70 protein-coding genes, 1 tRNA gene and 3 pseudogenes (2 of these 74 only partly in view) are annotated in these 55,702 nt (G+C 34.0%); 28 read left to right on the top strand and 46 right to left on the bottom strand.

The features are described from left to right. The 5 genes from AAHM80_RS07175 to AAHM80_RS07155 all read left to right on the top strand — a co-directional run. Positions 1-416 carry the final stretch of a DNA adenine methylase gene (locus AAHM80_RS07175; protein WP_342259744.1) on the top strand. Its footprint begins 487 nt before the window's first position, so 416 of the gene's 903 nt are visible here — the last part of the coding sequence; its start codon lies beyond the left edge, outside the window; the stop codon is at positions 414-416. Next, positions 409-876 carry a PD-(D/E)XK nuclease superfamily protein gene (locus AAHM80_RS07170; protein WP_341755335.1) on the top strand — a complete coding sequence of 156 codons (468 nt, stop codon included), beginning with the start codon at positions 409-411 and terminating at the stop codon, positions 874-876. The genes AAHM80_RS07175 and AAHM80_RS07170 overlap by 8 nt, the downstream gene beginning before the upstream one ends. Positions 877-976: 100 nt before the next feature. Beyond that, positions 977-2,644, top strand: a complete 1,668-nt coding sequence (ettA, locus tag AAHM80_RS07165; RefSeq protein ID WP_342259743.1) for an energy-dependent translational throttle protein EttA — start codon at positions 977-979, stop codon at positions 2,642-2,644. 213 nt (positions 2,645-2,857) lie between these two features. Beyond that, complete coding sequence (locus tag AAHM80_RS07160) at positions 2,858-3,187, top strand: DUF2672 domain-containing protein (RefSeq protein ID WP_342259742.1); 330 nt, start codon at positions 2,858-2,860, stop codon at positions 3,185-3,187. Continuing rightward, complete coding sequence (locus AAHM80_RS07155) at positions 3,165-3,527, top strand: TfoX/Sxy family protein (RefSeq protein ID WP_342259741.1); 363 nt, start codon at positions 3,165-3,167, stop codon at positions 3,525-3,527. The genes AAHM80_RS07160 and AAHM80_RS07155 overlap by 23 nt, the downstream gene beginning before the upstream one ends. Before the next feature lie 300 nt (positions 3,528-3,827). On the opposite strand, the gene AAHM80_RS07150 is transcribed toward AAHM80_RS07155, so the two are convergent. Continuing rightward, positions 3,828-4,544 carry a hemerythrin domain-containing protein gene (locus AAHM80_RS07150; protein ID WP_342259740.1) on the bottom strand — a complete coding sequence of 239 codons (717 nt, stop codon included), beginning with the start codon at positions 4,542-4,544 and terminating at the stop codon, positions 3,828-3,830. A gap of 254 nt (positions 4,545-4,798) precedes the next feature. Between AAHM80_RS07150 and mltG the strand changes: the two genes are divergently transcribed. Together mltG and cyaY are read left to right on the top strand one after the other, a co-directional pair. Beyond that, complete coding sequence (mltG, locus tag AAHM80_RS07145) at positions 4,799-5,767, top strand: endolytic transglycosylase MltG (protein WP_410521256.1); 969 nt, start codon at positions 4,799-4,801, stop codon at positions 5,765-5,767. A 2-nt stretch (positions 5,768-5,769) separates the two neighbouring features. Further along, positions 5,770-6,081: an iron donor protein CyaY gene (gene cyaY / locus AAHM80_RS07140; RefSeq protein WP_342259739.1), complete on the top strand. Its 312-nt coding sequence runs from the start codon at positions 5,770-5,772 to the stop codon at positions 6,079-6,081. 245 nt (positions 6,082-6,326) lie between these two features. On the opposite strand, the gene AAHM80_RS07135 is transcribed toward cyaY, so the two are convergent. Then, entirely contained in the window at positions 6,327-7,847 is a 1,521-nt protein-coding gene (locus AAHM80_RS07135; protein WP_342260465.1) for an Npt1/Npt2 family nucleotide transporter, read from the bottom strand. A gap of 556 nt (positions 7,848-8,403) precedes the next feature. Here AAHM80_RS07135 and AAHM80_RS07130 point away from each other — a divergent pair. After that, positions 8,404-9,345 (top strand): IS110 family transposase, encoded by a 942-nt coding sequence (locus AAHM80_RS07130; RefSeq protein WP_342259457.1) that lies wholly within the window; start codon positions 8,404-8,406, stop codon positions 9,343-9,345. Between the two features lie 235 nt (positions 9,346-9,580). On the opposite strand, the gene AAHM80_RS07125 is transcribed toward AAHM80_RS07130, so the two are convergent. After that, a complete protein-coding gene (locus tag AAHM80_RS07125) occupies positions 9,581-10,123 on the bottom strand; it encodes a hypothetical protein (RefSeq protein ID WP_342259738.1) in 543 nt (180 codons plus the stop codon). A 263-nt stretch (positions 10,124-10,386) separates the two neighbouring features. Here AAHM80_RS07125 and AAHM80_RS07120 point away from each other — a divergent pair, with 263 nt between their 5' ends. The 5 genes and pseudogenes from AAHM80_RS07120 (at position 10,387) to AAHM80_RS07100 (ending at position 12,661) form a co-directional block, all read left to right on the top strand. Next, positions 10,387-10,794, top strand: coding sequence for a hypothetical protein (locus tag AAHM80_RS07120; protein WP_341748367.1), 408 nt, complete (start codon positions 10,387-10,389; stop codon positions 10,792-10,794). Then, positions 10,794-11,360: pseudogene (tilS, locus tag AAHM80_RS07115) on the top strand (tRNA lysidine(34) synthetase TilS); the annotation flags it as partial. The gene AAHM80_RS07120 and the pseudogene tilS, both read left to right, overlap by 1 nt. A gap of 55 nt (positions 11,361-11,415) precedes the next feature. Next, entirely contained in the window at positions 11,416-11,916 is a 501-nt protein-coding gene (locus tag AAHM80_RS07110; protein ID WP_342259737.1) for a helix-turn-helix domain-containing protein, read from the top strand. Between the two features lie 38 nt (positions 11,917-11,954). Next, positions 11,955-12,470: pseudogene (locus AAHM80_RS07105) on the top strand (IS630 family transposase); the annotation flags it as partial. Next, a complete protein-coding gene (locus tag AAHM80_RS07100; RefSeq protein WP_342259736.1) occupies positions 12,464-12,661 on the top strand; it encodes a hypothetical protein in 198 nt (65 codons plus the stop codon). The pseudogene AAHM80_RS07105 and the gene AAHM80_RS07100, both read left to right, overlap by 7 nt. Before the next feature lie 104 nt (positions 12,662-12,765). Here the strand turns inward: AAHM80_RS07100 and AAHM80_RS07095 are convergent, their stop codons facing one another. Beyond that, the gene (locus tag AAHM80_RS07095) at positions 12,766-12,915 is read right to left on the bottom strand and encodes a hypothetical protein (RefSeq protein ID WP_342259735.1); all 150 of its coding nucleotides are present in this window, start codon (positions 12,913-12,915) and stop codon (positions 12,766-12,768) included. Between the two features lie 540 nt (positions 12,916-13,455). Between AAHM80_RS07095 and AAHM80_RS07090 the strand changes: the two genes are divergently transcribed. Next, positions 13,456-14,088 (top strand): recombinase family protein, encoded by a 633-nt coding sequence (locus AAHM80_RS07090; protein ID WP_342259734.1) that lies wholly within the window; start codon positions 13,456-13,458, stop codon positions 14,086-14,088. Then, complete coding sequence (locus AAHM80_RS07085; RefSeq protein WP_342260464.1) at positions 14,040-15,005, top strand: recombinase family protein; 966 nt, start codon at positions 14,040-14,042, stop codon at positions 15,003-15,005. The genes AAHM80_RS07090 and AAHM80_RS07085 overlap by 49 nt, the downstream gene beginning before the upstream one ends. Here the strand turns inward: AAHM80_RS07085 and AAHM80_RS07080 are convergent. Beyond that, positions 14,976-15,052 (bottom strand) — tRNA-Arg (locus tag AAHM80_RS07080). The two genes, AAHM80_RS07085 and AAHM80_RS07080, sit on opposite strands and share 30 nt — an antisense overlap. A gap of 502 nt (positions 15,053-15,554) precedes the next feature. On the opposite strand from AAHM80_RS07080, the gene AAHM80_RS08600 reads away from it, so the two are divergent. The 4 genes from AAHM80_RS08600 to AAHM80_RS07065 all read left to right on the top strand — a co-directional run bounded on the left by AAHM80_RS08600 (position 15,555) and on the right by AAHM80_RS07065 (position 18,110). Next, positions 15,555-15,725 carry a hypothetical protein gene (locus tag AAHM80_RS08600; protein ID WP_410521494.1) on the top strand — a complete coding sequence of 57 codons (171 nt, stop codon included), beginning with the start codon at positions 15,555-15,557 and terminating at the stop codon, positions 15,723-15,725. 5 nt (positions 15,726-15,730) lie between these two features. After that, entirely contained in the window at positions 15,731-16,189 is a 459-nt protein-coding gene (locus AAHM80_RS07075) for a hypothetical protein (protein ID WP_342259733.1), read from the top strand. A 39-nt stretch (positions 16,190-16,228) separates the two neighbouring features. Continuing rightward, positions 16,229-16,612: a hypothetical protein gene (locus tag AAHM80_RS07070; protein WP_410521493.1), complete on the top strand. Its 384-nt coding sequence runs from the start codon at positions 16,229-16,231 to the stop codon at positions 16,610-16,612. 175 nt (positions 16,613-16,787) lie between these two features. Continuing rightward, positions 16,788-18,110 (top strand): IS5 family transposase, encoded by a 1,323-nt coding sequence (locus tag AAHM80_RS07065; protein ID WP_342259732.1) that lies wholly within the window; start codon positions 16,788-16,790, stop codon positions 18,108-18,110. A 216-nt stretch (positions 18,111-18,326) separates the two neighbouring features. Here AAHM80_RS07065 and AAHM80_RS07060 read toward each other — a convergent pair whose 3' ends face one another. Continuing rightward, on the bottom strand, positions 18,327-19,316 hold the full coding sequence (locus tag AAHM80_RS07060) for an Rpn family recombination-promoting nuclease/putative transposase (RefSeq protein ID WP_342259731.1): 990 nt from the start codon (positions 19,314-19,316) through the stop codon (positions 18,327-18,329). Between the two features lie 91 nt (positions 19,317-19,407). On the opposite strand from AAHM80_RS07060, the gene AAHM80_RS07055 reads away from it, so the two are divergent. Then, positions 19,408-19,905, top strand: coding sequence for a helix-turn-helix domain-containing protein (locus AAHM80_RS07055; protein WP_342259730.1), 498 nt, complete (start codon positions 19,408-19,410; stop codon positions 19,903-19,905). On the opposite strand, the gene AAHM80_RS07050 is transcribed toward AAHM80_RS07055, so the two are convergent. After that, on the bottom strand, positions 19,902-20,462 hold the full coding sequence (locus tag AAHM80_RS07050; RefSeq protein WP_342259729.1) for an IS630 family transposase: 561 nt from the start codon (positions 20,460-20,462) through the stop codon (positions 19,902-19,904). The two genes, AAHM80_RS07055 and AAHM80_RS07050, sit on opposite strands and share 4 nt — an antisense overlap. Then, positions 20,456-20,956 (bottom strand): helix-turn-helix domain-containing protein, encoded by a 501-nt coding sequence (locus tag AAHM80_RS07045; protein WP_342259385.1) that lies wholly within the window; start codon positions 20,954-20,956, stop codon positions 20,456-20,458. Before AAHM80_RS07045 ends, AAHM80_RS07050 begins: the two co-directional genes overlap by 7 nt. A gap of 46 nt (positions 20,957-21,002) precedes the next feature. Between AAHM80_RS07045 and AAHM80_RS07040 the strand changes: the two genes are divergently transcribed. Next, positions 21,003-21,488 carry an IS630 family transposase gene (locus tag AAHM80_RS07040; protein WP_342260395.1) on the top strand — a complete coding sequence of 162 codons (486 nt, stop codon included), beginning with the start codon at positions 21,003-21,005 and terminating at the stop codon, positions 21,486-21,488. Here the strand turns inward: AAHM80_RS07040 and AAHM80_RS07035 are convergent. The 13 genes from AAHM80_RS07035 to AAHM80_RS06975 form a co-directional block, all read right to left on the bottom strand. After that, positions 21,454-21,921 (bottom strand): phage capsid protein, encoded by a 468-nt coding sequence (locus tag AAHM80_RS07035; protein WP_342259728.1) that lies wholly within the window; start codon positions 21,919-21,921, stop codon positions 21,454-21,456. The genes AAHM80_RS07040 and AAHM80_RS07035 overlap by 35 nt on opposite strands. Continuing rightward, positions 21,914-22,240 (bottom strand): phage capsid protein, encoded by a 327-nt coding sequence (locus AAHM80_RS07030; RefSeq protein WP_342259727.1) that lies wholly within the window; start codon positions 22,238-22,240, stop codon positions 21,914-21,916. The genes AAHM80_RS07035 and AAHM80_RS07030 overlap by 8 nt, the downstream gene beginning before the upstream one ends. Positions 22,241-22,390: 150 nt before the next feature. Continuing rightward, positions 22,391-22,819 carry a hypothetical protein gene (locus tag AAHM80_RS07025; protein WP_342259726.1) on the bottom strand — a complete coding sequence of 143 codons (429 nt, stop codon included), beginning with the start codon at positions 22,817-22,819 and terminating at the stop codon, positions 22,391-22,393. Between the two features lie 5 nt (positions 22,820-22,824). Continuing rightward, positions 22,825-23,166, bottom strand: a complete 342-nt coding sequence (locus AAHM80_RS07020; protein WP_342259725.1) for a hypothetical protein — start codon at positions 23,164-23,166, stop codon at positions 22,825-22,827. An 80-nt stretch (positions 23,167-23,246) separates the two neighbouring features. Then, the gene (locus AAHM80_RS07015) at positions 23,247-24,116 is read right to left on the bottom strand and encodes an Rpn family recombination-promoting nuclease/putative transposase (RefSeq protein ID WP_342259724.1); all 870 of its coding nucleotides are present in this window, start codon (positions 24,114-24,116) and stop codon (positions 23,247-23,249) included. 1 nt (position 24,117) lies between these two features. Next, positions 24,118-24,399, bottom strand: a complete 282-nt coding sequence (locus AAHM80_RS07010; RefSeq protein ID WP_342259723.1) for a hypothetical protein — start codon at positions 24,397-24,399, stop codon at positions 24,118-24,120. After that, entirely contained in the window at positions 24,383-24,631 is a 249-nt protein-coding gene (locus tag AAHM80_RS07005) for a hypothetical protein (protein ID WP_410521529.1), read from the bottom strand. Before AAHM80_RS07005 ends, AAHM80_RS07010 begins: the two co-directional genes overlap by 17 nt. A gap of 101 nt (positions 24,632-24,732) precedes the next feature. Then, on the bottom strand, positions 24,733-25,971 hold the full coding sequence (locus AAHM80_RS07000; protein WP_342259722.1) for a portal protein: 1,239 nt from the start codon (positions 25,969-25,971) through the stop codon (positions 24,733-24,735). Beyond that, positions 25,964-26,734, bottom strand: coding sequence for a hypothetical protein (locus AAHM80_RS06995; RefSeq protein WP_342259721.1), 771 nt, complete (start codon positions 26,732-26,734; stop codon positions 25,964-25,966). The genes AAHM80_RS07000 and AAHM80_RS06995 overlap by 8 nt, the downstream gene beginning before the upstream one ends. A 66-nt stretch (positions 26,735-26,800) precedes the next feature. After that, entirely contained in the window at positions 26,801-27,460 is a 660-nt protein-coding gene (locus tag AAHM80_RS06990; protein ID WP_342259720.1) for a hypothetical protein, read from the bottom strand. 73 nt (positions 27,461-27,533) lie between these two features. Further along, on the bottom strand, positions 27,534-28,109 hold the full coding sequence (locus tag AAHM80_RS06985; RefSeq protein WP_342259719.1) for a hypothetical protein: 576 nt from the start codon (positions 28,107-28,109) through the stop codon (positions 27,534-27,536). Positions 28,110-28,296: 187 nt separating this feature from the next. Further along, a complete protein-coding gene (locus AAHM80_RS06980) occupies positions 28,297-29,199 on the bottom strand; it encodes a hypothetical protein (protein ID WP_342259718.1) in 903 nt (300 codons plus the stop codon). Further along, a complete protein-coding gene (locus AAHM80_RS06975) occupies positions 29,186-29,716 on the bottom strand; it encodes a hypothetical protein (protein WP_342259717.1) in 531 nt (176 codons plus the stop codon). The genes AAHM80_RS06980 and AAHM80_RS06975 overlap by 14 nt, the downstream gene beginning before the upstream one ends. Positions 29,717-29,990: 274 nt before the next feature. On the opposite strand from AAHM80_RS06975, the gene AAHM80_RS06970 reads away from it, so the two are divergent. The 4 genes and pseudogenes from AAHM80_RS06970 to obgE all read left to right on the top strand — a co-directional run bounded on the left by AAHM80_RS06970 (position 29,991) and on the right by obgE (position 32,478). Beyond that, positions 29,991-30,125, top strand: coding sequence for a DUF1828 domain-containing protein (locus tag AAHM80_RS06970; RefSeq protein ID WP_342259716.1), 135 nt, complete (start codon positions 29,991-29,993; stop codon positions 30,123-30,125). 245 nt (positions 30,126-30,370) lie between these two features. Beyond that, a pseudogene (locus AAHM80_RS06965) lies at positions 30,371-30,705 on the top strand (transposase); the annotation flags it as partial. 227 nt (positions 30,706-30,932) lie between these two features. Next, complete coding sequence (locus AAHM80_RS06960; RefSeq protein ID WP_410521492.1) at positions 30,933-31,316, top strand: hypothetical protein; 384 nt, start codon at positions 30,933-30,935, stop codon at positions 31,314-31,316. A gap of 154 nt (positions 31,317-31,470) precedes the next feature. Then, complete coding sequence (gene obgE / locus AAHM80_RS06955) at positions 31,471-32,478, top strand: GTPase ObgE (RefSeq protein WP_342259715.1); 1,008 nt, start codon at positions 31,471-31,473, stop codon at positions 32,476-32,478. 1 nt (position 32,479) lies between these two features. Here obgE and fdxA read toward each other — a convergent pair whose 3' ends face one another. From fdxA to AAHM80_RS06895, 12 genes are all read right to left on the bottom strand, one after another. After that, positions 32,480-32,800 (bottom strand): ferredoxin FdxA, encoded by a 321-nt coding sequence (gene fdxA, locus AAHM80_RS06950; RefSeq protein ID WP_342259714.1) that lies wholly within the window; start codon positions 32,798-32,800, stop codon positions 32,480-32,482. Continuing rightward, positions 32,797-33,498 carry a heme ABC transporter permease gene (locus AAHM80_RS06945; RefSeq protein ID WP_342259713.1) on the bottom strand — a complete coding sequence of 234 codons (702 nt, stop codon included), beginning with the start codon at positions 33,496-33,498 and terminating at the stop codon, positions 32,797-32,799. Before AAHM80_RS06945 ends, fdxA begins: the two co-directional genes overlap by 4 nt. Next, positions 33,483-34,331, bottom strand: a complete 849-nt coding sequence (locus AAHM80_RS06940; RefSeq protein WP_342259712.1) for a metal ABC transporter substrate-binding protein — start codon at positions 34,329-34,331, stop codon at positions 33,483-33,485. Before AAHM80_RS06940 ends, AAHM80_RS06945 begins: the two co-directional genes overlap by 16 nt. Before the next feature lie 71 nt (positions 34,332-34,402). Continuing rightward, positions 34,403-34,540, bottom strand: coding sequence for a hypothetical protein (locus tag AAHM80_RS06935; protein WP_342259711.1), 138 nt, complete (start codon positions 34,538-34,540; stop codon positions 34,403-34,405). A gap of 51 nt (positions 34,541-34,591) precedes the next feature. After that, on the bottom strand, positions 34,592-35,152 hold the full coding sequence (locus tag AAHM80_RS06930; RefSeq protein WP_342259546.1) for an IS630 family transposase: 561 nt from the start codon (positions 35,150-35,152) through the stop codon (positions 34,592-34,594). Next, entirely contained in the window at positions 35,146-35,646 is a 501-nt protein-coding gene (locus AAHM80_RS06925; RefSeq protein ID WP_342259385.1) for a helix-turn-helix domain-containing protein, read from the bottom strand. The genes AAHM80_RS06930 and AAHM80_RS06925 overlap by 7 nt, the downstream gene beginning before the upstream one ends. Before the next feature lie 47 nt (positions 35,647-35,693). After that, positions 35,694-35,837, bottom strand: coding sequence for a hypothetical protein (locus tag AAHM80_RS06920; protein ID WP_342259710.1), 144 nt, complete (start codon positions 35,835-35,837; stop codon positions 35,694-35,696). Continuing rightward, positions 35,830-36,093: a hypothetical protein gene (locus AAHM80_RS06915; RefSeq protein WP_341747525.1), complete on the bottom strand. Its 264-nt coding sequence runs from the start codon at positions 36,091-36,093 to the stop codon at positions 35,830-35,832. The genes AAHM80_RS06920 and AAHM80_RS06915 overlap by 8 nt, the downstream gene beginning before the upstream one ends. 44 nt (positions 36,094-36,137) lie before the next feature. Beyond that, positions 36,138-37,349, bottom strand: coding sequence for a CCA tRNA nucleotidyltransferase (locus AAHM80_RS06910; RefSeq protein ID WP_342259709.1), 1,212 nt, complete (start codon positions 37,347-37,349; stop codon positions 36,138-36,140). Between the two features lie 162 nt (positions 37,350-37,511). Beyond that, positions 37,512-38,507 carry a Fic family protein gene (locus AAHM80_RS06905; protein ID WP_342259708.1) on the bottom strand — a complete coding sequence of 332 codons (996 nt, stop codon included), beginning with the start codon at positions 38,505-38,507 and terminating at the stop codon, positions 37,512-37,514. A 64-nt stretch (positions 38,508-38,571) separates the two neighbouring features. Next, positions 38,572-39,483 carry a signal recognition particle-docking protein FtsY gene (gene ftsY / locus AAHM80_RS06900; RefSeq protein ID WP_342259707.1) on the bottom strand — a complete coding sequence of 304 codons (912 nt, stop codon included), beginning with the start codon at positions 39,481-39,483 and terminating at the stop codon, positions 38,572-38,574. 147 nt (positions 39,484-39,630) lie between these two features. Then, the gene (locus tag AAHM80_RS06895; protein WP_342259706.1) at positions 39,631-40,569 is read right to left on the bottom strand and encodes an Rpn family recombination-promoting nuclease/putative transposase; all 939 of its coding nucleotides are present in this window, start codon (positions 40,567-40,569) and stop codon (positions 39,631-39,633) included. A gap of 452 nt (positions 40,570-41,021) precedes the next feature. Here AAHM80_RS06895 and tnpA point away from each other — a divergent pair, with 452 nt between their 5' ends. Then, positions 41,022-41,453 carry an IS200/IS605 family transposase gene (tnpA, locus tag AAHM80_RS06890; protein WP_342259383.1) on the top strand — a complete coding sequence of 144 codons (432 nt, stop codon included), beginning with the start codon at positions 41,022-41,024 and terminating at the stop codon, positions 41,451-41,453. Here the strand turns inward: tnpA and AAHM80_RS06885 are convergent. From AAHM80_RS06885 to AAHM80_RS06855, 7 genes are all read right to left on the bottom strand, one after another. Next, positions 41,398-41,556, bottom strand: a complete 159-nt coding sequence (locus AAHM80_RS06885; protein WP_342259705.1) for a hypothetical protein — start codon at positions 41,554-41,556, stop codon at positions 41,398-41,400. The genes tnpA and AAHM80_RS06885 overlap by 56 nt on opposite strands. Further along, a complete protein-coding gene (locus AAHM80_RS06880) occupies positions 41,553-42,503 on the bottom strand; it encodes an L-threonylcarbamoyladenylate synthase (protein WP_342259704.1) in 951 nt (316 codons plus the stop codon). The genes AAHM80_RS06885 and AAHM80_RS06880 overlap by 4 nt, the downstream gene beginning before the upstream one ends. After that, positions 42,500-44,539, bottom strand: a complete 2,040-nt coding sequence (gene glyS, locus AAHM80_RS06875; protein WP_342259703.1) for a glycine--tRNA ligase subunit beta — start codon at positions 44,537-44,539, stop codon at positions 42,500-42,502. The genes AAHM80_RS06880 and glyS overlap by 4 nt, the downstream gene beginning before the upstream one ends. Then, entirely contained in the window at positions 44,536-45,417 is an 882-nt protein-coding gene (locus AAHM80_RS06870) for a glycine--tRNA ligase subunit alpha (protein WP_342259702.1), read from the bottom strand. The genes glyS and AAHM80_RS06870 overlap by 4 nt, the downstream gene beginning before the upstream one ends. 219 nt (positions 45,418-45,636) lie before the next feature. After that, positions 45,637-46,098: a DNA polymerase III subunit chi gene (locus AAHM80_RS06865; protein ID WP_342259701.1), complete on the bottom strand. Its 462-nt coding sequence runs from the start codon at positions 46,096-46,098 to the stop codon at positions 45,637-45,639. Positions 46,099-46,147: 49 nt separating this feature from the next. Next, positions 46,148-46,987: a peptide chain release factor N(5)-glutamine methyltransferase gene (prmC, locus tag AAHM80_RS06860; protein ID WP_342259700.1), complete on the bottom strand. Its 840-nt coding sequence runs from the start codon at positions 46,985-46,987 to the stop codon at positions 46,148-46,150. Continuing rightward, the gene (locus AAHM80_RS06855; protein WP_342259699.1) at positions 46,984-47,922 is read right to left on the bottom strand and encodes an RluA family pseudouridine synthase; all 939 of its coding nucleotides are present in this window, start codon (positions 47,920-47,922) and stop codon (positions 46,984-46,986) included. The genes prmC and AAHM80_RS06855 overlap by 4 nt, the downstream gene beginning before the upstream one ends. 30 nt (positions 47,923-47,952) lie before the next feature. Here AAHM80_RS06855 and AAHM80_RS06850 point away from each other — a divergent pair, with 30 nt between their 5' ends. After that, positions 47,953-48,930, top strand: coding sequence for a uracil-DNA glycosylase family protein (locus AAHM80_RS06850; protein WP_342259698.1), 978 nt, complete (start codon positions 47,953-47,955; stop codon positions 48,928-48,930). A gap of 211 nt (positions 48,931-49,141) precedes the next feature. Here the strand turns inward: AAHM80_RS06850 and AAHM80_RS06845 are convergent, their stop codons facing one another. The 6 genes from AAHM80_RS06845 to AAHM80_RS06820 all read right to left on the bottom strand — a co-directional run bounded on the left by AAHM80_RS06845 (position 49,142) and on the right by AAHM80_RS06820 (position 53,582). Next, positions 49,142-49,789, bottom strand: a complete 648-nt coding sequence (locus AAHM80_RS06845) for a hypothetical protein (RefSeq protein WP_342259697.1) — start codon at positions 49,787-49,789, stop codon at positions 49,142-49,144. A gap of 66 nt (positions 49,790-49,855) precedes the next feature. Beyond that, the gene (locus AAHM80_RS06840; RefSeq protein ID WP_342259696.1) at positions 49,856-50,524 is read right to left on the bottom strand and encodes a glutathione S-transferase family protein; all 669 of its coding nucleotides are present in this window, start codon (positions 50,522-50,524) and stop codon (positions 49,856-49,858) included. A 9-nt stretch (positions 50,525-50,533) separates the two neighbouring features. Next, complete coding sequence (ychF, locus tag AAHM80_RS06835; RefSeq protein ID WP_342259695.1) at positions 50,534-51,631, bottom strand: redox-regulated ATPase YchF; 1,098 nt, start codon at positions 51,629-51,631, stop codon at positions 50,534-50,536. Beyond that, positions 51,628-52,053 (bottom strand): GNAT family N-acetyltransferase, encoded by a 426-nt coding sequence (locus AAHM80_RS06830; RefSeq protein WP_342259694.1) that lies wholly within the window; start codon positions 52,051-52,053, stop codon positions 51,628-51,630. Before AAHM80_RS06830 ends, ychF begins: the two co-directional genes overlap by 4 nt. Before the next feature lie 2 nt (positions 52,054-52,055). Continuing rightward, the gene (gene pth / locus AAHM80_RS06825) at positions 52,056-52,637 is read right to left on the bottom strand and encodes an aminoacyl-tRNA hydrolase (RefSeq protein ID WP_342259693.1); all 582 of its coding nucleotides are present in this window, start codon (positions 52,635-52,637) and stop codon (positions 52,056-52,058) included. A 330-nt stretch (positions 52,638-52,967) separates the two neighbouring features. Then, positions 52,968-53,582, bottom strand: coding sequence for a 50S ribosomal protein L25/general stress protein Ctc (locus AAHM80_RS06820; protein ID WP_342259692.1), 615 nt, complete (start codon positions 53,580-53,582; stop codon positions 52,968-52,970). Between the two features lie 222 nt (positions 53,583-53,804). On the opposite strand from AAHM80_RS06820, the gene AAHM80_RS06815 reads away from it, so the two are divergent. After that, positions 53,805-55,702: the 5' portion of a WH2 domain-containing protein gene (locus AAHM80_RS06815; protein ID WP_342259691.1), read on the top strand. Its footprint extends 343 nt past the window's final position; 1,898 of the gene's 2,241 nt are visible here — the first part of the coding sequence; it begins with the start codon at positions 53,805-53,807; the stop codon falls past the right edge of the window.

Below are 55,702 nucleotides of genomic sequence, written 5' to 3'. Positions count from 1 at the left end.
TTAATGTGCCTATGGGGAAATACAAAAATCCAGCAATAGTTGATGAGACAAATATACTAGCTTGTAGTAAATTATTACAAAATGTTGATATAAAATATCAAGATTTCAGTAAGATTTCTCCAAATACAGGTGATTTTGTTTATATTGATCCTCCTTATCATCCTATAAATAATACATCGTTTACTAAATATACAAAACTTGATTTTACAGAAACAGATCAGATAAAACTTTATCAAAAATGTAAAGAATTAAACGATAAAGGTATATATTTTATGCTTTCAAATTCTAATATTCAGTTTATAAAGCATCTGTATAAAGATTTTTATATAGAGATTATCGAAGCACCACGTGCTATCAATTGTAAAGCTAATGAAAGAAAAAATACAGAAGAAGTTTTGATTAGAAATTATGGATAAAATACAAGGTGGATCAATTGCAAATAAAACAGGGAATGAACTTGAGGTATTTATAAATAATCGTCTTGTTAGGGAAGGTTACGTTTTTGTTCCCAAGACTAGATTTATTGCTTCACAAGTATTAGCACAACCAATCTATACTAGACAATTTAATTTAGGAGAAACTATCTATAATACCGCTTGGCAATGCGATTTTATTCTATATCATCCTATAAAACATTCTAATTGTCTTGTTATTGAATCTAAGTGGCAACAATCAGGCGGTTCTGCAGATGAAAAATACCCTTATACAATATTAAATGTTAGAAAACAAAGTGTTTATAATGTTATTATCATTATAGATGGAGATGGTTACAAAAAAGGTGCTTTACAATGGTTAAAAGATCAAGTTTATGGAAACTTAAAAGGTGTTTTTAGTATGTCTGAATTTACAACTTGGGCAAATAAACAAAATATTTAGGTTGTATATGTATATAGCTTCCTTAAAGAGTTAAGGTTAATTTGTTCTATTAACTATTTAAAAACTACAAATAAATTACAAAAATAAAGGATTAAGGATTATGTCGTATCAATATGTTTATGTTATGAATGGTCTAAGTAAGACCATCAACGGTAAACAAATTTTAAAGGAAACGTATTTGTCTTTCTTACCAGGAGCAAAAATCGGTATTATTGGTCCAAATGGTGCTGGTAAATCTACTCTTTTAAAAATTATGGCAGGTATTGACAAAGAATATGACGGTGAGGCGTTTGTAGCTAGTGGGGTTAGAGTTGGCTATTTAGCTCAGGAACCGCATCTTGATCCTACTCAAAATGTTTTTGATAATATTATGGAAAGTTTAAGTGATAAGAAAGCTTTAATCGATGAATTTAATGAAATAAGCTATAAATTTGCTGAGGAAATGTCAGATGATGCAATGAACGAACTTCTAGCAAAACAGGCTGATCTACAGGAGAAAATAGATAGTTGTGATGCTTGGAGTTTAGAGAGGGAAATAGAGATTGCTATGTTTGCATTAAGGTGTCCAAATAAAGATGCCGATGTTACAAAAATCTCAGGTGGAGAAAAAAGACGAGTTGGGTTATGTAAACTTTTACTAGAAAAGCCTGATATGTTATTACTCGATGAACCAACAAACCATTTAGATGCTGAATCGGTATCTTGGCTAGAAAATTATTTAAAAAATTATAAAGGTACTGTAGTAGTTATTACCCATGATCGATATTTTCTTGATAATGTAACGGATTGGATATTAGAGGTGGATCGTGGTAGATGTGTTCCATGGCATTCTAATTACACTGCTTGGCTCGAGCAAAAGCAAGCAAAATTAGAGCTTGAAGATAAAGAAGAAGATGATAGAAGTAAACAATTAAAAAGAGAACTTGAATGGATACGTCAATCACCAAAAGCTAGGCAATCAAAAAGTAAGGCTAGAATTACCGCTTATCAGGATTTGTTGACCAAACAAAAAGAACAAAGATCCGGCACTGCACAAATTATTATACCTAATGGTCCACGCCTAGGCGATTTAGTTATAGAGGCAGAGCATATAGCGAAGAGATACGGTGATAAGGTATTGTTATCAGACTTTAGCTTTAAGGTTGTTCCAGGAGCTATTGTTGGTATTATAGGTCCAAATGGAGCAGGTAAATCTACTTTATTTAACATTATCACTGGCAAGACTGATCCAAATCACGGCTCTATTAAATTAGGACAGACTGTTAAACTTGGTTACGTTGATCAATCAAGAGATGATTTAGATGATAACAAGACTGTGTGGGATGAGATTTCCTCAGGTCTTGAAGAGTTGCAACTTGGTTCTAGAACAATGAAAAGTCGAGCTTATTGTGCAGCCTTTAATTTTAGGGGTGGCGACCAACAAAAGAAAGTAGGACAACTTTCTGGGGGTGAACGCAACAGGGTACATATAGCCAAATTACTAAAAGAGGGAGCTAACGTTATATTACTTGATGAACCATCTAATGATCTTGATGTTGACACATTACGAGCCTTAGAAGATGCTATTTTAGATTTTGCTGGATGTGTATTAGTAATAAGCCATGATCGTTGGTTTTTAGACAGAATAGCAACACATATTATTGCTTTTGATAAAGATGGAAATGCTACGTGGTTTGAAGGAAATTACCAAGATTATCATGATTATATGATTAATTCAACAGGTGAAAATATTATTAATCCTAAATATCGTCATAAAAAGTTAGTATAAACCTCAATTTTGGATTAATTTCATTAATCCGAAATTGGAATGAGAAAGTAAACAATCAGGCTTAAAGCGGTTTGACACCTGATTGTTAAATATTTCATTTGCTAATAATCTTATTTTTATTGGTATAAAAATAAGATTATTAGCGATAATAAATTAAAATGCATTCGTACCAGCCGCTTCAAGAATGCATTTTTCTGATATTAGAGGTATATTATGTCTCTAGGAGAAATATTAGTGGTTATGTTAGTAGCACTGATAGTAATGAAGCCAGAAGATATTCCAATCATTATAAAAAAAATCCAAGAATTTAAATTATACTGCTCAGCTATCAAAAATCAAGCATTGGTCTATATTACGAAAGACCTAAAAATTGATAATGATATTCTAGAGAGTAATGCTGAGCAGTTGAATTTTTATTTAGAAAGAATCATTAATATCCAAGGCTATTATGATGGTAATTATTCTCTAGATGAGCTTAAAGCAAAGTATGATGAGCTTATAAAAATAAAAAGTACAAAGTATGTACAAGATTGTAAGAAATAATGAATTTATTGAATATATAAAAGATATATTAGCCCCTTTTGGTCAAATAACTACTCGTGCGATGTTTGGTGGTTATGGCATATATAAGGATAGAGTGATAATAGGGATTATTGCAGAAAGTGAGCTATATTTTAAAGCAGATAGCTTCACTGCTAAATATTTTAAATCTTTTGGCTCACAGCCATTTACCTATAATAGCAAAAATAAGCTAGTAACTATATCATATTGGAAAGTATTACCTGAGATTTTAGATCAACAGGAAGAACTTGGAAAATGGGTCTCTATGGCATTTAATGTATCTATTAATTCCAAGAAAATACCTCATGCTTTAAATCATTGAGGTAGAATTGTGAATTATGAAGGACACCAAAAATCTGATATTGTATTTACTAGTAATTTAGCTGAGTCTACGGTAGAAAGTTTAATTAATCGTTGTGCAAAGGTCACCAACATATGCGTTGCTCTAGAGATGGTCTTAATCCGTTGTTGTAGATCAGGACTGTTTTACATAGTAAGGGAGAATGGTATAACAAGTGACCCCAATTCGGGATAAGAATTGATAAATTCTTATCCCAAATTCGTGTAAGCGGCAAACTGCTGTATTAAATGCAGCGTAAATATGTTGAAATCACTAAATATATTATGGTTTCACAAGTTCTGTACTGTCTGCAGTAGTGTCTTTTAAGGGCAAATCAAACTCCATGGCGAAAGCAGATTTTTCATCATTAGTGAAACAGCCTTCTGAGACTAATGTACGCTTCCAAATTTCAAGAAACATTTCAGGTGAGCAAGCTTCTTTAAGATCTTGTAAATAAGTACGCTTTTCAAGAAAATTCAAAACCGGGAAGAAGCTCGAGCTATCTAATAAAACATGTTTAGGCAGACCTCTATAACTATCTACGGTAACCTGCTGCAGCTCTGTATCAGAATAAAGATGCCATAATTCAGGCATTAATATGGTTTCTTCTTGATAAAAATGTAGAAGATTGTTAGACAAAAACTTATCATATAAGGAGCAGATATGGCAGCCCTGTATAACCCGTTCTTCATCATCCACTATTTTTATCGCATTTTCAAAAATCCCTTGAAACTCCATCAGCTCATCTTGCTGGTTGAAATGTTCTTGTTCAACATGCTTATGCACGGTTGATCCTTTTTCATTAAACAATGGGGTAAAATATTTTTCTTCTTTTTGTGCATGCATTTTTAGATCAACTGCAATATTATTAAAAGAATCTTTAATACCAATTACAGCTGCTATTTTTCGAAAATCTGTTTTACCTAGCTCCTCTCCGAACTGGTACAGCTTCTTACGAATGAACTTATGTACACTTCTATACAAATCATATCTTAGCATTTGATTATATTCCTTAACTAAATTAGAGGATTAGATTGATCATAGGTTTGAAAAATAACGCGATAGCATTTCTGTATTTGCATATTAATAATTTTTATGAATGTTAATTATCTGCATGATAACATATTATTTAAATGTTATCACTACCTATATTACTGTTCCGCCTATTATTAATTTATTACATCGATGGTTGAGGTTATGTTATAATCTTCTGAAATCATCTAATTCTAATTAGGTATAGCTTGTTTAAGAAAATACTAAAAATAAAATTTGTTTTTGTAACTATTACATTGATTTTGCTGATCAGCGGAATCAATTTTTGTATATTTTACTTATTTACACCTGGTTTACTTGCAGAAAGTAAAACTCTAATAATTAAGCCTAAGTTGTCGATTGATCAAATTACTACGATATTAAATGATAACAAAATCATAAAATATCCTTATTTATTTGCATTTCTTACAAAAATATATTCATTAAAACATCCTATAAAAAGTGGGGAATATACTTTTACTCAAAATATTTCTCCAATGCAAACTTTAAAAATATTGTCCAGTGGCAAATCGATTATTCATAAAATGATTATACCTGAGGGTATGCTTGTATATGAAATAATACAAAAGATTAATAATGAAGAACGCTTAATTGGTGAGATTCTAGGAACAATTCCTGAAGGATTTTTAATGCCATCTACTTATTTTTTTTCATATGGTGATCAAAAAGAGCAGATCATTGATAAAATGCGAAAATTAATGTCCCTGCATCTTGACAAAGTCATGGAAAGATTATCACCCAATTCCCCATTAAAAACCCGTCTTGACGTCTTAATTTTAGCGTCCATTGTGGAGAAGGAAGCTAGCTTAGACGCAGAAAAACCTTTGATTGCTGCTGTATTTCTAAATCGCCTTACCAAACATATGAAATTGCAAGCAGATCCAACGACGATTTATGCTATAACACTTGGGAAAGATAAACTAGCAAGGCGATTAACTAAAAAAGACTTAGCTATCCAATCACCCTATAATACATATTATGTCTTTAATTTACCACCTGGAGCTATTTCTTGTCCTGGAGTAAAATCTTTAGAAGCTGTAGTAAATCCTGCTAAAATTGATTCATTATATTTTGTCGTTAACATTATGGGAGGGCATAATTTTTCTAATAACCTTAACGATCACAATAAGTACGTTGAGATGTATCGCAAAAGTTTAAAGGAGCATTAAGTATGGACAATACTGAATTTGACAAATTGGCTGAAAAAACAATATCTTTAATTGCCGATACGATTGAGGCAGAAGATAAGAATTGTCTTATCGATATTGATTTTCAAGGTGATATTCTAACCCTAACTACTAACCAAGGAGTATTTGTTATTAACAAACACTCAGCTGCTAAAGAAATTTGGTTATCTTCACCGATTAGTGGTCCTTACCATTTTTATTATGTTGCTGGTAAATGGAAATCAAAATCCTCTGATGATCTAGTTGTTATTTTAGAGCAGGAGTTAAAAATTAATATGCTAAATTGTAGCTATTAGTTGTTATCTTAGATTTAAGGAATAATGTTTAAGATTCATAATACCTCTATTCGGGGTAAGAATTAGTTAATTCTTATTCCGAATTGGCTTTAATAGAAGGAAAAATGCATTCTTAAAAAGGTTTTGCGAATGCATTTTAAACCTTTCTGAAGCTAAAAACATGATTTTAAAATCAGATGTAGAGCCGTTTCAAATCTGATTGTTTCGATAATTTCACCGAATTTGGGATAAGAATTTATCAATTCTTATCCCAAATTCGCGTATGATGTTATATTATTGTACTCTTTATTCAATTCTCTAATCACCCACATCCATATAATACAAATTATACCAAATATTATCATTAAGTATATAGAAATAGATTGATAAGTTGCACAAGGCAAAATAATAAATATTAAAGACTGGAGAAGGGCACTTGCTGACTTTCCAAGCTTAGTACCAATTACGTCGGCAGCTGCTTTACCTTTTGTCTTAAGTTCGGTATCTAGAGGAACATATGACATTTCTTTTGTAGAATCAAATAAAGTATATTTACTTGATTTACTTAGAACATTATTGACTAGCCCCATGGTAATAGCAATCAAAGAAGGATCGGTTAGCATAAAGCTAACCACGATTATGGCAGAAAACCCATCAAAGTTAGATACTGAGAAAAATAGCATGCCAGTTATAAAGACCATTATTGGCGTTATACTTGCTGCTGTAAACCAGCCCAACCTTCTTACAATATTAGAGCCGAGAATAACAAATAAAATGGTAAATATACCAGTAATACTTAGATAACTGCCAACAAAAGCAGCAAATTCCGTCGGTGTTTTATAAATCTTTGAAGCTGACGCTTTCCAAGGTCCTTCGACTAAATTTATAGCTATACCATAACAAACGAGTAGTGTAGCAATTAATCTAATATATCTTGAAGAAATAACCATTTTAAAACTTTCTATAATAGTCATGGATTGTCTCTTGACAGAAAATTGTAGTTTTTCTACCTGAACTTTATCTAATATTTTATGGTTTAGTACCCAAAAAGTTGCTAATGCTACTACACCTAATACCAATACACAGCCTAATATAATTTGTACTGAAAGTTCAGTCTCTGTATGTTGTAGGTCAAACCTTTTAATTAAAGATTGATTTAAATAAGCTAAATTTTCTAGAAACTTTCCTGATATATAAAGTCCTGTTTGAGCAAAAAGTCCAAATAAAGGATAGAATCTTTTCGATTGTTCCACCAAGGTTATATTATTAACAAATTGCCAAAAAAGTAACGCAAATATCACGCTCGGCCATAATTCCGCTATAATATAAAACAGGGAGAAACTCCAATTAGATAAAAGTAATATAAACCATTTCAAATTGGGATAAGACTTTATTAAAATGCCGGCATGCTCATTACTCAAATGTAATGCTAGATGATTAGGAAAAATATAAAAGGCAAATAAGGCAAAAAATAGTAGAAAAACTGACAATATAAGGTAAAATATATACTCCCCTTTTATGTTATTTACTAATTTCACATAGATTATTGACAGCAGGAATGCCGAAGGTAGAACCCCCCAAAATTTAAGAAATGATACAGTTTCAGTACCAATCATAGTATTAATAAGACTATCTTTTAAGGCTCTGATAATATTTTGTATAAATAAAATACAAAACATCAACAATGTTACACTTAGAAACTTAGATAATTCACGCCTTTCGATAGGAAACACGTATTCTGACAATCTATTTGTTAGTTTTGAGGTGGGGGATGTGTTGCGAGTTATAGAGAGATACGAAAAAATTCTAGAAATGACTGCCATATAAGGCCTAACCTACTTATTTATTGGCTAGGGCTACATATTAAAGCTTATTGTCTTTAGTGTCAAGAAGAATAAGCACGAATTTGAGCAGGGTAATTAAAAATTATAATCAATAGTTGATATAAACATAAGTTTAACCGCTCCTGATATCATTCTTATACTAAAAGCGGGAATCCATAATATCTAATAGCCTTTGCAGGTTATTTTTTGGATTCCCGCTTTTAGCTAGGAATGATCGTTTTTGCCTAAAACCTTCTAGAGTTAGCTATACGTGACTACGGCTCATCCATGCTACTTTCAAAAAATAATTTTTGAAAGCAGCGAAGAATTGATACTAATATTAGATCTTATATCTTAAGAATGTGTTATAAGTAATTAAAGAGGGTGACTTGAATAGACCTTGACTAAAATAGTCGCTAAGAGAATAAGTACCCTCTTTTTGGTAGTTTACCTTGAACAAATTGCAGAAGGTGGTCTTAAAAAGAGCAGCCTTGCACAATAAGAAGAAGGAGATTATATCATGAATAAAATAATAGGTCTAGACGTAAGTAAAAACTGGCTTGATATATGTGTATATAATACAAGAGATAAACCTAAATATCATCGTTTTGCCAATGATGCAGCTGGTCATGAAGAGATGATTAAATTAGCAAAAGAGCAAGAGATTAAGCTAATAATATGTGAACCTACTGGAGGATACGAAGCTGAGATTTGTCAAAAGCTGGATAATAATAACCAACAAATACATAAGGTCAATACATATAGTTTTAATTCTTTTAGTAAATCGGTGAATTTGTGTAAAACTGATAGGAAGGATGCATTTAAATTAGCATATTATGCGGATAAGATGCAGCTTTCAGCGAATTATATATATCAAGTTGAATCAGAGACTTTGAAGAGATGTCAACAAAGACGAGAAGATTTAGTATTAATGCTTAGCAATGAAAAGAAAAGACTACATCATAGCATTGATGGTATTGATAAAGAGAGTATAGAAAAGCTCATTAAATTTTTACAGAATGAAATAGCTGAGCTTGATAAAAAGTTAAACAAAACAATAGATGAGTCAGAAGAGTTAAAAGAGAAGGTAAAAATATTAGAGACTGTACCTGGTATTGGTAAATGTTTAGCTACAAAACTAATTAGTTTTGTACCTGAATTAGGGGATAAAAATTATAGTAGCAATGAATTGTCATCAATTGTTGGTATAGCTCCATATGCTCGTGATAGTGGTAATAAGCAAGGACGAAGATTTATTCGAGGAGGCAGGAAAATACCTAGAGATGCTTTATACATGGCAGTATTAGCTGGTAAGAATGGTTTCCAATATTTAAAAATTTTATATGATAGGCTTGTTAATAATTTTAAACCTAAGAAAGTTGCGATAGTTGCTTGTATGCGTAAGTTACTTGAAGTGTGCCATAAACTTATTCAACAAAAACGTGTTTTTGTTATTAAATAATATTTATCTATTTTTATAAAATTTAGATAAAAGATAATTGCTCTTGCAGAATTCGCTTCTGCTAGGGAATTTGTAGGAGGACCGGAACGCAGAACCGTAACGTACTTCAAACGTACGTGAGGATTCGACTACCGTACCGACGCACAAATTACCAGCAGAAGTAGAATTATGCAAGAGGTCTTTATTTTTATTACTGTTCTACCTGCGTTGTTGTATTACCTGCTAAAGATATATCTTAAATCTCTTCTAGTGGTATTGTTATTATTGACAAGTTAGTATCTACTGAGCAATCAATATTTTCGTTCTTACTATCAGAACTTTCACATACTTCTATTGGAAAAACTATTGGGTGATCAACGTTTTTGTTCTTACTGCCAAAACTTTTATATGCTTTGCATGCAGCAATCCCGACAATAATAACACAACCAGTAGCTGCACCACCTATGCTTAACATTATTGTTTCACTATCCTGATTGTGAGAAGTTGATTTTTCAGGAGTAGTATGTTTAGGAGTAGTAGTAGTATTTTCTAATGTATAACCAGCATTTGTGTAACCCTCACTTATTGTACGTTTTGCAATATAATGTGCTGACAGATTATCTTTATCATCTATCGAGTTAGGACGAATCATAGAAAGAGTTGTCAATAACAGCATATCTTTAGCTGTATATAACTTAAGAGGCTCTACTTCTTTAGAAAGAGGTTTATCTTGTTTTAAAAAATTATGTTCCCGGTAATGATTAGCCCAGTCTCCCTGATTATGTTTGTTACGTCCCATATTTTTTCCTCCTTGTACATTAACAAATTTGTTGCGTTCAACTACTTTAGATAAAGTATCAATTAATATCAAGTAAAATTATTATATTTAATAGCTAATATTCTAAATATAATAGCATATTAAAAATTACTATATTATTTGGTGTTAAAAAGATTATTTCAGTATCTTTATGATTGACTAAATAGGATTATTATAGTGTATATTAAATTTTGCTAGATTTCACGTTTAGCAAAAAATATATAAAAACATTTTAGGAGCATATGATGATAAAAAAAAATAGATTAATTACTACTATAATAGGATTACTATTACTAAGTTCAAATAGCTTAGCAAGTACAACAGCTGCAAAATCAAATGCCAATAAAACTAATATTAGTAGTAGTGGCACTAATGATGAATTACAAAAAATTGAGAGTGATTTCAAGTCTTATGCTGCGGGAATTTCAGCAGAACTAAGAGAAGAAATAACAAAATATAGAATAGAAGTGGCTAAAATTAATGGTCAAAAACGTGAATTATATAAAAAAATCTCACAAGAAGCTCAAAACTATCTTGCCAAAGAACGAGACTATAAAAAAAGAATACTATCCTTAAGCAAAAATTCAGCTAAAAACCAAGAGGATACTAGCTCTATTGAGAAAAAATCTGACAAAAAAGATTTGCCTAAATAATGCTTTATGAACAATTTCAGCAGAATATTGAAAAGCTAGTTGATAGACCTCACCTGAGGTCTATCGCATTGGCTATTTCAGGTGGTTCTGATTCCATAGCCCTTTTAATGTTAACACATAAATGGGCTAGCACTAATAGTATTAAGCTAGTAGTGATGTTAGTTAATCATCATTTACGAGAGCAGGCTAAGTTGGAGCATGAGTATGTACGAGACTTAAGCCATAAATTGGGACATAGATATCACCAGCTTCATTTCGATCACCAAAATAATTTTTCTAATTTACAAGCAAGGGCTAGAGAAGGTCGTTATAAATTAATGACTGATTTATGTAGCAAATTAGATATATTGACAATTTTAACAGCACATCACTTGGATGATTATATAGAGAATTATTGTCTAAGATCAGAAAAAAAAAGTAGTATATTTGGACTTAGTAGCAGCAATATTAATTGGTATAATAATGTTAAAATAGTGAGACCATTGTTTAACATTCCAAAACAACAGTTAATTGCATATTTAGTTACCAATAATGTAAAATGGTTTGAAGATGAATCTAATACCAATTGCAATAATTAACGCAGTGGTGTAAAATGGGTTTTTAACTGATAAAGGTACTCAAATGGCTAGGTTAATATTACCGCAAGGTTTTCATGGTCATGATTTTATAAAAATGATGAAACATGAGCCGCATGGTCGAAATCGTATATGTTTATTGGCGATGTATTACCTTCAATTAGGCAAATCTTTTAAAGCCATATCTGAAATAGTGAAGTCACACTGGAAAACTGTGCAATCATGGCTCAGAAGATTTAGGAATCATGGTTTTGAAGGATTATTTGAATCACAAAGAAGCGGTGCCCCTAGGAAGATTAACACTATACAAGAGTCTACTCTTTTTGATAAAATCAATACGCTCAGTGAAAGTAAAACTGGTGGGTATATAACTGGAAAGGAGCTACATATCATGTTACTTGAGGAATATGGTGCTAAATGTACTTTAAAAACAGTCTACAATACTATGCACCGCCTTGGTTTTAGCTGGATTACTTCTCGTTCAATGCATCCAAAGTCAAATCAAGAGACTCAAAATACATATAAAAAAACTTCCCAGACATGCTAACAGAATTATTACCAAAAAATATCGATAGATGTAAAGTTGATATATGGTCTCAGGATGAAACTCGAGTTGGGCAACAAGGTAGCTTAACTCGTATATGGGCTAAGCGTGGCACTAGACCCCGTAAAGTTCGGCAACAGCAATTCATTTCAACATATATTTATGGAGCTGCTTGCCATGATACAGGAGAAGCTTTTGCATTAATTTTACCATATGCAAATACACAGGCAATGAATAAATTCTTAGAAGACCTTTCTCGCAGTATTCAAGGCAACCGACATATAGCTTTACTAACGGATAATGCAGGTTGGCACACAGCCAAAAAACTAACTGTGCCAAGCAATATCACTTTGATACCGCTTCCGCCCTATGCACCGGAACTTAATGCAATGGAACAAGTTTGGGAATGGATCAAAAATCATTTCTTGTCTAACCAATGTTATGGTGTATATGAAGATATCGTCACTATGGCTTGTTACGCTTGGAATCAATTTGCTCATAATGTAGATTTAGTAAAATCAATTATGTATAGAGACTGGATAAATACACCGTGTTAATTATTGCAATTGGTATTAATGCAATGGAACAAGTTTGGGAATGGATCAAAAATCATTTCTTGTCTAACCAATGTTATGGTGTATATGAAGATATCGTCACTATGGCTTGTTACGCTTGGAATCAATTTGCTCATAATGTAGATTTAGTAAAATCAATTATGTATAGAGACTGGATAAATACACCGTGTTAATTATTGCAATTGGTATAATAAATCTGACAAATATCAACGAAATATCATTAGAAAAAAGCTATCCCTAGAAGGAGAATATATATCGAATCTAAAGGACCTTATGATTATTGTACTCTTGGCAAATTAATTCGCCGAGTAATGACTTGTAGTGATAAATCTGTCATCATTCTAATTGACGAGGACTTGCTATATACACCAATTAATACGTTATTTTGGTCTGTACTTGGTACTTTGTCATCTGCTAACCTAATCACCGTTACTACTTACACAAGGTTTTATGAAAAAGTACTTTTGCAAAAGATAGATATAAAAAATGATTATTTTTTATACGTTGCTGCTACTTATTGTAAGAGATACCATACATTTGGTAGTAAAAAATCAAATTTAAATATAGATGAATAATATGTCCAATAAGGTAACTAAGACTATTTTTTTAGCTTGTGTCTTATCAAAAGAACGAAAAAAAGGCTACTCTATTAGCACAAAAATACCATATGCAAGAATATTGCACTCGTAAGAGTCTAAAAATTCTGAGAATCTATTAGAAAAGTTGTGCTGTAAAAAAAATGAGTTGGATTTTCTAGACCGTAGTTCATTCTATTTTAAGAACATTATGTCAGACTAGTACAGCAAAGCTGAAGGAGTTAATACTGAAAAAGAAATATTTTTTACTCTTGGTTCTAATACTTAGGATAATTTAATGCAAAATCAACTGAACTTATGTGGTGGCTTAATCTATCTTTAAATGCATAACGTTTTTAATTAAACAAAATTTATTATTGTTAAGGGGAAATATGACAGAAACAGTACAAAAAGCTACTAAAGCTATTCTTCTAGCTCGTGTTTCATCAAAAGAACAAGAAGATGGCTACTCTATTGAAGCACAAAAATACCGATTACAAGAATATTGTATGCGTAAAGGTTTAGAAATTCTAAAAACCTTTGAATTCTCTGAATCATCAACAGTAGGTAATCGTAAAAAGTTTCAGGAAGCTATAGATTTTGCTAAAAAACAAAAAGAAGTTATAGCAGTAGTAGCAGATAAGGTAGATCGGTTACAACGTAGCTATAAAGAAACACCTCTACTAAATGATCTAATTGAAAGAGCAAAAATCGAACTACATTTTTACACAGAAAATTGTATAATACATAAATACTCTACGTCACAAGAAAAGATGATGTGGAATATTTTTGTATTAATGGCTCAAGCATTTGTTGATAGTCTTAGAGATAATGTCAACCGTAGTATAGACCAAAAATTACGTTTAGGGGAATGGATCAGTACTGCACCTATTGGTTACTTGCATATCAAAGGACACGGTACAGGACATAACAAAGGAAAAATAATCATTGATCCTAATCGTGGTCCTTTAAAAAAATATTTGAAACATATGCTACAGGCAGTCATACTCTACCTGAGATACTAAAGAAAACCAAAGAATGGGGGTTACGTAATTCTAGAGGTAATCAAGATTATTTATGCCACTCTCATCTTTATTCTATTATTACAAATCCATTTTATTACGGAGTAATGCGAGTCCTAAAAACTAAAAAAGAATACCAACATATATATCCTCCTCTAATTAGTAAAGAACTATTTGATACTTGCCAAAGGGTACGTGTTAACTGGAATAAAAAACCGTTTAAATATGGAGAAAAAGAATATATATTTAGAGGATTGATAAAATGTACTGTCACTGGTCGAGTTGTTACTGCTGAAACCAAAAAGAAGACCTATGTTAATGGTCAAACTGAAGAATGGATATATTTAAGAACTTGGGACTCAAATAAACCTGATAGGAGGGTATACGTGAAAGAAAAAATAATACTACAAAAAGTAGAAAAAGTATTAACAACACTCCATTTAGAGCCTGAATTACATTCTGAAGTAATTAGTTATATTAAAAGCTCAGCAAAAATAGAGCAAGGTTTTCATAAAATGCGTATAGGAGAGCTACATACTGAGCATACTAAGATCAAAACTCGTATGGATAGGTTAACTGATTTATTTTTAGATGGTGATATTAGCAAGGAATATCATGAAGAAAAACGTCAGAGATTAATACAAAAACGTGAAGATATCGTGAGAGAAATAGAAAACCATAATTATGCTGATGATAAATTTTCAGAATGCTTGGTTAACCTAGTAGAACTGGCTTCCGGAGCGTTAGAAACCTTTAAAGGTTCGACTACGGAAGGAAAACGTAAATTGATGAATTTAGTATTTGCGAACCTAGAATTAAAAGACGGAAAGCTAGACTTTATGCTACGTCCACCGTTTGACGCATTCGTAAAATGCACTGAAATCGGAGAATGGCGCACCCGAGAGGAGTCGAACCCCTAACCTTATGATCCGTAGTCATATACTCTATCCAATTGAGCTACGGGTGCTATATATACTCTTCTGTTTTAAAGAATTGCTTTTTGAGATATTATTGGATTCACGTACCAAAGTACGCTGAGTGCGTTCCTAATTCATTTTCAATTCGTAAGACCATTCGAGTATACTTGAATCCTAGATAGCATAGTGTGTTCATTTTTATAAAACATCTTAAAATTAAAAATTTTTAGAAAGAGTATACTATATCCCTAAACTCCTATTATGTCAAGATCATAAGTTTCCAAACCTAGAACAGAGCAGTTTAAAAATCACAACTGTGAGTAGAAAAAAGGTGCGAATGTTTAGAACAGGAATAAAAGAACTAAAAGATACTGCAAGCTAGGAGATAAGGTATCTAGAAAGGGATAAAGATAGTAAGAAAGAGTTGTAATGAATAGTTGTAAAATGTAAAAGTTTGTATAAAATACTCCGTTAATAGATTTATAACTTAAAATAACGGAGCTATTTATAAGCATAATTACATATTTAGAAAAAGTCAAAGATTTTAGAAAAGTGCGGGAACGAAGGTACGATACTGTGAGTGTAGTTAAACTAATAGTAGCAGGGTTGTTAAGCAATAAGAATAACTTAAAATCGATATCGAGGTTTGCAAAAAATTTTAGCAAAGAAGAATTGAAAATGCTAGGTTTTCATAGGCAACAAGTGCCGTGCTATAGTATTTAACATTAATGATTCGTAAATTTTGTCCTGATAGTATAAAAGAGGTGATATCAGAATGTATCAAGTATATATGCCAAAGTAAGGGAAATTATGATCTAATTCATATTGATAGAAAAACGTTAAGAGGTAGTAATACTTACGGTACTGGAGAACAAGTACAAATTTTAACATCGTTTAGTAGTCAGCTCAAGGCTCTTACTGGTTTTAGAGAAATAGAAAATAAAGATGAATATAAATCAATGTTTGAATTTTTATCAAACTACGACATGCAAGGAAAAATTGTAACATCAGATGCATCTTTTACTCATGAAGCTATATGTGAAAAAATTGTTGAACAAGGTGGAGAATTTGAGCTTACTCTTAAAGCTAATGAAGCTAATTTACATTACCATAGTACACAAACATTTGATAAAATACAGGTAGAAGGTCAAGAAATTAAGAGTTTTGCAGAGAATATAGATTTATAGCATGGGAGAATAGAAAAAAGAAAAATTGAGATAATTGATATGCCATTTGAATATTTAAATGGGTTTCGTCATATCAAGCAAATATGCAAAATTACCCAAAAAAGAGAAAAGAAGAACAAGGCTAATAGCTGTGAAACAGAGAATGTATTAATGATTACTAGCTTAGAGAAAAAGTTTAGTCCAGAAGAATTGTTAAAATTTAACAGAAGTCATTGGTCATGCGAAAATAATTTAAACTGGATAAAAGATAAGGTTTTTGAAGAAGATAAGTCAACTATTAGTACTGGAGAAGCTCCGTTAATAATGTCATTATTGAGGACAATAACTCTTGCTATAATAGCTATATTTTCAAATAAAATTACTGAAATTAGAGAAAATTTTAACAATTATAGACATAGGTTATTTAAATTATTCTCAACTTAAGGTTAGGTTTTTTAAACTGCCCTGAACCTACAACAGCCTAATTAAAATATTATTTAGTCTGTCCGGCAAAACTCTATAAGTCTTATAGATAATAGGTTTTAATGGCAGAAAATAATAAAGAAATCCATAAGAAAATGTTAAAATATGCTAATAAACCTTATGGATTTCAGTCAATATGCCAATAGAAAATATTATCAAATCACAAAAACAAGGAAAACTTTTTGGTTATAAATTAAAAGAAGAATTAAACTCAAATAACAAGCTATATAAATTAAGAGAATTAATAAATTGGTCTGGTCTAGAAGAATGGTTATCAAAAAATGTTTCTATTAAGAGATTTGGTAGAAATAGAAAATGTCATAGAGTGATGCTTGGTGTAACGATGCTACAAGCAATGTATAATTTTTCAGATTCATTATCAGAGGAAGAACTAAAAGAAAACATGTATTGGCAATATTTCTGTGGGTGGGAATATATAGAAACAGATATAGCGATGTCGGAAACTAGCATAAGAAGATTTCGTAATTTATTAGGTGAATCTGGATATAACGAGATATTAGCAGAGTTGATAAGGGTTGGAATAAGAACTAACACGATTAAAAAAAAAGATTTGGAATTGATAATCGCTGATACAACGGTACAAATTAAGAATATCAAGCACCCACATGATGTTTATTTAATGGATAAAGCTAGGCTTAGTATTGTGAAGCTTTGCCAAAGTTTGGGTATAAGTTTAAACGAAACCTACGCTAGAACCTATAAGCGAGATATAATAAAGCTCTGGAAGTATAAAGAGCATAGCAAAGCCAAGAAGCGTTGGAAAATAATGAAGCATTTAAAAACGTTACTTGGTCGTTTGGTTAGAATATGTGAGCGTGAGATAAAAAATCAGAAATTAAACTTATCTATCACAGATCAAGAAGTATTGAAAAAAATAAAACAAATACATAGCCAATCTGTTTTAAAAAGAGAAGAGAAAAAGCAATACAAAGAACAGAATAAAATATTGTATAGTTTTCATGCCCCTGAGGTAGAGTGCATAGGGAAGGGAAAACGAAACAAGCCATATGAGTTTGGCAATAAAGTTGCGGTAGTAGTCAGTGGTCGTAGAAATTTTGTACTGTCAGCAAAATCGTTTCATAATAATCCTTATGATGGTCATACATTGCAGCAGAGTTTTGAAGCAGTAGAAAATGTAACTGGAATAAAGATAAAAAAATCGTTTGTTGATCTTGGTTATACTGGCAGCAATGTTAAAGAGAAGAGTAAGGTATATATCCCAAAAACTCGGAAGAAGTTATTGAAAGAAGACAAGTGTATGATCAGGAGACGCAGTGCTATAGAACCAATAATAGGGCATTTGAAACAATATGGCAGGATGGGCAGAAACTTCTTGAAGGGTGTGATAGGAGATGTGATCAATCCAATAATCTCTGCTATAGGTTTGAATTTACGATGTATTGCCAATCATTTACACATCATGCCTAACTCTACATAAAAAAATTATCATTAAAAAACTTGCTGAACGATTAAAAAAATCGTTAATAATAAGCTCATGTAAAAATTTTATTCAATCATAGATTATGGGGGTTTTAAATATTTTTGGCGGACGGACTATAAACCCTCTCTAAATGGCTAATTTTGATTTATTTTTTAATCTATTAGTATCATAAAAATTTTGCTCAGCTTATCTCAAAATATTACTAAAAATAAATTATTTTTTCTGAGCAAGAGATTGAATAAAAGATTTGTCAAGACCAGTTACAGCAGAAATAAAAGCAAAATCAGAACCTTGAACTAACATTTTTTTTGCTATTTCAACTCTTTCTTCAGCTTTACCTTTAGCTTCACCGATCTCGATACCTTCAGCTTTACCGACCTGGATGCCTTCAGCTTTACCGACCTGGATGCCTTGAACTATACCTTTTTCTACACCCTCATCAATATATTTCTCAGCGATAGTTCTCATAATATTCTCCTCTTCTGTTGCAGTTAAATGACTAGCTATTAGCCCTTCTAGCTCTTGTTGCTTACCTTCTTCTATCTTAGCGTCACTATACCATAAAAATGATCTTATGTAAATATAGCCTGTTGACTTATCTATACTAATATATGGTTTAAAATTTGTTAAAAGTTCATCCCACAACTTCAATATATCTCGCTGCTTTATATATTTAAGCATATATTCTAACATACCAAAATGTTGCTTCTGCTTTATCTCATCATCAGACATTGCTTGTAAATCTATTAGCTTATAATCCTCACACATCAATTGCTTTGCCAGTTTGGGATCGCTAAATAACTCAAACAAGTTCTTTGGCACATTAAACCTTCTAGTACCATGATAAAACACCATTGGTATTATCAACGGTAATTTATTTCTACCTTTTTTATGTCTTTCAGCTAATAGCAACATATATTTCCATAATTTGAGTGCCATCCAATAGTTTGGTCTTACCTCCGCCTCAATCAACACATACACAAAGGCTTGTTCATTATCTTTAGTCTTAACAGAATAAACTAAATCACTAAGAGCTCTTTTTAGGTCGTCCTCAACAAATGATTCCTTCTCTATTGTTATTTTGCTTAAATCAACTATTTCCTTAACCTCTTCTGGTAAATAATGCTCCAAAAATTCTTGGGCTGCTATTTGATTGACCATTATCTTTTTAAACAATGCATCATGTTTTAGTTGGTTTGACATATTTTTTTGTTCTTATTTAATAACTCTTATACCAATTGCAATAATTAACGCAGTGGTGTAAAATGGGTTTTTAACTGATAAAGGTACTCAAATGGCTAGGTTAATATTACCGCAAGGTTTTCATGGTCATGATTTTATAAAAATGATGAAACATGAGCCGCATGGTCGAAATCGTATACGTTTATTGGCGATGTATTACCTTCAATTAGGCAAATCTTTTAAAGCCATATCTGAAATAGTGAAGTCACACTGGAAAACTGTGCAATCATGGCTCAGAAGATTTAGGAATCATGGTTTTGAAGGATTATTTGAATCACAAAGAAGCGGTGCCCCTAGGAAGATTAACACTATACAAGAGTCTGCTCTTTTTGATAAAATCAATACGCTCAGTGAAAGTAAAACTGGTGGGTATATAACTGGAAAGGAGCTACATATCATGTTACTTGAGGAATATGGTGCTAAATGTACTTTAAAAACAGTCTACAATACTATGCACCGCCTTGGTTTTAGCTGGATTACTTCTCGTTCAATGCATCCAAAGTCAAATCAAGAGACTCAAAATACATATAATACCAATTGTAATAATTAACACGGTGTATTTATCCAGTCTCTATACATAATTGATTTTACTAAATCTACATTATGAGCAAATTGATTCCAAGCGTAACAAGCCATAGTGACGATATCTTCATATACACCATAACATTGGTTAGACAAGAAATGATTTTTGATCCATTCCCAAACTTGTTCCATTGCATTAAGTTCCGGTGCATAGGGCGGAAGCGGTATCAAAGTGATATTGCTTGGCACAGTTAGTTTTTTGGCTGTGTGCCAACCTGCATTATCCGTTAGTAAAGCTATATGTCGGTTGCCTTGAATACTGCGAGAAAGGTCTTCTAAGAATTTATTCATTGCCTGTGTATTTGCATATGGTAAAATTAATGCAAAAGCTTCTCCTGTATCATGGCAAGTAGCTCCATAAATATATGTTGAAATGAATTGCTGTTGCCGAACTTTACGGGGTCTAGTGCCACGCTTAGCCCATATACGAGTTAAGCTACCTTGTTGCCCAACTCGAGTTTCATCCTGAGACCATATATCAACTTTACATCTATCGATATTTTTTGATAATAATTCTGTTAGCATGTCTGGGAAGTTTTTTTATATGTATTTTGAGTCTCTTGATTTGACTTTGGATGCATTGAACGAGAAGTAATCCAGCTAAAACCAAGGCGGTGCATAGTATTGTAGACTGTTTTTAAAGTACATTTAGCACCATATTCCTCAAGTAACATGATATGTAGCTCCTTTCCAGTTATATACCCACCAGTTTTACTTTCACTGAGCGTATTGATTTTATCAAAAAGAGCAGACTCTTGTATAGTGTTAATCTTCCTAGGGGCACCGCTTCTTTGTGATTCAAATAATCCTTCAAAACCATGATTCCTAAATCTTCTGAGCCATGATTGCACAGTTTTCCAGTGTGACTTCACTATTTCAGATATGGCTTTAAAAGATTTGCCTAATTGAAGGTAATACATCGCCAATAAACGTATACGATTTCGACCATGCGGCTCATGTTTCATCATTTTTATAAAATCATGACCATGAAAACCTTGCGGTAATATTAACCTAGCCATTTGAGTACCTTTATCAGGTAAAAACCCATTTTACACCACTGCGTTAATTATTGCAATTGGTATAACTCGTATATGGGCTAAGCGTGGCACTAGACCCCGTAAAGTTCGGCAACAGCAATTCATTTCAACATATATTTATGGAGCTGCTTGCCATGATACAGGAGAAGCTTTTGCATTAATTTTACCATATGCAAATACACAGGCAATGAATAAATTCTTAGAAGACCTTTCTCGCAGTATTCAAGGCAACCGACATATAGCTTTACTAACGGATAATGCAGGTTGGTACACAGCCAAAAAACTAACTGTGCCAAGCAATATCACTTTGATACCGCTTCCGCCCTATGCACCGGAACTTAATGCAATGGAACAAGTTTGGGAATGGATCAAAAATCATTTCTTGTCTAACCAATGTTATGGTGTATATGAAGATATCGTCACTATGGCTTGTTACGCTTGGAATCAATTTGCTCATAATGTAGATTTAGTAAAATCAATTATGTATAGAGACTGGATAAATACACCGTGTTAATTATTGCAATTGGTATAACATTATTATAGTCATAATTGGTAATTTGCGGATCGCGTAACAAGTCGGAGATTTGATTACTTGAACATAGTAAGTATAATTTATTATACATACCAAAAGAGCGTTTTTTTAAGATATGATGAGCTTTTATTAGTTTATCAACAGTTAGCCCAGCTCTTTTCGAGTCAATGATATCTCTGTTGGCAGCAACTGCAGCTTGAGCATTTAAGGTTAAATTAGCATCAGTAACCCTAATGCCTACCGGTATTACATTATTAGCTACATCAAAGTTAATCACATTATTGCCTGTCCGTCCTGCTCTAACAGGACTGGCAAAAGCACTAATAATTACCCGGTCTTGTTGTCTACCCATTGCCCAACCTGCCATTTTAGGAAAATGTGAGGTGGGATCGGTTAATAGGTTTAACTTACTCATTCCTATCCATGGTAGCGTTCCAATGATAGCTTGATGCCGTCAAAAAGCGTCTTGAAATAGTTGGAATTTTAAACTCTATTTGTTCTAGCCTAGCAGGGTGTTTAGCATCCGCATAATGTCCATGTAGATGATCATCAGGATCAATTGGATGTCGATTTCTACTCTCGACCTCATGATTCGTCATTGACTCAAAGCTAATTACTTCAGTATCTTGCGTACCATTAGTAACGCATTTGCGTAGCTTTGAACCTTCCTGTTGGATAACTAGGCTGATATTTTTGGCAAATTGTTCTTTAAGGCTATCGGTTATTTGTTCCATTTTTTATCTCCTCAATATTCTATCAATAGACTTTTTTAAAATTTCAAAGTCTAATATTAATCACTATTGTCCAGTGGCTCTTTTTTGATAGGTTATTGCGTATTGCAGCCTTAAGAGAGTTATCACTTACTTCTTGTTTGCATTGTTTACTTATTGCGTTTTGTCATATGCAATTTTGTACAGTTCTTCCATACGTTTAACAGCTTGATTATGTCCTGTATGGTCTTTACGGTTTAATTTTACCATAAATTCAGTATCAGATTCAAGTCTATTAATTTCTTGCAATGCCTTATCTTGGCTGGTAATTGTTGGTGATTCATTACCAGTTACCAACGAATCGGATTTTAAGGTTTCACCGACCCGAACTAATAAATCTATTAAAGCTGGTGAGTAGCTTGATTCTTCAATTAAACCAGCTAGTTCCTTAGTACCAAACTTAGACAAAGCTGCTTGCATTACTGTCATCTTACGATCGAATTCATTACCGTAATTGTTTTTCAGCAAATCAATATTTGAATTACGGGCTTGTTCGATGGATTCTTGCTGCTGCTTCTGCAAATCCTGCGAGAAACCATACAAAGAATTCAGTAACTTCTCGCCCTGTTTTTTAGATAGACCGCTTTGGTAAAACCTAGATATTCTTCATCTTCTTTGCTTCGTTTATCAGTATATTTCTTATCCTCAGGCAGCCCCGTCCTAGAATAAAATTTGTGCCATTCTTCTTCTGAGGCTTCAGCCTTTGGTACAAGAACCCGCTGATTCAGACCCTTCTCTGCTTCCAAATAGCTCTGTGCCAAAGATGAGACATCCTTAAATTTACTTAATGACTCAGCGTTGCGGATCTCCTCCGGCAGACTTGCCAGCCATGAGTTATTGCCATTGCTGGTGGTAGTTTCGTTGTTAATAATATTTGCTTCTTCGCTCATATTTTACTCATTGATAATTTCATGCATAAGTTTTCTAGAAATTTTATTTTTCCAATACAGCAATTCAATACCCTCCCCATTTACTCTTCATTAAGTACAGTATTTTTGTCTTCAGCCAAATTCTCACGTAGCACTTCTATTTCTTCAAGGGATAGTTTTGTATATTTAACTATTTTTTCTATCGGCTCATTATCAGCTAGCATTTCTTTTGCCATTGCTATTCTTTCTTCATTTTTACCTTCAGCTCTACCTTCATTAAAATTTTCTGCTAGAGCAAGTTCTTCTGCATCTTCCTGCAATTTGGTTCTAATATATAAGTCGTATTCTGCTGGGGTAAGCTTATACCGTTCAATCATATGGTAAGCATCTAATACCTTACTGCTCTTAATATCTTTAGGTGGTTCTGTCTCTTGTTCTGCACATTTGAATAGATGTAACCACTCATCAGCAACACTCGTTAATTGTGTTTTTTTAAATTTTCCAAGCTCTATAAATATATAAGAGAGGTCAAATAAATATTGTTTATTAGTAGTAGTCTCAACATTTTTATGAATACTTATATAAGGCACTCTTTTGTCAAATATTCTAGTTTTTATCAATGAAATCACCATTACTGGCAATAAATCCAAGTGAGTTAAACCTTCTGTAAGTTGTTGAACATATGAATGGGCAGAATAATATTGTACTCTTTTTAAATAATCGGTTTCATTTCTTTTCTGCATTTCGATAATGTACCAGTTTCCTGATGCATCTTTAACTTTTAAATCAAATACACTTCTCCTACCCTTATGAATCCCTGCTAATTCTTCTACTGGAATAAATTCAATTTCCTTAATTCTGTACATTTCAGATAAATCAAGAACGCTATTAAGAAATTCTTTTAAATTCTCCTTATCACGGAAAATTTTCTTAAACAAACTATCATTTGTTGGGTCTAAATATTTTTCCATATCAATTACTCCCTTTTCCTTCAATATTATCAACTCCATCATCTTCTGAAGCTTGCGAGCATATGTACAAAAACAAAGCTCGCATGCCTTCATTGAAAGCGGTGTAGTTGCTTTCTTGCCGAATAAAGTTGCTGCGATACACACCACTCATGTGGGCTAAGTCTTCTAGTACTATTTTACCATCTTCTCCACTAAAAATCTTCAAATAAATTGATTTTAATTGCTCTTTTGTGAGTATTGTAGGTGGAGATGGGGTTGCTTCCGAGTTAATTGATAGTTTCATTTTGTTGCCCTTGCATTTGTTGTTGAACCTGTTGCTGTAAATGCATCATTCTACGTTGTTGTCTAAGCTGTAGTACTTCTTGTTCACTCTTGAGGATTGAGCTTGGTGTTCCTCGTAACTGACAAAATAGTTTAAAACATTCATCCCAATTTATATTGTCATAAATTTCAGGGTATAAATTACTGATGCCACTTCGTTGAAAGAAGCCCAATACTTGTTCAACGCTGGATATGGTTGATGATTTTTGAGCTTTTGATAATGGTGATACATATTCAATATCAATATCGGGCGGTCTATTTGCTCCCTCTAGGATCGGTACTCTGTTGTATTTAATTAGAGTTTGATACCAATTGCAATAATTAACACGGTGATTAACGGGTTTAGAAATTCCGTCTCGATTCTACCAACCATTGGTGACATTAACCGATATTGTTCCTCTGTTCTAATTTGCACCTCAGTGGCAGTCATTTCTTTGTTTTCCTTCTGCATTCTGAAAATATCGACATAGAATGCTTTAAATATGGCATCGCGGCATTGATTCTGCTCGATTTCAGTCGGCAGGATATTCTCCATGCCAGTTAGGGGCATTATTTTATCCGCCATACCATTACGGTAAAAATTAACACTGCCCGGCGTAGTATATAGCGGTAAGTAATATCCATCTTTTGGCACTAATAATGGTGGGTCTAGTTGTTTTTGTGCTACTTTCAGGGTAATTTGTCTTAAACTATTGAGTAATTTAATATCAGGTAATACGTGGTGAGCAGGAGCATATCCATATACTTGACCTTCTTCTTTAATCCATCGTGTAACAAAAAATGGAAAGTACGAATAACCTGATTGACTGATAATTTTTTGTTCAGCGAGATGGATATATTCTGAACTATAGGCAAGTGTTGTCATTAATCTCTTTGCACCTTTGCCACTCTGATTCTGACTTTGTGGGCTAACTATGTGCAATATCTCTACGGTCTCATCAGGATTCTTGGCTAGTCTTTCCTTAAAATCGGCAAAGTCTGGCCATTTAGCTGATGCGGCTTTAATTGGCATGGTAAAGAGTCGGTACATTGTATTGACAAAACCAAACTTATCCTCTTCAAAATAACATTCCTGTAAATTAATATTACGGAAAAATAGAGTTTGGGTTAACGCTGGTTCTTCTTCAACATAGAATATCGCTGTACCAAAGGCAGCTAGATTTAGGAAAAACTGATGAATTTGATTATAAAAATTAGAAGCCGGATTGTTGAATATGTCCATTATGGCTTTTTCTAGCATTTGAGCTAGTATGTTCAGTTCAGCTGATGTTAATTGCTGTTGGTATTGATTTTCATCCTCAATTACTATGCTAAGGTTAAACCAGTTCATTGCTGGATTAACTAGCAAGCTTTGTAAACCTGATGCTAATTGCTCCCTTGACCAAATGGAAGTTGAGTCAAATATTACCTTATTGCTTTCAGTTTGCGGACAAACATATTTCTTCAGCTCATCCCATATATGATGCCATTTCTCCCGTTTGCTTTTGAGATTATCAAAATATTCAATCTTTTTGTTTACATCATTATCAGGCATAGCTAGTAGCTCTTGAGTTTAAATTGGAGTTGTGTTGTAAGTATGGTGTCCCTAAGTTTTTTGATACTTTCTTAAGTTTCTTGATAAATTCAGTATTATATAACACTTCATGGCTATATTTCTTGCCGCTAGCTGCAGTCATGCTAGGTAAGCCTAGAGTTAAGCCTTCAATATCCTTAAGAGACACGATCTTGCCAAGAGATTCATGTAACGGCGGCAAATCTTTTAATTGTGGCACTGACCGCATACCAAAATGTTCCAAAGCTTGTTTTAGACCACCAAGCTCAGGTATGGCTCTTTTTTCTAATCCTGATGGACCGTATCTTGCTATTCGCGACAAATCAGCACCTATACTTGGATCATTGTTGTTAAGATTAATTCTTTCAAAACCAGCAAGTTTACGACTAATATCGGATCTGTTCATATAATGACCAATACCAACAAGCGGAGATAACATTTTGATTCCCGAACCTATCCCAGCAAGTATTGAACCCTTAGCAGCAATTCCACCTAAGCCTGCCCCAAGTACAAAAGTTAAAGCTGTTAACCCCAATCCTTGTGCTAGCCCAGTATCTCTTGCAGATTTTTGATACTTACCAGCTCGCCACTCTAAATCTCTGCCATAGCTATCCAACTGGCTTTGAGCAGCCTCCCCATAACTTCTTAACTGGTTTTGCAGCCCTTCAGCATGCGATTGCTGCCTTGTATAGTTAGCAGTGATTTGCTCTTGTCTGTTCTGTTCTTGTTTGTATTGTTCAATCATGCTGAGTAATTGTTGTCTAGCATTATCAAAGTTACTAGTCTCATGCAACAATCGATTTTGCTGTGATTAGTAGTTAGCAAGCTGATATCCAAGATTAGCTTTTTCCCTTGTTAGCTGTTGATGCTCTTTGGTGATGCTATCCATCGAATGGCGTATTTTGCTTTCTGTTTCGCTACGTTGCTTTTTTAACAATTCAACATCTTGCTGATATTGAGTAATATGGCTACCGGCTTCCTCTTCGGTTAAACCTTTCAAGCTTTCTCTTCGCTGGGCTACTTGATCATACAGGTTTTGGAACTGACCCGGTAATTGCTCTACCTCACTTATTTTGAAATCAAGGGCGGGAGCTTTTTGTTTAAATGCTTCAAAAGCTTGTTTCAGTTGATTGGCTGATGCAGACAAACTAGATCTTTGTGACTCTAGGTTTTTTAAACCACTCTCATATTGTCTGCTATGGTAATCAAGCTGGTTTTGCATCTCATAGCTTCTCATGCTAGCTTGATACTGTTGTTCCCCTAGAGAGTATAAGTCCTGCTGAGCATGTTGCAATTGCTGCGACAAATTATTGATAGTATTTTGTGCTTCACTCGCATAACTACTATAACGATCTCGTGACTCATTATAGAGACGCTTCTGTCTTGATGTATCAGCTCCAGTAATGTACCTGTTCCTAGATGCACCAACCGCTAAAGCACTAAGTCCTAGTAAACCTAATATTGGCCACATATATTATTTTGCCTTAATTATTTTAATTACCATTTCAATTATTTCATCATCAATTCTTGCTTCTTCTGCTCCATCATCTTTCCAACGCATTGTAATCATTCATTACCTTACGATGTTGCACTATATCATATTGGGACTGCTGCTGTTCATCACCAGTTTTAACGTCCATGGACATATAACAAAAGCTCTCGGTTATATCAGTAGCTCTAGAGGAACTAGAATGCACTCCCCTTTTGGTAGCATCAAACTCGTATAGTCCGTTAATGCCACGTTGACATTTTTTGGCATCGATACGACATTTACCTAGCAGCTTTCTTGCCTCGGTAATCATCTCCTCTCGTAAATATTTCCTGCCAATGGCAAAAGGCAAGAATCCTACTTGTTCAGCTATTTCGTTGGCTTGCTGTAGTCTAGTATCCAAAGTTGGCATTTGTCTTCGACTCATATCGTGCGGTAATACATTGCGTCCGTATTGGTAAGGTCTAGTCCTTAAATGATTCAAGTAAAACTCTAAATCTTTGCCTCTATTCATGTAAAAGTCGATAATATCGATGGAATCTTTTTTTTCTTGGACAAACCAAATTACTGTATAATCAACAATCCCTATATCCCAGTAAGTATTAACCTGATAGCGTGCATCAAATGGCACATAACCAATAGACTTGCTGCATAAGTCAATCTAGTTGGTGATTTTGTCGTCGAAACTCGCCTCCGCTCCTCACGTACGTCTGTGTACGCTGCGGTGCTCGGCTTCGTTTCTCCTAAAAATCCCTCAACTATCTTTGATTTATGCAGCAAGTCTAATACGCCCCTGACTTTCAGCTAGTCGTAACTGTTCAACAAAAGTACCAATAAGCTTCAAAATCACAATAAAACTCTCGACGAATTTCCTCTTTAGTCATATCGACAGAACCAAGCTTGTTTTTGTCAACTAAAGGCTTCCCGTCATTGTCGGTAGTATCTTCGATAGTTTTGATCTGACAAAATACTTCGGGATTATCTCGATATTTTAAATATAATTCCTCACCATGTGTTAATTTTGGATTATCGGAAGGAGTATATAAATAAAGCAACCAACCATTATTCCGAACTACCATGGGTTCTATAACGCAGCTCATAGCCCTTGGGTCATGGTAAGAATATTCCGAGATCACCGCTCCCTTAATACCACTACCCCTGATACTAGCATAACGGTCACTACCAACAAACTGAATCACTGAGCCATTTTTAAACAATATTCGTTGCTTATACTGCTGACTGCGAGCAATTACCCCCTTAGGGATAAATGACATATAAGGTCGTCCTGATAAGGTCATACCGTCCCACACCGACATTTTAGCCTGATTATAAGTGGGGTAAACATACCAATAAATACCAACTTCCCGAATAGCACTAGCAGTGATCCAGTTAATGCCCATAATATCTTTACCAGCTCTTCTATGCCAAATGGCTATAGCTTTCTTACCACCGCTATACAAATACCTCCACAAAGGTAATTGGAATGGGTAAGGTGACCAATCTACTGGGAATTTAAAGCTTTTATTCCCTTCGACTTTCAAGGGTTGGCGTTGTTGTGCATCGGGACTTGGCGTACTCACGTAGGTTTGACTACGCTCCGTTCGCTCGCCACTCGCACACCTAGCCATCCCTTGAAATTCATCGGGCATACAACTTTTACTAGCTTCAGCAGTAGCAGTTTTGCTAATGTTTCTCCCAGCCTTAATATTACTTTTCTTCACTAGTGCTACTCTCTGCTCCGTAAGACTCTACTTCAAAGTTACTTACATCAATCATCCTTGCCATTGCCTTATCTCTTGCTTTCTGCTCAGCATTAGCACTTCTCCTATTGCTACTACCATCATTTTTTCTAATTTGATATTTCTCCGAATTAGCTTTAAGATATTCCAGCAAAGACTTAGAGCAATATTTTTTCTTAGTAGCTATTGCCTGATTATCCTTGTTATAAGTCACTTCCTCATAACCGTTAATAGCCCTGTCATACAAAACCCCTTCTGCTTTATCAACCGCATATTGCAAGGCTAATTTCACACATTTGTTTAAATATTTATCTTGGTGAATAATCAAGGGCAACTGCAAAGGCAAAATAGCACTATTTTTAGCAGCAGAAAGGCTGTTTCCGCTTTCACATAAAGCCTGTAAGAACAATATAACATTTTCTTGCGAACCAAATTTGCTTATTGTCTCATTCGATAGTTTCTCTAAGTATTTATTGAACAACCCATAATTCTTAGTCATTTGCCACTCTTTGAAAATTCTTTTTATTTTCTTAAGTCTTATTAGTTGCTTTCATTATACCACTTTTCCATCTCTTTTTCCAGTGATGTTTTATATTATAATTATTCCATTTATAGTTACTTGTCAATAAACCATTTTCTATTATTAAATCTTTTGCTGGATTTTTTTTATATGTTGAACATTATTAATAATTATTTTATAAAAAGATTATTCTCATGGCTTCAAATTTGTGTATGGTTGGCAATATAGAACATCTTTTGGTAAGTTACCATAAATGGCTAGAAGAGAAAACAACAAAAATAATAATGAAATGTTTGTTAAAACCAATCAGCAAAATTTTGCTTTAGCCAAACATAATCTCATTCAAGCAATTCTAGCAGTTAATAATTTTTTAATAATGAATGATTAATTACCTTAAAAAAAATTTTTGCAAACGCCCCCCTATGCCCGATTTTATGCCGCGTAGACCCCCCTACTGATTTTAGCTAGCGATTTCTGCCAAAAAATGAAAAAAACTGACAAAAATCGTACAAAATCTTGCCAAAATAGCTATCAACGATCAATTTATGGTAAGGTCTTTTGGTTGGGACCAAAGGGTCGGGAGTTCAAATCTCTCTGCTCCGACCACTTTCTTATTATATCTAACATTATAATACCTCCTTTACTATTAAACAAATGTGGGCTGATATGGGGTATCAGTCTAAAGATTTAAAGGGTCTCATTAGGAAAAGTATAACATAGATTTAGAAATTGTTAAACGACCAGCGTACAAATTTTGGATACCAGAAAGTACACCATCAGAACTATTGCCAACAAGAGAAGTTGGGTTTAAAGTACAGCCAAGGCGATGGGTTGTTGAGAGAAACTTTGCCTGGATAAATAGAAGGCTCTCCAATGAATATGATTTTCTTACTGATTCTAGTGAAAATATAATTTTTTTGGCTATGAGTCGATTACTTCTTCGTAGGATATTTATTTTTATTACTTAGTTTGCGGACAAACTCTCAGATGCATCTTTTACTCATGAAGCTATATGTGAAAAAATTGTTGAACAAGGTGGAGAATTTGAGCTTACTCTTAAAGCTAATATTTACATTACCATAGTACACAAACATTTGATAAAATACAGGTAGAAGGTCAAGAAATTAAGAGTTTTGCAGAGAATATAGATTTATAGCATGGGAGAATAGAAAAAAGAAAAATTGAGATAATTGATATGCCATTTGAATATTTAAATGGGTTTCGTCATATCAAGAAAATATGCAAAATTACCCAAAAAAGAGAAAAGAAGAACAAGGCTAATAGCTGTGAAACAGAGAATGTATTAATGATTACTAGCTTAGAGAAAAAGTTTAGTCCAGAAGAATTGTTAAAATTTAACAGAAGTCATTGGTCATGCGAAAATAATTTAAACTGGATAAAAGATAAGGTTTTTGAAGAAGATAAGTCAACTATTAGTACTGGAGAAGCTCCGTTAATAATGTCATTATTGAGGACAACAACTCTTTCTATAATAGCTCTATTTTCAAACAAAATTACTGAAACTAGAGAAAATTTTAACAATTATAGACATAGGTTATTTAAATTATTTTCAACTTAAAGTTGGAATTTTTAAACTGCCCTGATTGGATATAGACAAAGGAGTGTTTTACATGACAGCAATATTATGGTATACTGATGCCAAAGTGTACTCAGTCACCAAATTCTCATCAATTGACTATAAATATCAAGTTTATAACTTACAATAATATATTATGAATTTTATCGATGAAGCTAAAATATACTTAAAAGCCGGTGATGGTGGTGATGGGGTGATTAGTTTTCATCGAGAAAAATATATTGATATGGGTGGACCTGATGGCGGTGATGGTGGTCGTGGTGGTAGCATTATTTTTAAGTGCAATTCTCATCTTAATACTTTAGTAAATTTTAGGCATAAACTGCATTTTAAAGCAGAAAATGGTGAGAATGGTAAAGGCTCAAACCGTAGTGGGAAGTCTAAACCTGCTTTACTCTTAGAAGTACCAGTAGGAACACAAATATTCTCAGAAAATGGCGATGTTCTACTATATGATTTCACTTCCGATGAACAAACTTTTGAAATTCTTAAGGGAGGCAAAGGCGGGCTTGGTAATAGCCATTTTAAGTCATCTACCAATCAAGCTCCGCGACGTAGGACTGAAGGTGTTGTTGGAGAAGAGATGTGGGTAAATTTACAACTCAAACTACTTTCAGATGTTGGTCTTATAGGTCTACCTAATGCAGGGAAGTCCACTTTTCTTGCAGCAACGACGTCAGCAAAGCCTAAAATTGCTGATTATCCATTTACCACACTAAGCCCTAATCTTGGTGTGGTTTATGTAGATGATGAAGAATTTGTGATGGCTGATATCCCAGGTTTAATAGAAGGGGCTCACTTAGGACATGGACTCGGTGATAAGTTCCTAAAACATATTGAGAGATGTAATTTATTGATTCATTTGATATCAGCAACAAGTGATAATTTGATTGCTGATTATAGAACTATTAGGAACGAGCTTGAATCATATTCGAGCTTATTAAAAAATAAGCTTGAAATAATTTGTTTGAATAAGTACGATGTTTTGTTAGAAGAAGAAATTAAAGACAAAATTATAGAATTGCAAAAAATTACTAGTGAGGAAATTTTTTTAGTGTCTAGCTATACAAGAACTGGATTAAATAGGGTAATTAAAAAAGCTCTTGAAAACGTAAAAAACACAAATCACCCCAAATTGGGGTAAATTAGCTCCCTTCCATATATTTTTCAAACTTATTTTTCTCATCCCGATATTTATCTGCATCCGGTAGGGCTGGTTTTCTAACAGTGATATTCGGCCAAATGCTTGAGAAAAATTTAGCTCTCTCTATCCAATCAATCAGCTGTTCTGACTCTGGCTTAATAGCTTTAACCGGACACTCAATCTCACACACTCCACAATCAATACATTCATCGGGATTAATTACCAACATTAACTCCCCTTCATAGAAGCAATCGACAGGACATACTTCTACACAATCAGTATATTTACATTTTATGCATTCGTCGGTAACAACATAAGTCATAAATTGTCATACTCCTTGAACTTGGCGATTAAAACGCAAGATCTCAAACCCAATACTAATAAAAAATATAGTATAGCACTTATCAACATTAACACTAAGGGCAATAACATAGAATTATCAATTGTCGGACTACCCAGCCTTAAAACACTTGCTGGCTGGTGTAAACTATACCAAATATTTACCGAAAATTTTACTATAGGAACATTGATAAAACCAATCAGAGCAATCACCGAAGCTGGTTTTTCAGTACGGCTTATCCTATCACCACTATTCACCACTACGATATAACTTAAATAGAGCAAGAATAGTACGAACATTGAGGTAAGTCTAGCATCCCAAACCCACCAAGTCCCCCAAATAGGCTTTCCCCATAATGCCCCCGTCACCATACTAATCATGCAAAAAACTGCACCAATAGGGCTACTGGCCACTGCCATTAAGAACGACATTTTAGTCTTCCACACCAGGTTAGACAAACTACAAATAGCTATAAATGTATAAATCCCTAGTGCCATCCAAGAAGCTGGTACATGAACATACATAATCCTGACCATATCACCTTGTTGGTAATCTGGTGGTGAGACTATCAAAGCTTGATATAACCCCAACCCCATTGTTACCAACATTGCAACTAGCAATAATGGTAGCATGGTTCGTACTAACTTACTAAAAAAATAAGGGTTTAGTAATTTAAACATTTAGATATTTGATTAATTATTTTTAAATATTGATTATAAAATAAATCACTATTGATGTTAGTCACTTGCCAATTCTCACTTTCAATTGCCACTACTTCTACTTTAAAATTTTTATAAAGAGCAACATCTTGATCGAGACTTAGCAATAAACATTTCCTATTGGACATGCTTAATAAATGCTCAAGATTACTAATATATTTGAGACTCTTTTGATCAGAGCTATATAATTTTGCAACTCTTTTTTGGCTATTATCAAAAAAATATTCTAAACTATCACTAAGCAAGATCACATCTGTTAAAGACGCTAATCTTTGATGTTTGATTTTCGCAAGATCATCTATTTGTTTTTTTGCCTCTTCAAAATTTTGGTAAACAGCTGAACTAATCTCAGGAAATCGTTGAGATAATATCTGAGATAATTGTTCCAATAGTATTTTTACATTATCTAAATCAAGCCAAATATGCCAATTACTATATGAGTCATTATTAATAATTTTTAGCCTATTAAAATTACTAATTTTAATGACATTTTTACTATGACCATTCATTAATTTGCCAGCAAAGCCATCAAATTGCTCATCTATATAAAATACAATATCTGCATCTTTGACTTTTTTAAGATCACTAGGTCTCAAATTATAGTGATGTGGGCAATCATTGTTATTGGCAATAGCAACAATTTCTGCTTGCTCTTTCACTAACATCGCTATAATGCTTGCTAGTGGGGTTATGCTAGTAACAATTTTTATCCTACCTACGTTAGCAAAAGATACCTGACTAAGTAATATCATAATTATAGCAATAAAAATGCTAGCACTAATATTAATTTTCATTTTTTTCTTAATTTTCACCGCTATTTTTCAATGCCTTGGATGTTTTATTTTTTCCAAGTCTACTTTGGGAATTATTTATAAGCACTATCATGATCTGTATGTAAAGTTAGTAAACGTAAGTAAGATCCTTCTCTTAGAGCCAATGCTCGACATTTTTGTGAAAACCTAAAAGAGTAAATCTGATGCTTATTTTTAGTTATTTTGGACACGATTACTTCCCATTTTAAACCTTGATTCCTATATAATACCAATTGCAATAATTAACACGGTGTATTTATCCAGTCTCTATACATAATTGATTTTACTAAATCTACATTATGAGCAAATTGATTCCAAGCGTAACAAGCCATAGTGACGATATCTTCATATACACCATAACATTGGTTAGACAAGAAATGATTTTTGATCCATGCCCAAACTTGTTCCATTGCATTAAGTTCCGGTGCATAGGGAGGAAGCGGTATCAAAGTGATATTGCTTGGCACAGTTAGTTTTTTGGCTGTGTGCCAACCTGCATTATCCGTTAGTAAAGCTATATGTCGGTTGCCTTGAATACTGCGAGAAAGGTCTTCTAAGAATTTATTCATTGCCTGTGTATTTGCATATGGTAAAATTAATGCAAAAGCTTCTCCTGTATCATGGCAAGCAGCTCCATAAATATATGTTGAAATGAATTGCTGTTGCCGAACTTTACGGGGTCTAGTGCCACGCTTAGCCCATATACGAGTTAAGCTACCTTGTTGCCCAACTCGAGTTTCATCCTGAGACCATATATCAACTTTACATCTATCGATATTTTTTGATAATAATTCTGTTAGCATGTCTGGGAAGTTTTTTTATATGTATTTTGAGTCTCTTGATTTGACTTTGGATGCATTGAACGAGAAGTAATCCAGCTAAAACCAAGGCGGTGCATAGTATTGTAGACTGTTTTTAAAGTACATTTAGCACCATATTCCTCAAGTAACATGATATGTAGCTCCTTTCCAGTTATATACCCACCAGTTTTACTTTCACTGAGCGTATTGATTTTATCAAAAAGAGCAGACTCTTGTATAGTGTTAATCTTCCTAGGGGCACCGCTTCTTTGTGATTCAAATAATCCTTCAAAACCATGATTCCTAAATCTTCTGAGCCATGATTGCACAGTTTTCCAGTGTGACTTCACTATTTCAGATATGGCTTTAAAAGATTTGCCTAATTGAAGGTAATACATCGCCAATAAACGTATACGATTTCGACCATGCGGCTCATGTTTCATCATTTTTATAAAATCATGACCATGAAAACCTTGCGGTAATATTAACCTAGCCATTTGAGTACCTTTATCAGTTAAAAACCCATTTTACACCACTGCGTTAATTATTGCAATTGGTATAACTCATCCCAAGTTAAATGACTTATTTTTTTTAACACTTTAATTAATGCTAATTGATTATCTTTTTCAAGAGCAAACAAATCTTTTTGAAATTCTATATTATTCATATCTATTTTTATTTTAGACATGTTCAATTTTCTCAACAATTTCTTGTAAGTTATCTTTTGGTTTATTTCTTTCTGCCCACGATAATGCTTTATCTAGTTTAGTTAAAGTATCTCCTTGAGATAACCATTTTTCTGAGGTTGGAACAAATTCTCCTGTTTTAATGATCCATGTGCCATTATCTAATTGTTCGATTAATACCATTTGTCCTGCAAATACTTTGCCAAGCGATAGTTGACCGTTACTACCTATTACTTTCACTTGTTGATTTTGATTCATAATATTTTCCTAATTTAGTACCTTAGGAATTTATTATACGATAATTATATTATTTTATCAATAGAGCCTAGACTGTCGGAAATAACTAATTCAAGTAATTGATGTTTATTAAGTGTAAAATCACTGGCTATCCAAGATTTCTTTAATTTATCTATCACTGTGCCAATAGCTTTACCATGAATATTTATTTTCTGTAAGTCATGCCCATTTATTGGAAATATTGGTCGGGATTTAGATTGGTATCTATTTAAAAATTTCTTGGCCACCGTTCTATCTACTTTGCCTAGTGATACTAGAACACTTATATACTGCAAATAATCATCATTTTCCCACCAAATTTCTCGTAATGTAAATTCGTTGATTTCTTTATTAACAAACCTAAGTATAGTAATGATTTTGAGGGCGATTTGCCGAGAAAATTTTAAATTTAGTAAATCACTTAGTGGTAAGTTCTTTGTGTGGTAAAATAAAAGTGAATATCTAGTGTAAGGCTCTAAAGAACCAAAATTAATTGCTCCCATCAAAGGTTTCTTATCAAACTGACTAACTGGTAATATTATTTGCAATATGCCATTATCAAACATTTGCTGCAAAATATTAGGACTATTATCTGAGATAATTAACTTGTCCATCTCCCATTTTATCCGTTCTTTTGATAATAATTTAAGATTTTCTCGCAATTTAATACAGGCATCTAACCCATTACGATCTAACTGTCTTGCATAATAACAGGAAAAACGGAAGAATCGTAAAATACGTAAAAAATCTTCTTCAATTCGTTCAAATGGCTGTCCGATAAATATTACCTTAGATTCTCGTAAATCATCTATTCCACCAAAATAATCATAAATTTTATGCTCAAATGGACAATAGCTTAGTGCATTAATAGTAAAATCTCTTCTAGCAGCATCCTCCATAAAATCATCAGTAAAAATAACTTCTGTGTGCCGACCATCACATTTTATATCTTTTCTAAGTGTAGTAATCTCAAATTTCTCATTATTTAATAAAGCCGTAACTGTGCCATATTTTATACCAGTTGGGATAACATTAATATTGGCTGTTGATAAAATATCTGTTACTTGCTCTGGTAATAAATTGGTTGCTATATCAATGTCGTAGTTAACAACACCAAGAATAGCATCACGAACGGCCCCTCCGACAATCCTTGCTACTCCGCCACCTAGTTTAATTATTGACAAAATTTCTTTGTAATAGCGTGATTGGATAGATAATTCCTTTTTTACAATGTACATTATAAAAACACCTTATTTTTATTTTATGTCATTAGACTTGCTGCATAAATCAAAGATAGTTGAGGGATTTTTAGGAGAAACGAAGCCGAGCACCGCAGCGTACACAGACGTACGTGAGGAGCGAAGGCGAGTTTCGACGACAAAATCACCAACTAGATTGACTTATGCAGTAAGTCTATTATTTACAAGCATATTCTTGATTTCATTCAGTGTTAGCTTTTGTTTCTTTAATCGTTGAATTTCTATACATTGTTCAATCATTTCAGGCGAGTAAAGCTGATAGCGTGATTTAGTAACATCAGCAATTTCAAGCAAGCCTTCCTTAGTCCAAAAACGAATTGTTGACACAGTTTCACTGACAGCTTTTGCAAGCTTACCAATTCTTAATAATTTCTCTGATAATACTACATCTGAAGAGTTTACAAAGTTTGCTGCTTTAAGATAAATATCAAGAGAACGATTGACTGCATTAAATATAATCTTTTCATAGGCTTCTTTTGAACCACCAAGTTGTGCAGTTTCTAGAGATGTTACATAAGGTAACCTCTCTTGTAGTCTAATAATAGCCGGTGGATAACCTGCCATTATTAGAATTAAATTCATCAATAATCGTGCTGTTCGACCATTCCCGTCTAAGAAAGGATGGATAGTTACTAGTCGATAATGTGCTTCTCCTGCAAGTGCTGCAGGATGCATATCTTTAGATGAGTTTAGCCATGCAATGAAATCTGCCATCAAGTTTGGTACTTTTACTGGATTTGGCATTATTACCCTTGAACCTGAAATACGTACTGCTACTTGCCTATAACATCCAGCATTATAATCATCGATACCCTTTAGGATGAGAGCATGAATTGATAAAATATCGTTTTCAGTAATTTCACAAATTTTCTTTTGCTGTATTTCATGGATTAAGTCCAAAGCTTGTGCATGATTTTTTGCCTCAAGATGTTCTACTAACGATTTTCCACCAACTGTTAAGCCTTTTTCAATTACCACAGCAGTTTCCAAACGCGAGAGAGTATTACCCTCAATAGCATTACTGGTATAAGTCAACTCTACCTTAAACCACTGCTCCAAGTTTTCAACCAACTCTGGAGTTAATGGTCTGATTCTATCCAGTTGCTTTTTTTTGTTGTCTAGTAGGTCATATTTCATATAGTAAAATATAAAGTATCACTTAATGCTTTTCAACAATTATTTTATCATCTATATTTAATAATTAATTCCCTACTAAACTATTAGCAAATGCAGTCGGATCAAACGGTTTTAGATCGTCTACCTTCTCCCCTACCCCTAAAAAACATACTGGTAAGGCGAATTTTTGTACGACTCCTACCACTACACCAGCTTTTGCCGTACCGTCTAATTTAGTGACTATCAGACTTGTTATGTTAGCAATAGCGGTAAATTGTTCAACTTGGTTATATACATTCTGTCCAGTGGTCGCATCAATTACTAATATACTATGGTGAGGAGCTGTATCATCAATCTTCTTAATAACCCTAACAATTTTGGCAAGTTCTTCCATCAAATTCTTCTTGTTATGCAACCTTCCAGCTGTATCAATAAATAATACATCAACATCATTTTTTATTGAAGACTGCATAGCAAGATAAGCAACACTAGCAGGCTCAGCTGATTCTTCACCAGCAATAAGCATTGAACCACTTTTATCAGCCCAACTAGATAATTGACTAACAGCAGCAGCCCTAAATGTATCACAAGCAGCAATTGCTACTTTTTTCCCCTGTCTACGATAAATGCTGACTAGCTTGCCTATTGTCGTAGTTTTCCCTGACCCATTAACACCGCAAACTAGGATAACATTAAGCTTCTTATCATGTAATTCAAAATTTTTACTAGTTTTTACCAATAATTGCCCGATAATGTCAGCTAGCTGTTCTTTGATTACCAAACCACTTACTTCTTTATCAAATTTGATAGCTCTTAGTTTATCAACCAGCTCTATTGCCACAGAGGCTGTGATATCTGCAGATATTAACAACTCCTCTAATTCATTTAAAGTTTGCTCATCTAGTTTTTTTTTATAAAATATTTGGTCAATGCCCGAAGATATTTTATTTGAACTATTAACTAATACCTGCTTTAATTTAGTAAATATAGATGTCATTTTACCGCCGCTCTTTTAAGTCGATCATTGATTGCAACGCCAATACCAACCTCCCGACTTCCGCAGTTTTTGATAAGGTCAAAGGTTGGAAGGGGCATGGACATGAGGGGTACAGATTTTTAGGCACAACATTATTTGCTCATCTGCTTATTCTTCTTTCAACTGTTCTATTTCTTCAATAGTTAACCCGGTAAATTCAATGATTTCATCCATTGGCTTTCTTTTATCCAACATTTTTTTTGCTATATCTATTTTTTCTTCAGCTTTACCCTCAGCTTTGCCTTCAGCTTTGCCTTCAGCTTTACCTTTAGCTTCACCTCTAGCCTCAGCATCTTCAATTTTCTGCAGCTCTACCGCTAGATTATCAAGACGAGCTTTGGTCATTTGCTCATAGGTGTTAAGTTCTGCCTCTGACCAGCTAGCTTGGTCTACTGCCTCAAAGGCTCTTCTAATAATTTCATCTTTACCTATTAAATGTTCTATTTCTGTTAATGTTAATTTACTATCTCCTGCATGCTTAAAAAAATACATCCACTTCTCTTCAATAGTCTTTAGCTCATCTATAGTTTTCTTAAATTTTTCAAGCTCTAAAAAAACAAAGTAAAAATCTTTTAAATCATGGGCATAGCTCTCTGTATCTAAAAGACGATGTTCTGATTTCCAATGTTTTTTATCTTCAAACATCACAAAATCCGCTATAGCTAAAAATATTACTCCTTTTAATTTGGCGTATACTGCCAATTTCTTGTGCTTCTCATCTTCCTCAATTCTCTGCTGAGAATATGCTTTAGCAGCGTAAAACTGAGCTCTTTTTTCAAATCCTGGATGCTTGCTTACCTGCATCTCTACTATAAATTGATTACCATGTTGATCTTTACATAACACATCAACAATAGACTTTCTGTAAATTGCAATATCAGGGTCTTGGATAGTTGGTAAAAACGTCACCTCAATTATTTGCTCATTTCCTTCACACTTAAGAACATCGTTTAAAAAATGTACAAGTATATCCTTGTTCTTTTCTGTACCAAAGATTTTACGAAAACAAAAATCATTTTTAGGATCAAGAAACTTTGATAAAAACATATAACATAACCTCTTAATTGTTACTAAATATCACCATTATTTATCTGAGTCATTAGACCATTTGAGCTGAATCTTCTACGCTTATTTTACCATCTTCTTTACTAAAAAGCTTGCAATAAATTGATTTTAATTGCTCTTTTATTAGTAAATTTGGTGGGGATGAGTTAATTGATAGTTTCATTTGCTCATTACCATTGTATCTATTACATTTGCAGCATCGCGGCTTGTTGTGCCTAGTAACACATGACCTTTATATCCATGCCCCTTCCAACCTCGGGCTTTCTCAAAAATTGCGGAAGTCGGGAAGATATTTTATTTGAACTATTAACTCAATGATAGGTAAGCCACTAGTTTGACTAGTGAGACCATCAAGGCTTGGCCTTTAGATTTAGTATAAAATAAAAAGTTATCATATATAACTTCTTTGGCTTGACGGTCAAAGGAGAAAATATATGACAACATACGAAAGTTTAAATCATTCTAAATGGGATTGCAAATATCATATTGTGTTTATTCCAAAGTGTCGTAAAAAAGAATTGTACGGGAAGGTTAGAAAATATCTTGGGAACGTATTCCATGAGTTAGCTTTTCAACGTGGGAGAAAGATCATAGAGGGGCATATGGTACAAGATCATGTGCATATGCTCATCAAGATTCCTCCTAAATATTCTGTAGCTGAAGTAATAGGCTATATCAAGGGGAAAAGTGCTATAGCCGTTGCTAGGCAGTTTGGTGGACGAAAACGTAATTTTAATGGAGAAAAGTTGTGGGCTAGAGGTTATGCGGTCTCAACTGTAGGATTTGAAGAGAATCAGATCAAACACTACATTAAGAATCAAGAGCAACTTGATAGTTTAGGCTCTGACGAATCAGGAGAATTTTAATTAACAATGGCAGCCCTTTGGGCTGCTCATAACCGTCAAGCCCCTCGCTTTGCGAGGGCGTTCTGACTAATACTTGCTTTAATTTAGTAAATATAGATGTCATTTTACCGCCGCTCTTTTAAGTCGATCATTGATTGCAACGCCAATACCAACCTCTGGGATAGAGGCAACGGCAATTGCTAATCCATTTAATTCTGCGTAATTATCCAATATTCTAAGACTGGCAAATAAGTTGCTAGCAGCGATAATTAAGTCTCCGGTTAAACTTAAATTAAGCGAAAAATTACCCTCTAGCTTACTATCGGCAAAATTAAGCCCTACCTCATTAGCTTCTAAACTCTCTGCATTCAATCTTACTTTAACTCTTGGCGAGTAATGTTTATTCATCATACCCGGAGCTTTAATTTGCATCAAGCTGGATGTTTTATCTAGTTTCTTACCAATGGCCTTCTCTAAGGCTTCCAACGTAATAAAACCATCTCGCAAAATAGTTAAGTTATTAGTAGTACTATCTACTATGGTTGATTCTATACCATATTGACACTTACAATCATTTAAATTATCCTCTAAAATAAAAATATCTTGGTCATTTGCAAAATGTTCCTGTACATGCTGTAAAGTCGTGCTACTAATATAACCTGATGGGTTAGCACTAGGGGCTGCTATCGGAGTAGCTGACTTTCTTATTAGCTCCAAAGCAATATTATGTGATGGTATACGAAGGGCAACCGTTGTCATCCCAGATAATACTGCTGCTGCTATATTTGCCCCACTTTTTAATGGTACAACAATAGATAAAGGTCCTGGCCAAAACACCTCACTTAACTTAATGGCATCTGCATTAAATTCTCCGATAGTTTTAGCTTGGCTCATGGTTGCCACATGAACAATTAGAGGATTTATGCTTGGACGCTTTTTTATCTTAAAAATCTTCTGACAAGCTTGCTCATTACTAGCATCTGCCCCAAGTCCATATACTGTTTCTGTGGGGAATGCTACTACATTGCCAGATTTTATAAATTTAGCAGCCTGCTTTAATGTATCAGTCATAAGAAACTAAATTTTGCTAATTTATCAAATAATTGGGTAACCATTCTGAGCAACAATAAACGATTATTGGCAATGTTACGATCTTGATCTTTGACCATGACATTATCAAAAAACTCATTGACAGGTTTTAATATTTCTAGTAATAGGCTAAGAGTTTTAGTAAAATCTTTTTCTGCAATATAGTGATCTATTTGTTTAGAAACGTTTTCTAATGATAAAAATAATTGTTGCTCATATTGTGAAATAAAAGCCTTTGGATCAACTTCTCCTTCTATATTACTACCTTCTAGTATATTATTTGCTCTTTTGTAAATAGTTAATAAATTCTCACCATCCACTCCAGCGAGAAACTTTTGTAAAGCACCGAGCTTTATTTCGCTAATCACTAAATCTCTTTCAATATCAAAATCAAGCACCGCATTAATTAACGATATGTCATAGTGATTTTTAAAATAATATTTGGCTCGTTCTTCTAAGAACTCTAAAATTATCTGACTAGTTTTATTTAGCCCACTATCATCCCCTCCTCCCTTTACGTCTTCAAACATAGTTTGATATAAGTGAACTACATACGCAACTAATTCCTTAATATCAATATTTAATTTATTAGCTAAAATTATCCTAATAATACCTAATGCTTGCCGTCTGAGCGAATAAGGGTCTCTTGAACCATTTGGCTCTTCTCCTATTAATATCAAACCTACTAAACTATCCAGTTTATCAGCAATCGCCAATATTGCACTATTTCCCATTGGCAAATTATCTGATGGTCCTTGTGGTTTATAATGATCTCTTATTGCCAAAGCAATCTGATCATTTAACCCTTCGGCTTTGGCGTAATAATATCCCATAAGACCTTGCAGTTCAGGGAATTCTCCCACCATTTCAGTTGTTAGGTCACTTTTACAAAGTTTAGCTGCTACTTGCAAATCCTGATTTCCTGGCATTAGATAATTACAAATATCATCAATTCTCTCTGTTTTTTGTTTGATACTGCCAAGCTTTGCATGGAAAGTTATCTGCTCAAGCTTTGGCAATTTTGATTCTAAACTATTAGATAAATCCTGCTGATAAAAATATAACGCATCAGAGAGTCTAGCAGCTAGTACTTTTTCGTTACCACTTATTATAACATTTTGATCATGTCGCATATTACTAACAAAGAGAAAATAAGGGGCAAAATTACCAGCTTGGTCAAAAGTGCTAAAATATTTCTGGTGGCTACGCATTGAGCTAACTAGTACTTCACTAGGTAACTGCAAAAATATCTCAGGTATTTTACCCGTCATAACAACTGGCAATTCTATTAGTCCTGTTACTTCTTCTAATAATTTCTCATCCTCTTTTATCACTAAATTAAGTGAATTGGCTATTTTTGATAGCTGACTTTTTATTATCTCCTTACGTTCTGCTTGGTCAATAATGACATTACTCTCCCGCAGCTTATTCTGGTATTCAGAAAAACTGTCTATAGTAATCGGTTCAGGACTAAGAAATCTGTGCCCAAAGGTAATATTATTTGCCGTCAAATGTCCATATTTAATGGCTAGTATTTCTCCATCAAATATACATAAAATATTCCTAAGCGGTCTAATCCAACTTATATCATAATTCCCCCAATACATAGATTTTGACCAAATATACTTACTAATTGCTTTAGGAATTATCTCTTGCAATAATACTCGTATATCGGTTTCTATGGTACTCTTTACTATTATATAATATAATTGCCCTTGCACTAATAGCGTAGATAATTTATTTTGCTCAATATTATTTGATCGACAAAACCCTTCTACAGCCTGCTGCGTTGCCGAAACTTTTGGTCCTCTTATGGTAATTTCTTTTGGTAGTATAGATTTTGGTAAATTTGTAATATGTACAGCAATTCTCCTAGATCCAACATATAGCTGAACATCAGCAACTAGCTCGCTTTCCTGCAAGATTGTCGTAAATATGGTTTTATAGCTTTCCGCTGCATTTTTCTGCATCAAAGCCGGTATCTCTTCGCTAAAAAGCTCTAATAATAACTCACTCATATTAACTCTTTTTTATCTTCTAGTTCTAACCATTTATTACAGCACATTTTTGCCAAATTACGTATCCTGAGTATGTAAGATGCTCTCTCTGTTACACTAATTACCCCCCGGGCATTTAACAAATTAAAAAGATGACTAGCTTGAATACAATAATCATAAGCTGGCAAAGGTAAATCTGCAGCGATTAATTCATTACATTGTTTCTCACTATCAATAAAATGCTGAGATAATATGGCTACATCAGCTAATTCTAAATTAAATTTCGAAAATTGTTTTTCAGCGGCAAAATCTACTTCACCATAGGTTAAAGCCTTTTCTCCAACTTGACCATTCCAGTCAAGATTTCTTACCTCATTGATTCCTTGTATATAAAGTGCTAGACGTTCTAAACCATAGGTAATCTCACCCGCCACTGGACGACAATCAATACCACCTATTTGTTGCATATAAGTAAATTGTGATACTTCCATACCGTCACACCATATTTCCCAACCAAGCCCAGCAGCACCGAGACTAGGAGACTCCCAATCATCTTCAACAAACCTAATGTCATGTTTTTGCAAATCTATACCAAGACATTCAAGACTCTTTAAATATAGCTCTTGTATATCATCAGGAGAGGGTTTTAGTATAACCTGAAATTGATAATAATGCTGCATTCTATTAGGATGTAGGGCATATCTACTATCATGAGGACGCCGAGAAGGTTGAACGTAAGCTACAAACCAAGGTTTTTTACCAAGAGTTCGTAGTACAGTAGCAGGGTGAAAAGTACCAGCTCCAACATGAGCGTCATATGGCTGCAAAATTGCACAGCCATAATCTTGCCAGTAATTTTGCAAGGTCAAAATAATTTGTTGAAATGATAATTTTTGCATATTGGTAAATTTGTTTATTTTTTAGAGGAACACTCCCTATTTTGTAATTAGGGAACTTCCTGCACCTTCGATGTCACCCCACAACTGTTGAAAGTTAAAAAATCGTCATTGCGAGGAGACCGTAGGTCGACGAAGCAATCCATATGACAAGTTTCATGGATTGCCACGCTCACATATGTTCGCTCGCAATGACATATCTTGCACACTTGATAGAAATGGTTAAATCTTACTCCATGTTCCCATTGGACTCTGTTTATAACAGTCAATCATTGGGGTTGCAATAGTTAGTTCATTTATTGTTTTAATTATTAAACTTAAATTGTCTAAGGCATCGTATATTATAACTATTCTCTGAAAGTGAGCAATATAGTGTTTGTTATTAAGAATTTCTTGTATATCAAATGGAGCAATGATTATTAGAATCGTAGCTTGATTAGGATTCTCTAACTGATGAGTAATATAGACTGGTTGTTTTTCTGGTAATGGATCAAGCTTACTACCATGTGGAATAAACTGTTTTCTAGAATAAGTCCATATCATCTTATTCAGTGACTCTTGGACTTCAATATCTGGAGCTAAAACGACAATTCTTAAATTGCTATGATAAGATTTTTCTACTAAAAGACAGGTTGTTTTGTATAGCGATCCTTCGGTAGTATGATAAAGACTAAATTGTTGCATGATAATTCTCTTAATATTTAAAACTTGATTATCGAGTGTTACATCAAATTCAGGTTATTAGAAGCCCTCTATCTCTACCTTCCAAATCCTTATAAACTTGCTTAACCGTATAACCATAACTAACAAAAATTTCTGTAACAGCTGCCAATTGATTAAAACCAATCTCTAAGAATAATTTACCATTTTGTTTTAAAAATCCCTTGGCTTCTTTAGCGATTATGTAATATGAAGCTAATCCATTATCTTCAGCAAATAAGGCTAAGTGGGGTTCATATTTCAGGGTCTCAGAAGACATATAAACAGTATCATCAAAAGAAATATATGGTGGATTACTTACGATGATATCAAATTCTTGCTTTTCTAGATTATCAAACCAGTTACTATTAATTATTTTAAACCTATCAGAAACTTTATGTTTTATAGCATTTTGACTAGCTATAGCAATCGCTTCATTACTTATATCAGTTGCAGTTACATTGCTATTTGGCATTTCCAGTAACAAGCTCAAAGCTATACAACCACTACCTGTGCCAAGTTCCAATATTGCTAGCTCTGCATTTGTTTTTATATCGCTTAAAATCGCATCTACAATAATCTCAGTATCTTGCCTAGGAATAAGCACTTTATCATTTACAATAAACTGGTAACTATAAAATTCTTTATATCCTACAATATAAGCTATTGGCTCTAGTAATGTACGCCTATTAACCAAATCCTCAAAAATAATTTGCTCTTGTTGTGTCAATTCTTCTTCTGACCTTGCTAATAAATATTCAATAGATTTACCAGTTACATGCTGCATCAATATGCGTGATTCTAGGTTTGCTGATTTAATACCCACTGCTTGCAACTTGCTAGCAGCATAAATTAAGGATTCTTTTATATTCATGCAATTATTTCTACAATATCCTGTGGCAAAGGTGATTCAAATTCTAATAATTTATCACTTACCGGGTGGGAAAAACTTATATACCAAGAATGTAATGCTTGCCTCTTGAAATCCATTAATTTTTGTGGTACTATGCTAAAATTAGAGCTAACTTTCTTGCTATTCTTGCCATAAGTTTGGTCTCCTACTACCGAATGTTTTAAATGACTCAACTGTACTCTGATTTGATGAGTTCGCCCAGTAGTAAGTCGACATTCTACCATACTTATAATACCATCAAAAAATATTTCCTCTGTTTTATAATGAGTAACCGCCTCTTTGCCACCAAATTTTAGAATAGTCATTTTTTGCCGTATAATACGGTCTCTGCCAATATTATTTCTTATAACGCCCTCTTGCGGATTGATAATACCCCAAACGAGTGCTTTATATTTGCGTACAAGATTACGATTTTCTATTTGTTTTGCAAGATGTACATGGGCAAAATTATTCTTTGCTACCACCATCAGTCCTGATGTATCTTTATCCAAACGATGAACTATGCCAGGTCTTTCTAACCCTCCTATGCTAGATAAAGATTTTGCATGATGTAATAAGGCATTTACCAAAGTGTCCTGGTGGTTACCACTACCAGGATGGACTGTCATACCAGCTGCTTTATTGATCACCATTAAATCTTCATCTTCATAAAAAATATCAAGTTTAATATCAGCTTCCTGCATTGTTAATGGATCAGGAGCTTTAAAAAATACTGAAATAAGGTCATTCTCCTTGACCTTAAAGTTAGAATCAGAAATAATCAAACCATTAACTTGTACTTGGAAGTCATTTATACTTTTCTGGACTTGGCTTCTAGATGTTTTACTGATAAGGCTTACCAAAGCCTTATCAAGTCTAAACCCATCTAGATTGTTAGGTACGTTATATTCTTCCATCTACTACGAAATATTTTTTAAAATAATAAAATGACTCATTTAACAAAAAAAATCAACCAACTAAAATGGTTGCAAGCAATTGGTATAGATTATTATTTGTCAGAATCAACTATTAATCAGCAAAAAATACAGATTAATTCTAATAGACCTCTTTCGAAACTCGCTTATGCTGAGGGATTTGAAGGAGACGCTTCACCTCGAACCGCAGCGTACTATAGTTCCGTTACGGATTCGAGTACCGCATCATTGTCCAAATCACCAGCAGAAGTAGAGTTGCGAAAGAGGTCTAATATTAAAGCTAAGCCGATTAGTATTCCACTAGCTCTACCTAGCTCCGACAGTCCTGGTCATTCCCACGTAGGTAAGAAGCCAGAACTTGTACAAAAACAGGATGACATCATTTCGTTGTCTAGAACTTTAGCTGACTCAGCTCGCAATTTAGAAGAATTAAAAAAACTACTAATGGATTTTGATGGTTGTGGTTTAAAGAAATTAGCTAATAAAATCGTATTTGCTGATGGCAATCCACAAAGTTCTATAATGTTTATTGGGGAAGCACCGGGTAGTAGCGAAGATGCACAAGGGATACCATTTTGCGGGGAAAGTGGTAAGTTACTTGATAATGTATTAGCCTCTATCAATATTTCAAGAGAACATAACGCTTATATTACTAACACTGTATTTTGGCGACCACCAGCCAACCGCCAACCAACGCAAGAAGAAATAGATATTTGCAGACCTTTTGTTGAAAAACATATTGCTTTAATAAACCCAAAGCTAATTGTTTTAGTGGGAAATGTTGCGGCAACTAGCTTACTTGGTAAGAATGCTGGTATAAGTAAAATCAGACAAGAATATTATTTATATACCAATCAGTATCTTAGCAAACCAATTCAAACCACTTCTATCTTCCATCCTGCCTATTTGCTTAGACAACCAATGCAGAAAAAAACCACTTGGTATGATTTACTAAAAATCCATGAATATATCAATACAAGTGGGATATAGGGTGTTGTCAAACTACCATAGTACCCTACATTTTTATTTCACTACTGTTAAGGGGTCTTCCGAGCGTCATTGCGAGAAGCCGCTGAAAGCGGCGACGCGGCAATCCAAGATACGCGAAGCGTTACTCTAAAAAAACAACTTCGCTGTTTACCTAGATCGCCACGGCATCTAAAGATGCCTTGCTATGACGATTATAGAAAAATGTAGGGTACTATGCCCCCCTACCCCTAGTTGCTTGTTTCACTCCTTTTTCTACAATGATATCTTTTATTGCTACACCTAGATTAACAACACTTTTGGCAAGTTCTCCAGTAGCTATCGCATTGTTTAAAGTACCTTTAGCTATAGTACCAACCGCATGACATGCAGATTTTATCACATTCCCTACTGCATTTAAAATTGGATTATTTTTAACTGCATTAGTTGACCCTTCAAATATTTTTTCAACTTTCTTGAATTGCTCTTTGGCGAAATCTTTTAAGCGACCGGTAAGAGTTAATGAATCATTCAAGCTGTCTAGGGGTTTTTTATGATCTACACTATCAGCAAATGTCCTCAGTTTTTCAAATGAACTCATAAATTTCTTAAAAACCTCTCCAGCTTTTTCAAATTCTAATTTCTCTACCCCAGAAAGAGCCTTACTAGTAGTACCAGCAAAAATCCCACGGGCTTGTTCAAGATTCTTTTGTACATCCTCTAGTTGTTTCAAAGCTAGAAAAGTGTTAGGCATTTCTCCTATATGACTCTTTAGCTCTTCTGCAGACAAACCTTCTTGGGCTTCTTTTGGTTTTTGAGTTACAGCTTCCTTATAAGACGGTAGAGAATCCACTTTTGGATTATTATCGTCACTTTTACTCATAATATCCTCTATTTTAATTATACTATTCACCTAGAAGCTATCATAAAAGTAACTGCACCGCAACCACTAAAAATCTAAATCAGCATAACAAGGTGGTGGAGTGAAACCTGGTATTTGGTCATATAATAAGGAGCGGAAGCTAGGTCTAGATTTTATGATTGCATACCAATGACGAATAGACAGCCATTTGTCCCAACTAATTTCGCCAAAATAATCTAGAACCGATATATGACAGGCAGCAGCTATATCTGCACAACTTAAGGAATTTGAGGCAATAAAGCTACGTAGCTCCAATAAACTGGACATATAGTTTAAATGGTGTGATAAATTAGTCTTTGCTGCTCTAAGAAAATCGGTCCTAGGGCCACCTAATTGGCAGAAGGACCTTACTATTTTTTCATCGATAATAATTTTTGTTACTTCACGGTAAAATTTTTCGTTAAACCAACTGAGCAACCTACGAATTTCACATTTAATATCAATATCTTCATCGATAAAATTAAAATTTGGATATTTTTCATGTAAATACTCAGTGATGGGATAAATTCCTGCTATAATTAGAGTGGACGCCTCTTGTAAGACAGGTGTCGTCCCCGCCTGATTTAAAGATAAAAATTCCTTATCTCGAAGCCAATAATCCTCCTTAACCATAGTAAACTGCACATCTAGCTCTTTTAAATACACCCGAACTTGACGTGATAATGGACAAATAGGATAATGGTATAATTTTCTCATATCCCTTATTTAAACATTAAATCTAAAATGCACCACATCTCCATCCTGCATTTTATACTCCTTGCCCTCTAAACGCATTTTACCCATTTCTTTGGCTTTCACTTCACCATTAAAATTTATATAATCCTCATAACTAATAACCTCAGCCCGGATAAAACCTTTCTCAAAATCAGTATGAATAATACCGGCTGCTTGAGGAGCTAGCGTACCATTACGAAAAGTCCAGCCATGTGTTTCTTTGGGACCAACAGTAAAAAAGCTTCTTAGGTCTAATAAGTTATACATTTCTTTGATAATTTTACTTAGACCCGTTTCCACAAGACCCATACTATTTAAGAATTCAGATTTCTCTTCGTCACTTTCTAAAATTGCAATATCCGCTTCAATTTTTGATGAAATAATAACATGTTTTGCACCTTCTTCCTTAGCTTTTTTGGCTACAAGTTCCGTAAATTTATTACCAGTAACCGCATCTTCTTCCAGTACATTGCAAGCATACAAAACCGGCTTAGAAGTTAATAATTGTAATTGTTCCAAAGCCTCTTTACTATAAGTCCCAATCATGCTACGGACTGGTTTACCTATTGCGAGAGTTGCTTGAATCTCTTTTAATAATTCTACTTGCTCTTTTAAAGCTTTATCGCCTGTTTTCAAACGTTTCTCAGAATTTGTTAAGCGTTTTTCTACCGATTCAAGATCTGCTAAAATTAATTCTGTTTCTATTATCTCAGCATCATATATTGGATCGATCTTATTATGCACATGAGTAATATCTATATCTTCAAAACAACGTAGTACGTGCAAAATAGCATCGACTTCTCGTATGTGAGATAAGAATTTATTACCCAGCCCCTCCCCTTTACTAGCACCTTTTACCAAACCTGCAATATCTACAACTTCTATATAAGTAGGAATAATTTTAATAGAATTAGCAATAGCTGCCAACTCATTTAGCCTATCATCCGGTACTGATACTATAGCAGAATTTGGTTCTATAGTGCAGAAAGGATAATTAGCCGCTTCTGCTGCAATACTAGAAGTTAAAGCATTAAATAAAGTTGATTTTCCTACATTTGGTAAACCAACAATACCACATCTTAGTGTCATAAATCTTTCCTTAAATAATATGCTTCCGAATCTTTATCATAGCCACTTCTTACAAACTCTAATTTAAAACCTAATTTTTCATAAAATGGTTTGGCCTGCCAATCAGCAGTATTTAAAGTCATAAATTTACAATTACGCTCTCGTGCTAGATTTTCTGCCTTGGACATTAGAAAAGTACCATAATTCTGACCTCGAAAATCTTTAGAAACCCATAACGTATCAACGTGTAAACAACCATACATAAGTACACCTTTTACACCAGCAACAAAGTTTTTATTATTATCAAAACACGAGAAGGAAAAAGATTGGACGGCATCAAGACCCTTCTTGTTTTTAGCAAGTTCATCTAACCCATCCTGCATTATCTTTGAATATTGTGCATCCATATCATCTGCATAGACACAAGTTAATTGTTGTTTCATATTTAAACGATGCTCCTTTTAAACTCTTCCATTTCACCTAAAAGCAATAAACGGAAATTATTAATTATTACCTCAATGGAATTAACAATAATTTTATACTCTTCTTTAGAAAAAGCAGATAAGACGTAATCAGATACATCACCATTAGCTACTGGTCTTCCTACCCCGATTCTGATACGGTGATAATCATTTCCTACACACTGATCCAATGATTTTAAACCATTATGCCCACCACTACCACCAGCCAATTTATATTTTATTCTACCAGTTTCTAAATCTATATCATCATGTAAAACAAAAATATTTGGTGGTTTGATATTATAGTAAGAACATATTGCTTGTACTGCCTTTCCAGAAAGGTTCATATAAGTTAGAGGCTTTGCTAATAGTAACTTATGTCCGTCTATTACCCCTTGAGTCAGTTCAGCCTGAAATTTGGATTTTGTATTCCAAGAAATTTTATAATATTCTGATAAATAATCAATAGCTATGAAGCCAACATTATGGCGAGTATTTTGATACCCTTTGCCTATATTGCCCAAACCTACAACAAGTATATATCCTTTGTCTTCAGATTTAAGCATATTCTAATATCATTAGAGAGCGATTTGTATACTCGATGAAAATCAAGAATTGTGTTGTCATTATCCAATATCTGCGGTGTTCACATACTATATGTACGCCTAGCACCTCGACCCACAACTGTTGAAAGTTAAAAAATCGTCTATTAGCGAAGCAGTGTTGTAAGGCTTAAACCGTCTATTAGCGAGCGAACGTACGTGAGCGTGGCAATCCATGAAACTTGTCATATGGATGCTTCGTCGACCTACGGTCTCCTCGCTAATAGACGATTTTAACTTTCAACAGTTGTGGGTGATATCCAAGACATAGTACCCTTATAGCTTCAAAAACAACTACTTTGCCGGCTTCACTTCCTCAGTTGCAGCTTCTTCATCTTCTGACTTACTACCCTTACGACCAATTATAGTAGCCATAATAAAATCATTTTTACTAGCTAGCTGGACTCCTTCAGGGAGTTTAATGCTTTTTGCTTTTAAAGACTGACCGATATGCATGTTGGTAACATCAATATTAATATTTTTAGGTATATTATTGACATCACATAAAAGAGTTATAGTTCTTTTTATTATATTGAAGAATCCACCTCTTTTAACTCCCAAAGCTCTTTCTTTACCCTCATAGACTACCGGCACTTCCATTCTTTGGGTTTTTTCCTCTAAATGGACAAAGTCAACATGCCTAACTATGTCAGTGATAGGATGCAATTCTACAGCCTTTGGTAACACTTTATGCGTTTTACTACCCACTTTAATTTGAATAACTGTAGAGATAAAACCGGGTTTTCTATAATGCTTAGTTATCTCTTTTTCTTCGATAGAAACGGCTAAGGCTTCTTTACCTGCTCCATAAACTATGGCTGGAACCCTACCTTTCCTACGTAGTTCTCTTGCGACTCCCGTACCAAATTTCTCCCGCATTTCTGCTGCAAGTTCTAATAGTTCACTCATCTTTTTCTCCTAAGAGCTTTTAAAGCATAGATGATAGTACTAAATGTTAAAAAATTCAAGTATTAATTTGACAAGCAGCTTTAAAGCTGCTTACATTAATGCCACAGGGTAATTTCAAAATTGTAATCAATGCTAAAAAAATATCATTGCCCAACTAAAAGCGGGTATGATATCTTTTTTGCTTACCCTACTATTTACTAGAGTTAATAAGGAGGTATTTACATGTCGAAAGATAAAGATCAACAAATAGAAAGCGTGTTATCACAGGAAAAAGGTAAATTACTGGATACAATAAATTCTGTAGAGAATCTTTTAAAGGCTAATAAACAATTAGAAAATAGTAGACATCTACAACAGAAAGTGAAAGATTTAAAGAAAGAATACCCTTCTTTACCTTGGTTTAAAAGGTTTGTACATACTGTTACACAAGTAAAATATCTGTTTATAAAAAATGATGAGGAAATTGCTGAAGAAAAGAGAAGAATCAACAGAGATGTACTCAAAGATGTTGACAATACATTAAGAGATGTAGGTAAAAAAAACTTATCTTTACAGCAAATTATAGATACAGAGTTACAAGCAGGATTTGATAAGATCCTAACCAAAGAACTATCAGAGAAACAACTAGAACGGGTAAAAGGATTAAGAGAATCCTTAGTAAATTTAGGTATATCTCATGAAAAATTTAGCCAAATTGTACCACAAGTTTATAATGCTGATGAAGCAAAGGCACTACACCAAGAAAGAATAAGACTGTTACACGTACAACAAGACCTAGTTAAGTTGGTAAAGGCTAATGATAATATTAAAGAACTTCTTTCAATAAAGAAAGAATTAGCAGAATTGCGGGAAGAATTACCATCAACATGGCTAGACGGCCTTAAAAAAATTACTGCAAAGATCAAGCATGTTTTCGTAAATACTCCAGAACAAATTTTAGAAAAAAACATACCTCATAATAATAAAATATTAAAAAGGGTTGATGAGGGATTAGAGATCACTGGTAAAAACATAAAAGATTCAACAGTAGCTAGAACAAATAAGTTACTGGAAAAACTAAAAGAGCTTGAAGGTAGAGATATACTAAACCTCAGGTCAAACAAAGTAGAAGCTTTAAGAAATGAGCTTGAAACCACTTTTATATCTGCAGTTACTGCTTCACAGCCATTGTCTATAAGCCAAGATTTGGCTCAATCTCAAACCATGTCATCATCAATGCCTGCTAAACGCCCAGCACCACCTCCCCCACTTATGCGTACTACGTCGATGCCGAACCCAACTATTCATCAAGCAGCGGAAAACACTATAACAAGATCTCTTTCATCCCCTATCCATACATCATTGCAGGATTCACAAAATATTCAGCATGGAGAGGAAACTAAACCGAAAGCACATATAGCTGGTAAAGGCAAAGCGCCATCTCCTCCACCGTTGCAGAATCAAGAGGTGCAGCAAGCAGCAGGATTTGCTATACCTCCAGCTCCTCCGTTACCGGGTCAAAATACACTACTGCGTCCAGCACCACCGCCTCCTACACATTCTGTGCCGTTGCAGAACCAAGATGTTCAACAAGCAGTGGGAAATGCTATGGCAGTACCACCTCCTCCACCACCGCCTGTAGAACCTACGGCAGGTCAAGCTCAGAAGGCAGCAGCAGTAGTAACGCCGAAAGGACAAGGGGAAGAGAGGGGAGACTTATTTGCAGAAATTAGGACGGGGATACAACTTAAAAAGGTAGCACCCACAACAGCTCATCCAGTGTCTCCACCGCCTTCGCCATCAGGTTCTGATCATGACAAAGCAACAGTAAGAGAGCAAGGGGAAGGAAAGACAAACTTCTTAACTGAAATGGTACTGAAGGCAAAGCTTAGGGAAGAAAAGCTATCTGAATCAGGGAGAAATAAAGCACTAGAAGAACTAGAGAGAAAACTAGAGGAAAAACCAAAAACACCACCTACTAGCCCTTCTGGCTCAATAGCAGATGCCCTTAAACAGGCTATAACAGAGAGATTTAAGGCATTTCATGATGATGAAGATGATGAACCTGAACATGCTGATCTTGTGAAACTTATTACAGAGAATAAGATCGATGTAGCTACTCGTAAGAAGCTTGAGAAACA

The sequence above is a fragment of the Candidatus Tisiphia endosymbiont of Metellina segmentata genome (genome assembly GCF_964030715.1).
GTDB lineage: Bacteria > Pseudomonadota > Alphaproteobacteria > Rickettsiales > Rickettsiaceae > Tisiphia.
The sequence above is the reverse complement of the archived record's forward strand: the minus strand, read 5'-3'. Positions and strand labels throughout refer to the sequence as shown.

Excerpts from the sequence above, each read along its gene's own strand:
- ftsY (WP_342259707.1), bottom strand. The coding sequence starts at position 39,483 with ATGACATCTATATTTACTAAATTAAAGCAGGTATTAGTTAATAGTTCA.
- ettA (WP_342259743.1), top strand. The coding sequence starts at position 977 with ATGTCGTATCAATATGTTTATGTTATGAATGGTCTAAGTAAGACCATC.
- AAHM80_RS06970 (WP_342259716.1), top strand. The coding sequence starts at position 29,991 with ATGGCTAGAAGAGAAAACAACAAAAATAATAATGAAATGTTTGTTAAA.
- AAHM80_RS07015 (WP_342259724.1), bottom strand. The coding sequence starts at position 24,116 with ATGGAAAAATATTTAGACCCAACAAATGATAGTTTGTTTAAGAAAATT.
- AAHM80_RS06940 (WP_342259712.1), bottom strand. The coding sequence starts at position 34,331 with ATGAAAATTAATATTAGTGCTAGCATTTTTATTGCTATAATTATGATA.
- AAHM80_RS06990 (WP_342259720.1), bottom strand. The coding sequence starts at position 27,460 with ATGTGGCCAATATTAGGTTTACTAGGACTTAGTGCTTTAGCGGTTGGT.
- AAHM80_RS06995 (WP_342259721.1), bottom strand. The coding sequence starts at position 26,734 with ATGATTGAACAATACAAACAAGAACAGAACAGACAAGAGCAAATCACT.
- AAHM80_RS06865 (WP_342259701.1), bottom strand. The coding sequence starts at position 46,098 with ATGCAACAATTTAGTCTTTATCATACTACCGAAGGATCGCTATACAAA.
- AAHM80_RS06925 (WP_342259385.1), bottom strand. The coding sequence starts at position 35,646 with ATGGCTAGGTTAATATTACCGCAAGGTTTTCATGGTCATGATTTTATA.
- AAHM80_RS06870 (WP_342259702.1), bottom strand. The coding sequence starts at position 45,417 with ATGCAAAAATTATCATTTCAACAAATTATTTTGACCTTGCAAAATTAC.
- tnpA (WP_342259383.1), top strand. The coding sequence starts at position 41,022 with ATGACAACATACGAAAGTTTAAATCATTCTAAATGGGATTGCAAATAT.
- AAHM80_RS07050 (WP_342259729.1), bottom strand. The coding sequence starts at position 20,462 with ATGCTAACAGAATTATTATCAAAAAATATCGATAGATGTAAAGTTGAT.
- AAHM80_RS06930 (WP_342259546.1), bottom strand. The coding sequence starts at position 35,152 with ATGCTAACAGAATTATTATCAAAAAATATCGATAGATGTAAAGTTGAT.
- fdxA (WP_342259714.1), bottom strand. The coding sequence starts at position 32,800 with ATGACTTATGTTGTTACCGACGAATGCATAAAATGTAAATATACTGAT.
- AAHM80_RS07030 (WP_342259727.1), bottom strand. The coding sequence starts at position 22,240 with ATGGAACAAATAACCGATAGCCTTAAAGAACAATTTGCCAAAAATATC.
- AAHM80_RS06915 (WP_341747525.1), bottom strand. The coding sequence starts at position 36,093 with ATGAATCAAAATCAACAAGTGAAAGTAATAGGTAGTAACGGTCAACTA.
- AAHM80_RS06905 (WP_342259708.1), bottom strand. The coding sequence starts at position 38,507 with ATGAAATATGACCTACTAGACAACAAAAAAAAGCAACTGGATAGAATC.
- AAHM80_RS06895 (WP_342259706.1), bottom strand. The coding sequence starts at position 40,569 with ATGTTTTTATCAAAGTTTCTTGATCCTAAAAATGATTTTTGTTTTCGT.
- AAHM80_RS07150 (WP_342259740.1), bottom strand. The coding sequence starts at position 4,544 with ATGCTAAGATATGATTTGTATAGAAGTGTACATAAGTTCATTCGTAAG.
- AAHM80_RS07035 (WP_342259728.1), bottom strand. The coding sequence starts at position 21,921 with ATGAGTAAGTTAAACCTATTAACCGATCCCACCTCACATTTTCCTAAA.
- AAHM80_RS07125 (WP_342259738.1), bottom strand. The coding sequence starts at position 10,123 with ATGGGACGTAACAAACATAATCAGGGAGACTGGGCTAATCATTACCGG.
- AAHM80_RS07130 (WP_342259457.1), top strand. The coding sequence starts at position 8,404 with ATGAATAAAATAATAGGTCTAGACGTAAGTAAAAACTGGCTTGATATA.
- AAHM80_RS07070 (WP_410521493.1), top strand. The coding sequence starts at position 16,229 with ATGCCATTTGAATATTTAAATGGGTTTCGTCATATCAAGCAAATATGC.
- AAHM80_RS07160 (WP_342259742.1), top strand. The coding sequence starts at position 2,858 with ATGTCTCTAGGAGAAATATTAGTGGTTATGTTAGTAGCACTGATAGTA.
- AAHM80_RS07075 (WP_342259733.1), top strand. The coding sequence starts at position 15,731 with ATGATTCGTAAATTTTGTCCTGATAGTATAAAAGAGGTGATATCAGAA.
- AAHM80_RS06910 (WP_342259709.1), bottom strand. The coding sequence starts at position 37,349 with ATGTACATTGTAAAAAAGGAATTATCTATCCAATCACGCTATTACAAA.
- AAHM80_RS07155 (WP_342259741.1), top strand. The coding sequence starts at position 3,165 with ATGTACAAGATTGTAAGAAATAATGAATTTATTGAATATATAAAAGAT.
- AAHM80_RS07170 (WP_341755335.1), top strand. The coding sequence starts at position 409 with ATGGATAAAATACAAGGTGGATCAATTGCAAATAAAACAGGGAATGAA.
- AAHM80_RS06845 (WP_342259697.1), bottom strand. The coding sequence starts at position 49,789 with ATGAGTAAAAGTGACGATAATAATCCAAAAGTGGATTCTCTACCGTCT.
- AAHM80_RS06880 (WP_342259704.1), bottom strand. The coding sequence starts at position 42,503 with ATGACTGATACATTAAAGCAGGCTGCTAAATTTATAAAATCTGGCAAT.
- prmC (WP_342259700.1), bottom strand. The coding sequence starts at position 46,987 with ATGAATATAAAAGAATCCTTAATTTATGCTGCTAGCAAGTTGCAAGCA.
- AAHM80_RS07110 (WP_342259737.1), top strand. The coding sequence starts at position 11,416 with ATGGCTAGGTTAATATTACCGCAAGGTTTTCATGGTCATGATTTTATA.
- obgE (WP_342259715.1), top strand. The coding sequence starts at position 31,471 with ATGAATTTTATCGATGAAGCTAAAATATACTTAAAAGCCGGTGATGGT.
- AAHM80_RS06855 (WP_342259699.1), bottom strand. The coding sequence starts at position 47,922 with ATGGAAGAATATAACGTACCTAACAATCTAGATGGGTTTAGACTTGAT.
- AAHM80_RS07055 (WP_342259730.1), top strand. The coding sequence starts at position 19,408 with ATGGCTAGGTTAATATTACCGCAAGGTTTTCATGGTCATGATTTTATA.
- AAHM80_RS06830 (WP_342259694.1), bottom strand. The coding sequence starts at position 52,053 with ATGAAACAACAATTAACTTGTGTCTATGCAGATGATATGGATGCACAA.
- cyaY (WP_342259739.1), top strand. The coding sequence starts at position 5,770 with ATGGACAATACTGAATTTGACAAATTGGCTGAAAAAACAATATCTTTA.
- AAHM80_RS06975 (WP_342259717.1), bottom strand. The coding sequence starts at position 29,716 with ATGACTAAGAATTATGGGTTGTTCAATAAATACTTAGAGAAACTATCG.
- AAHM80_RS07010 (WP_342259723.1), bottom strand. The coding sequence starts at position 24,399 with ATGAAACTATCAATTAACTCGGAAGCAACCCCATCTCCACCTACAATA.
- AAHM80_RS06820 (WP_342259692.1), bottom strand. The coding sequence starts at position 53,582 with ATGAGTGAACTATTAGAACTTGCAGCAGAAATGCGGGAGAAATTTGGT.
- AAHM80_RS07065 (WP_342259732.1), top strand. The coding sequence starts at position 16,788 with ATGCCAATAGAAAATATTATCAAATCACAAAAACAAGGAAAACTTTTT.
- ychF (WP_342259695.1), bottom strand. The coding sequence starts at position 51,631 with ATGACACTAAGATGTGGTATTGTTGGTTTACCAAATGTAGGAAAATCA.
- AAHM80_RS06960 (WP_410521492.1), top strand. The coding sequence starts at position 30,933 with ATGCCATTTGAATATTTAAATGGGTTTCGTCATATCAAGAAAATATGC.
- AAHM80_RS07060 (WP_342259731.1), bottom strand. The coding sequence starts at position 19,316 with ATGTCAAACCAACTAAAACATGATGCATTGTTTAAAAAGATAATGGTC.
- AAHM80_RS07020 (WP_342259725.1), bottom strand. The coding sequence starts at position 23,166 with ATGAGCGAAGAAGCAAATATTATTAACAACGAAACTACCACCAGCAAT.
- AAHM80_RS07045 (WP_342259385.1), bottom strand. The coding sequence starts at position 20,956 with ATGGCTAGGTTAATATTACCGCAAGGTTTTCATGGTCATGATTTTATA.
- pth (WP_342259693.1), bottom strand. The coding sequence starts at position 52,637 with ATGCTTAAATCTGAAGACAAAGGATATATACTTGTTGTAGGTTTGGGC.
- glyS (WP_342259703.1), bottom strand. The coding sequence starts at position 44,539 with ATGAGTGAGTTATTATTAGAGCTTTTTAGCGAAGAGATACCGGCTTTG.
- AAHM80_RS06945 (WP_342259713.1), bottom strand. The coding sequence starts at position 33,498 with ATGTTTAAATTACTAAACCCTTATTTTTTTAGTAAGTTAGTACGAACC.
- AAHM80_RS07090 (WP_342259734.1), top strand. The coding sequence starts at position 13,456 with ATGACAGAAACAGTACAAAAAGCTACTAAAGCTATTCTTCTAGCTCGT.
- AAHM80_RS06885 (WP_342259705.1), bottom strand. The coding sequence starts at position 41,556 with ATGACATCTATATTTACTAAATTAAAGCAAGTATTAGTCAGAACGCCC.
- AAHM80_RS07000 (WP_342259722.1), bottom strand. The coding sequence starts at position 25,971 with ATGCCTGATAATGATGTAAACAAAAAGATTGAATATTTTGATAATCTC.
- AAHM80_RS06920 (WP_342259710.1), bottom strand. The coding sequence starts at position 35,837 with ATGTCTAAAATAAAAATAGATATGAATAATATAGAATTTCAAAAAGAT.
- AAHM80_RS07120 (WP_341748367.1), top strand. The coding sequence starts at position 10,387 with ATGATAAAAAAAAATAGATTAATTACTACTATAATAGGATTACTATTA.
- AAHM80_RS06840 (WP_342259696.1), bottom strand. The coding sequence starts at position 50,524 with ATGAGAAAATTATACCATTATCCTATTTGTCCATTATCACGTCAAGTT.
- AAHM80_RS06850 (WP_342259698.1), top strand. The coding sequence starts at position 47,953 with ATGACTCATTTAACAAAAAAAATCAACCAACTAAAATGGTTGCAAGCA.